Here is a 57,347-nt window from a genome sequence, read left to right as displayed (position 1 = left end):
CCTGGGAGACCAACGCCCAGACCTTCTATGCCACCAACATGATGCCGCAGAACGGCTCGTTCAACGGCGGTTCGTGGGGCAACCTCGAGAACAGCGAGCGCACGTGGGCCGGAACGGGCCGCTACGACACGCTCTACGTCGTGACGGGTGCCAGCTTCAAGAGCTCGAAGAGCATCAGCAACGCCAACGGCCCCATCGCCGTGCCGTCGCACTGCTGGAAGGTGATGGTCCAGGCCCGCAAGGAGTTCCGCGACAAGCCCATCTCGGAGTGTACGGCCGACGAGCTGCGCGCCATCGGCTTCATCTATCCCAACGACGCATCGGCCGACGGCATGACGCTGGGCGACGCCGCATACTCGGTGCGCGAGGTGGAGGAGTTCACCGGCTTCGAGTTCTTCCACAACCTCTCGGCCGACGGTGCCGCCGTCAAGGAGCGACTCGTGCTGTCGGACTGGGGCATCAGCAACTGATACAACCAATACAGGAGATACGAACCTGAATCGAATCAAACTCAATAGCTTTATGATGAAGAAAATTCTTCTTACAGGACTGTTTGCCGTGCTGCTCGTGGCCGGTTTCGCGCAGAAGCCCTATAAAGTGGTCTTCTACAACTTCGAGAACCTGTTCGATACGATTCCCGACCCCGACGTGCTCGACAAGGAGTTCACGCCCGACGGGCCGAAGCGCTGGAACACGGCCAAGTACACGCGCAAAATCGGCAACCTGGAGCGCGTGCTCTTCGACATCGCCGCTCAGGACAAGGATTACCCGATTGTCATCGGCGTGTCGGAAATCGAGAACCGTGCGGTGATGGAGGATGTGATTGCCACTCCGAAGCTCGCCCCCGGCAACTACCGGGTCGTACACTACGACTCGCCCGACGCCCGCGGTGTCGATGTGGGCTTCTTCTACCGCCCCGACGTCTTCAAGCTCGAGGGCAGCCAGGCCATCAAGTTCAACATGCCGGGCCGTCCCGACTTCCGTACGCGTGACTTCGTCACGATGTGGGGAACCATCGAGTCGGAGCCCTTCTTCTTCCTGGTGAGCCACTGGCCGTCGCGTCTGGGCGGCAAGGAGGCCTCGGCCTCGCTGCGCATGGCCGCCGCACGGCAGGTGCGCTCGATTGTCGACTCGGTCAAGATGCTCCGTCCCGAGGTGAAGGTGGTCGTCATGGGTGACCTGAACGACGACGCGACGGACGACAGCGTCATCGAGGGTCTGCACGCCAAGGGCAAAATCTCCGACGTGAAGGCGGGCGACATGTTCAACCCCTTCATCGCGCTGCTCAAGGCGGGTTACGGCACGCTGGCCTACCGCGATGCCTGGAACCTCTTCGACAACATCATCGTCTCGGACAACCTCGCCACGGGCTCGACCGGTGCGCTGAAAATCCAGCGCGTGGGCAAGTCGAAGTACTACGGCGGCATCTTCCGCCGCCCCTACATGCTCCAGAAGGAGGGCCAGTACAAGGGCTACCCGCTGCGTACGTTCGTGGGCAACGATTTCCAGGGCGGCTTCAGCGACCACTTCCCCGTCTATATCTACATAGCCAAATAACACTTAACATAACTGTATGAAACTGAAATCTCTACTCTTTCTTCTGCTCGCCGTGACGACCGCTACGGTCTCCTGGGCTCAGGACGGAGGCGTGCGCGGCAAGGTGGTTTCCCGCCTGGGACGCGAAGCGCTGAGCAACGTGAAGGTTACCCTCGAGTCCACGGGCCTGACGGTGACGACGGATGAGAACGGTAACTTCGAAATCGAGAACCTGCCGGCCGGCAACCACCGCATTACGTTCACTACGCCCGACTTCGAGGAGCTCGACATGGTGGTGCGCGTCGGCAATACGGTGAAGGACCTCCAGTCGGTGGTCGTATCGCCCCTGACGAGCCCCGAGGCCTTCGATGACCAGATTTTTGCCGAGCTCGACATGGACAGCTCTTCGTCCGACGAGCAGCCGCTTCCGTCGGCCCTCTCGGCGTCGAAGGATGTCTTTACGAACATCGCCTCGTACCGCTTCAGCGAGATGCGCTTCAACGTGCGCGGCTACGACTCGCAGTATCAGGACATCTATCTGAACGGCATCCGCTTCAACGACGCCATGACGGGCTACGGCCCCTGGTCGCTGTGGAGCGGTCTGAACGATGCGACGCGCAACCAGGAGACCATTTCGGGTCTCGGTTTCACGGACTACGGTCTGGGCGGCATCGCCGGTCAGACGAACATCAACGCCCGCGCCTCGCAGATGCGCAAGGGCCTGCGCGTGAGCGTCTCGAACGCCACGCAGCTCTACCGCTTCCGCGTGATGGTCTCCTACGCCTCGGGTCAGCTTGACAACGGCTGGTCGTACGGCTTCTCGGTCGGCACGCGTCAGGGCGGCAACGGCTATGTGGACGGTGTCTACTACAACTCCTATGCCTACTTCGGTTCGGTCGAGAAGCGCTTCGGCGACAACCACCGTCTGGGTCTGACCATCATGGCCTCGCCCACGGAGCGCGGTGCGCAGCAGGCTTCGACCGAGGAGGCCTACAACCTCTTCGGCAACCACTACTACAACCCCAACGTCGGTTATCAGGACGGCAAGCTGCGCAACTCGCGCATCCGCAACACGCACGAGCCCATCGCCATGCTGACCTACACGTGGGACATCTCGGAGCGGACGCGCCTGTCGGCCGCCACGTCGCTGCGCTTCGGCAAGAACGGCTACTCGGCCCTCTCGTGGAAGGACTCGGGCGACCCGCGCGGTGACTACTACCGTTATCTGCCTTCGTACTTCCTCAACCAGATTGTTCCGGGCGTAACCTCCGACAAGGGCATCTACGACCTGCTGCAGCGCGCCAAGCACGCCGGCGAGGTGTGGACAGGAATGCTCGACTTCGACCGCTTCTACCGCGACAATCAGTATGTCGACCCGACGCTGGCCCAGTATGCCGGTGAGAACCAGCGCCGCTCGAACATCATCATCGAGGAGCGCCACACCGACCAGCTCGACTACAACTTCGCGGCCAACGTCGCCCACCAAATCAACAACAAGATGCGCATCGTCGGCGGAGTCAACCTGCGTGCCAACCGGACGTGGTACTACGACGAAATCAAGGACCTGCTGGGCGGCGACTACTGGTACGACATCGACAAGTTCGCCGAGCGTGACCAGGGTCAGGACCCCGTCAACTACCAGAACGACCTGGACTACTACCTCCAGAACGGCCATGCCCGCATCGTGCGTGAAGGCGACAAGTTCAACTACAACTACCGCGCGCACCTGCTCGAAGGGAGCGCCTGGGCCTTCTACAACTACGCAACGGGCGGCTTCTCGATGAACATCGGCGGTGAGGTCGGCTATTCGTCGATGTACCGCGAGGGTCTGTGGCGCAAGGGCCTCTTCGCCGACAACTCGTACGGCGACTCGAAGAAGCTCGGCTACCTGACCTACAACCTCAAGGGCAACTTCGGCTACAAGTTCTCGGGCGCCCACTCGCTCGAGGCCAGCATCGTCTACATGCAGAACGCCCCGAAGTTCGTCAACTCGTTCGTATCGCCGCGTACGCGCAACACCACCACGCCGGGTCTGACGGCCGAGAACGTGCTGGGTCTCGACCTGACCTACAACCTCAACCTGCCCTACATCAAGGCTCGTCTGTCGGGTTACTACACCGAGATGACCAACCAGGCGAAGGTCATTTCGTTCTACGACGACCTGCGCCACTCCTACACCAACTTCGCCATGAGCGGCATCGACAAGCGCTACTACGGCGTCGAGCTGGGTGTGTCGGTTCCCATCTGGAACGGCCTTTCGGTAGTGGGCGCCCTGAGCTGGGGTGACTACACCTATACGTCGGACCCCAACTTCGTGCAGACCATCGACAACAGCGAGGAGGTGGTCAAGAACGACCGCGTACACTGGGAGGGGATGCATGTGGAGAGCTCGCCGCAGCTGGCCGCCAACATCGGCCTTGACTTCCGCGGCCCGCGCAACTGGTTCGCATCGGTCAACTTCAACTACTACGACAAGGTCTACCTCTCGATGAACCCGCTTTACCGTACGTCGACCGTCATCCGCAGCTACCTCGACGTGCTCTCCTCGTCCTCTTCGTCGGTCGAGGAGCAGGTAGCCGCCGTGCAGGCCATCCGTACGATGCAGAAGCAGGAGAAGTTCGACCCGGCCTTCACGCTGAGCGCCAGCATCGGCAAGAACTGGTACATCCACCGTCAGTACATGCTCGGCTTCAGCCTCGAGGTGAAGAACCTGCTCAACGACCAGGACATCCGTACGGGCGGTTACGAGCAGATGCGACTCAACCGCGTCCGCACCGACAAGGGTACGCAGTACAAGCGTTTCGACTCGAAGTACTTCTACATGCTCGGTACGACCTACTACCTGAATGTATATTTCCGTTTTTAATCCGAAAATAAGCATCAATGAAAAGCGTTAAGATATTTCTGGCTGCGGCCGTCGCTCTGCTGACCGTCGGCTGCTACAACGACTTCGACACGCCGAAGATAAAGGTGTGGCAGGAGGACGAGGTGGCGGGCATGGGTCTGACCCATATCTCGATTCTCGACCTCAAGAAGGAGTTTGTCAATCGTTTCGGTTCCCTCTCGGGTACGGGTCAAAACACGAGCTGGGACGACACCAAGGCGCTCAAGCTGGGCGAGGCCTACGCGGGCGAAGATGAGTTCGAGAGCGCGGGAACCGCATTCTGGCCCGAGGCTGCCAACTACTACATCAAGGGCAAGGTGATTTCGAGCGACGAGCAGGGCAACATCTACAAGTCGCTCTACATCTACGACGGTACGGCCGCCATCGAGCTCAAGCTCAGCGGTACGCTCTACACGACCTACAAGCTCAACCTCGATACGAAGGAGAGCACCTGGGTTTATGTCCTGCTGCGCGACCTCTACCTGGGCAACTACCGCATGATGCTCTCGCTGGGCGACGCTCCGTCGGACTCCTACAACGTCGTGCAGGAGCATAAGTTCTATGCCAACTCGAACCTCGAACTGGCTGCCGACATCGACGCTCACGTGCTGCCGGGCGAGCCCTGCAAGCTCGAGGACGGGGACATCCTCGAGGTGAACAGCAGCAACTACACGACGCTGGTGACCGACGAGGAGTCGGCGCTGAAGAATCTGGGCCGTCTGGTCCGCTTCTCGGACATCACGGTCCGCTATGCCGGCGTGAAGAACCAGAACGGCGAGGTTCCGACGGCCATGAAGAACGGCACCTACGATAACAGCTATCCGACGTGGACCTGCACCGACGTGCGTCCCGTGCTGTTCCAGCCCTGGTACCGCTGGGCCTACAGCGTCAACAACGAGAAGCTCTATGCCTCGGTGCTCATCTCCTACAATCCCCAGGCGACCTATACCTCCGACCCGGGTGTCTATACGGTGCGCACGAGCGGCTATTCGCGCTTTGCCATGAAGCCGATTCCGAAGGACGGCGCCGTGGGCAACGTGCTGGGTCTCTTTGCCATCTATTCGAAGCAGAGCACCTATTCGGGCGGGTCGCGCGACTATGCCCAGTATCAGATTACGGTAAGCCGTATCGAGGACCTCGACTTCAAGGCCGAGGACCTGCTCAGCGAGGAGTGGATTGAGGCCAATACGCCGGCCGAGTCCTACGACCCGCCCGTAGCGGACGATACGGGCGACGACCTCGAGTAGAGGCGGCGCATCCGTTCCATGGGGCGGCATCCGGCAGCGGATGCCGCTCTTTTTTTGTGCGTGTTCGGACGATGGGTCGGTTGTGCGTATTTGGGCGATGGGAGCCGGTGCCCGGCCCTGCGGGGGGCCTCTTCGGCCCTTCCGGAAGAGCAGGAGCGGGCGGAGCGGGGCAGAAACAGGCCGCGTGGTGGTGCAGGCGAGGGGAAGTTGGCAGAGGTATGGAGCGAGGGGTGGTGGAGGGCAGCAGGACGATGCGCGGAGGGGGTGGCGTCGCGGCGGAGAGGGGGCGGAAGTTGGCGGAGGGGTGTTGCGGGTGAGCATGCGGCTCGGGGGCATTGTCTGACCGGAATTGAGCCCTTGCGGGGAAGTACGACATCGTTTTCGGTTACTTCCGGCGCTCGTTCCCCGGCGGCCTTCCGCCCCCGCTGGCCTCTCTCCGCTCCTTTAATCGCTTCCGCTCCTGTTCCCGCCCCGGCGCTCGTCCCCCGGCCTTCCGCCCCCGCTGGCCTGTCTCCGCTCCTGTCCCCGCCCCGGCGCTCTTTCTCCGGCACGTTCCCGTTCCCGCTCCCGGCGCGTCCCTGTCCCCGCTCCCGGCACGAACCGTTCCCGCTCCCGGCTTCTGTCCCCGCTGCATTCAGGCCGGCCCCTGCTGCCGTATCTGCGCAAAAAAAACTCCGGGCCCCCCAAAAGAGGGGTCCGGAGTTGAGTTCCGAAGTGCTCGGGAGGCTGCCTCCCCAAGCATGCGGTGGATTACTTCTCTTCGGCAGGTGCCGGGCGCATGATGACCTTCACCAGGTTGCCGTCCTCAAGCACCTTGCGGGCCATGGCCTGCACGTCGGCGTTGGTCAGAGCCTCCACGGCGCTCTTGTATTCGCGGACGAAGTCCAGACCGCTGCCGTACTTCGACTGGAGGTAACCCACCCAGCTGCCGTTCTGCTCGAGCGTGTTCTGCCAGTTCTTGAGCAGGAACTCGCGCGTCTTCTCGATATCCTCGGTCAGCGGGCCGTTGTCGGCAATCTGCCGGAGCTCCTTCATCACAATCTCGCGCAGCTCGTCGGCCATCTCCTCGTTGGTGTCGAAGCCGATGTGCATCTCGTAGCGCTCGGCCGGGATGTAGTCGGTCGTGCCGTAGACCTGCACGCCGTAGGTGCCGCCCTTCTCCTCGCGAATCGAGACGAGGTAGCGTGCGTTGAGCGCCTGCGTGAGGAACGTCAGCGCCAGCTTGTTCTTGAAGGTGTAGGGCATATCACCCGAGAAGAGGTAGTGCACGTTGACCTTCGGCTGCTGCATCGCCACGCGGAAGTCCTCCGTCACGTCGCCCTTGACCACCGAAGCCTTGTCGTCGACGAAGTTCGTCTTCTTCGAGGCGGGAATCGAGCCGATGTACTTCTCGACCAGCGGCTTGAGTGTCTCCAGGTCGACGTTGCCCACGAAGATGAAGGTGAAGCTGTTGGCATTGGGGTAGAGCTTCTCGTAGATGGCGGGCAGCTTCGCGAAGTCGAACTTCGAGACGAGCTCCTGCGAAATCATCTGACGGCGCGGGTTGTTGCCGTAGCTTACCTCGAGGAAGCGCTTCTGGGCCAGGTAGTCGGGGTTCGACTCCACGTTGGCCAGCTGTGCGTTGAGCGTGTTGATGAGCGTGTTGTAGTCGTTCTGGTCGAAGCGCGGCGAGGTGAAGTCGAGGTAGAGCAGCTGGAGCATCGTCTCGAGGTCCTTGGGCGAGCAGCTGCCGTTGATGGTGCTGGCATACTCCGAGGTGTTGTTCTGCACCGAAGCCGACTTGCCCGAGAGCTGCTTGCGGAGCTCCGTGGCCGAGAAGCGGCCGATGCCCGACATGGCGTTGATGCTCGGCATCATCTCACCCATGTAGTACTCCTCGTCGCTCAGCAGCGAGAGACCTCCCTTGGCGGTGGCGCTCATGCGCACCTCGTCGGCCTTGAACGTCGTGGGCTTCACGACGATGCGCGTGCCGTTGGCCAGCGTCCACTCGGTGGTGCCCAGTGTCTGGTCGGTCGTCGTCTTCTTGACGGGCGAACCCTTCAGCTTGGTTCCCTCGGGAATCAGCGGCTCCTTGACCACGTTGTCCTCATAGGCCTCGACCTCCGACGAGATGACCTTGTCGCGGATGGCCAGCAGCTCTTCGGCCGTCGGGTTGGTGATGCCCTCCTTCTCGGGCGCCGTGACGAAGATGACCTGGTTGGTCGGGGTGATGAACTGCTGTGCCACGGCATTCACGGCGTCGACCGTGATGTTGCGGATGAGCATGCTGTCGAGCTGCCACTCGGTCTTGGCGTCGGGTACGGGCGAATTCCTGCGGTAGTTGGCCAGATACTCCTCGACATACTCCTCGTTGGTGCGGTCGTTGCGGTTGGCGTAGCTGCGCTCGGCGTCGCGCATCAGGGTCTCCTGGGCGCGCTCGAACTCACCCTGCGTGAAGCCGTAGCGGCGCATCTTCTCCAGCTCGGTATAGAGCGCCTCGAAGCCGCGGGCCAGTGCTCCGTCCTGCGTTGCGGCGGTGAAAATCGTGGCGTCGAGCGTCGGGATGACGCCTACCTCGCCCGAGCCCATGCCGGCGCCGAGGAACGGTGCGTCGGGCTTCATGCGGAGCTCCTCAAGACGGGCGTTCTCCATGACCGTCATGTAGGAGTTGATGACGTCCAGCATCTCGGCCTGCACGGTGTTGTTCATCACCTCGGGCAGTGCGCGGCGCTTGATGAAGAGCTGTACGCGCGAACCCTGCATCTCGGGGTCGGTGAAGATGCTGACGATGGGCTCCTCGTTGTCGGGAACGACAATCTCGGCCTTCTTCGGGGCGTCGGCCGCCGGAGCCGGGATGTCGGCCATCAGCGTCTTGATTTTCTGCTCGATGGCGTCGACGTCCACGTCACCCACGACAATCACGGCCTGGTAGTCGGGACGGTACCACGACTTGTAGAACTTCTCCAGCTCGTCGTGGTGGAAGTTCTTCAGCCCGTCGAGGTAGCCAATCAGGTTGCGGTGCTCGTAGAGCGTACCCTTGCCCAGCGCCTGGAGCATGCTCATGGTCGAACGCCACGAGGCGCCGTCGCGCGTACGCAGCTCCTCCATGATGACGCCGCGCTCCGAGTCAATCTCCTCGGGACGCAGGGCGATGAAGTGCGACCAGTCGTGCAGGACGAGCAGGGCGCTGTCGATGACGCCCTGACGCTGGGTCGGCACGTCCGAGATGTTGTAGCAGGTGTAGTCCCAGGTCGTTCCGGCGTTGAGGTTGTAGCCGAACTTCACGCCGACGGTCTCCAGATACTCAATCATCTGTTTGCCGGGCAGGTTTTTTGTGCCGTTGAAGGCCATGTGCTCGAGGAAGTGTGCCAGACCCTGCTGCGAGTCCTCCTCTTGGATGGCGCCCACGTCGTGGAGTATGTAGAAATCGGCCTGATTCTTCGGCTTTTCGTTGTGCCGGATGTAGTAGGTCATGCCGTTGTCCAGCTTGCCCGTGCGCAGCTCGGGGTCGGCCGGAATCGGAGTCATGGGCCCCTGGGCCATGACGCTCGCCGTTGCCGTCAGGGCGACGAGGAGCATTGTCAGTTTTTTCATAGTGTTGGTATTAAGTGGTTTTTCGTCTGTTTCGTTGCAGGCCGCAGCTGCGGCGTCTTACTCGTTCGGGGCCGGTTCGGGGCGGTATTCGATGATGTCGCCCGGCTGGCACTCCAGCTCGCGGCAAATCGCCTCGAGCGTCGAGAAGCGGACGGCCTTGGCCTTGCCGTTCTTGAGAATCGAAAGATTGGCCGGCGTGATGTCCACCCGTTCGGCAAGCTCTCCGAGCGAGATTTTGCGCTTGGCCATCATGACATCAATATTGATGATTATCGCCATACCCCCCCCTTGTGTTATTCGTATATATATCCGTGAAAATCATTTCCTTGCGTGCGGTTAGATGGTCAGTTTCTGCTCCTCGCTCAGCTGCGTGCCCACCACGAGCACCTCGGCCATGAAGAGCATCAGGATGCCGACGATGATGTTCCAGTAGTTGAGCGGGAAGGTGGTGTCGACCTGCAGCGCCGAACCCTGAAGCAGCGTGGCGGCCTCGCGGATGTTGATGTACTTCATGAACGACTCGCTCAGCGCGGCCACGAGCATCAGGATGCCGATGGCGCGCGTGCGGCCGATGTTGCCGTGGCGCAGCGGCTGCTCGTCGCGGATGGACTTGCGCAGCGAGTTGATGATGAGGGCGATGAGGATGAAGACCGCCAGATAGGCTACCCCCGTGAGCATCGAGAGAAGGTAGGCGAAGCCGTTGTTGGCCATCACCTTGAGGGAGTTCGAGACCGTGTACTTCTCGGGCACGGTGACGCGCAGCCGGACGTTGTCCACCGAGACGGAGGTGTTCGCACCGACCCCTTCGACGGCGGGCAGCTCCGAGCCCGAGGCGCGCAGCGGTGCGTAGACGTAGTAGGTGCGCACGTCGCCCTGCGTGAAGTCGGTATCCATCGTCTGCTGCGCCTCGCGCCAGCCCGACGAGAAGCTCGGGGCGATGGTCGAAAGGAAGCCGATGACCAGCGCCACGAAGTAGAAGACGTAGATAATCATCAGATGCTTGTAGAGTCGTCGCTTGTTCTGCATGTGCGGTACGTGTGTGGGTTTCTTTTTTGCAAATGTACAATTAGTTTTTTGAAAAACAAATAATATTTATCGTTTTTCGATAATTTTTGTCGTCCGGAGCTCCTGTCCAGGGTGTATGCGGGGAGTCGGTCGACCCTCCGGCCACGGCGGAGGGCGGCCTTCGGCGGTCGATTTTTTTTCGCCGCGGCACGCTTTTTTCGTATCTTTGTTCCGACGTGTGAACCAAAACGCATTCGGACAAATGGGTCAGAAATCCTTCTATTCATATCGGGTCGAGCCTCAGGATGTGGACTTTACCCTGCGGGCGACGCTCCCGGCGCTGGGCGTCTCCATCCTCAACGTGGCGGGTGCCGACGCCCATGGCAAGGGCTTCGGCGTCGATGCGCTCAATGCCGACAACCACTCGTGGGTCCTCTCGCGCATGGCCATCGAGGTCGACGAGCGCCCGCAGCAGTATACCGACTACACCGTCGCCACGTGGATTAACGAGTACGGACGGGTGCTCTCGACGCGTAACTTTACGCTCAGCGACGCCTCGGGGCACGAATTTGCGCGGGCCGTCACGCAGTGGGCGATGATTGACCTCACGACGCGTACGGCCGTCGACCTCTCGTGGGTGGGACGCGCCCACAACGAGGCGATTGTCGACGAGCCGTCGCCGGCCGAGAAGCCCCGCAAAATCCGCTCGGTCGAGCCCGAGCGCTTCGTCGAGCACCGCGTGGTCTACAGTGACATCGACTTCAACCGCCACGTCAATACGATGCGCTACATCGAGATGTGCCTCGACATGCTGCCCGTCGAGTGCTTCGCCCGCGACGGGGGGATGCGGCTCGACATCCACTTCCTGCACGAGTGCCGCTACGGCGAGCTGCTCCGCGTGGGGTGCCAGACGCGCGAGGGGGAGACGCTCTTCGAAATCCGCAACGAGGCGGGCGAGGCGGCCGTGCGGGCAGCCATTTCCTGGCGCGAACCGGAGCACAAGTAATAAGGGCACGGACGCGAACCGGGGCGCAGACCAGAGCGCGGGCGGGGCGCGAACAAGAACGCGAACCAGCGCGCGACGGGGAGCGAACAGGGGCGTAAGCGCAGGTCGGACAGACGGGAGCGTGCGTCGATGCTCCGCAGGCGGCGCTGCTTGCGCGGCATGCGCGTAAAAAAGCGGCGTCGGGCGGCCTCGGACAAACAATACGGAACGGGTTTTGCACCGCAACGGGTGCAAAACCTTTTTCGTATGGAGACGACAACCGAAACCCGCAACAGCAGCCAGCGGGTAAGCATCGGGCTGCTCAACGACGCCGTGGGCAAGGAGATTGCCTCGTCACTGCAGTATATCTACTTCCACGTCCACTTCGAGGATGCGCGCTACCGCTACCTCTCCGAGCTGATGCACCGCGTCGCCATCGCCGAGATGCGCCACATCGAGCTCTTCGCCGAGCGGATTCTCTTTCTGGGGGGCGACGTCGAGATGAACCCTTCGTTCCGCACCCGGCCGCTGGTCGAGCCGCTCGAGATGCTGCGTCTGGCCATGCAGCTCGAGCAGAACACCGTGGCGAGCTACAACGAGGCGGCGCGCATCGCCTGCGAGCAGAAGGATGCCGCAACGCGGGCCCTCTTCGAGCGGGCCGTGGCCGAGGAGGAGCGCCATCTGGACGCCTTCCGCGCCGAGCTGCAGCACCTGCTCGACTACGGCGAGCACTACCTGGCGCTGCAGTCGGTGGCGGCGAGCCGTCGCGAGGCCGAGCAGATGCGTCAGCCGGTGGCCGTGGAGCAGTAGCACGGTGCGGCGTCCGAGCCCGGACAGCACCCGAATCCGAGCAGGAGCCCGGCCCGAGCCCGGGCGGTGTCTGCACCTGTGCCCGAGCCGGAGTTTGTGCCCGGCCCCCGAGCCCCCGCAGCCGAGTCTGTGCCCGCGCCGGCATCTGTTTTTGCGCCTTCGTCTGCGCCCCTCCCCGGGCGTGTGAAAAAATCGGGCCTCCGGCAGCGGAGGACCCGATTTTTCGTATCTTTGCATCGGAACGGTCTCGGCCCCGGTGCCGCCGGCCGCTCCACGAGCCAACCACACACGCCGCCTATGAAGATTACCGTACTGGGCCCGGCCCATCCCTTCCGGGGAGGTCTGGCCTCCATCATGGAAATCATGGCCCGCACCTTCCAGCAGCGGGGCAATCAGGTCGATATCAGGACCTTCACGGTGCAGTACCCCTCGCTGCTCTTTCCCGGCAAGAGCCAGACGCTCACGACCCCCGCGCCGGCCGACCTGCGGATTCGCCGCTGCGTCAACACGGTGAACCCCTTCAACTGGCTCCGCGAGGGGTGGAGCCTGTGCCGCGAGGCCCCCGACTTCATCCTGCTCAAGTACTGGACCCCCTTCATGGCACCCTGCTTCGGAACCATCGCCCGCCTGGCGCGGCGCAACGGCCATACGAAGGTGCTCTGCCAAATCGACAACGTCGAGCCGCACGAGCACCACTTCGTCGACCGCCCCTTCAACCGCTACTTCCTCTCGGCCGTCGACGGCTTCGTCTACATGTCGGAGCAGGTCCACGGCGAACTGAAGGAGTATACCTCCGCCCCGGCGCTCTTCTCGCCCCACCCCCTCTTCGAGAACTTCGGCTCGCGCACCGACCGCGGCGAGGCCTGCGTGCGGCTGGGGCTCGACCCGCAGCTGAGCTACGTCCTCTTCTTCGGGCTGATTCGCGACTACAAGGGGCTCGACCTGCTGCTCGAGGCGTGGCGCCGGCTGCGCGATGCGGGGCAGACCGCGTCGCGCCGGCTGCTCGTCGCCGGCGAGTTCTATGCCCCGCGCGAACGCTACATCCGCCAGATTGCCGAGAGCGGCCTCGAAGGGGAGGTGCTGCTCCACGACCACTTCATCCCCGACGAGCTGGTGAAGTACTACTTCTCGGCGGCCGACTTCGTCGTGCAGCCCTACAAGAGCGCCACGCAGAGCGGCGTGACGCAGATTGCCTACCAGTTCTGCACGCCGATGGTCGTCACGGCCGTCGGAGGCCTTCCCGAGATTGTCCCCGACGGCAGGGTGGGGTATGTCTGCCCGCCGACGGCCGAGGGGGTTGCCGCAGCCATCGGCCGCATGTACGAGGGCGATGCCCTCGCGCGCTTCCGCGAGAACTGCCTCGAGGAGCGGCGCCGCTTCTCGTGGGAGGAGATGTGCAACCGCATCACGGAGCTCTATCGCATCGTCTCCTCCCCGAAGTGACCCCGCGATGGGGCCGCGGGCGGGTGTGGAGACTGGAGACCGCCAGCCGCTCCGCACCCCGACCGCATCAATCAATACGGAAAAAGCCCTCTTCCCGCACGGGGAGGAGGGCTCTTTCGTTTGCGTTGAAGCGGCAGCGGCTATTTGCGGATGTTCGGAAGTTCGAGTCCGTAGCCCTTGCGGCGGTCCTCAATCTTGAGGTAGAGGCTGAAGATGAAGGCCAGCACGCCGAACGACGAGAAGATAATCATCGGCATCACGTAGCCGCCCGTAGCGTCGAGTACCTTGCCGATGAGCAGCGGCACGAGGCAGAGGCCGATGTTCTGAATCCAGAAGATGACGCAGTAGGCCGAGCCGAGCACCTTTTCGTCGATAATCTTCGGCACCGAGGGCCACAGGGCGGCCGGAACGAGCGAGAACGAGACACCCAGCGTGACCACCAGCAGCAGCGCCAGCCACTTCGAGGGGAACATCGGCAGCAGGAAGGCGAAGCTCAGGTGGCAGGCAATCATGATGATGGCGCCAATCATGAGCATCGTGGCGCCCTTGCCGCGGAAGTCAAGCAGCGCACCGAGGAAGGGGGTGAGCACCATGGCCAGAATCGGGAAGCAGCTGAAGAGCCGTGCGGCCGATTCGGCGTCGATGTGCAGCGTCACCTCGAGGAAGTTGGGCGCATAGCGCTGGAAGGGGAAGATGGCCGAGTAGTAGAGCACGCAGAGCAGCGCCACGAGCCAGAACATCTTGCTCGAGAAAATCTTGCCCAGGTCGCGCACGTGGAACTCCTCGTCGGAGGACTTCTCGAGCTTCAGCTCGCCCGAGGCAATCATCTGCCGGTCGAGCTTGCGGTCCATCAGCACGAAGACGCTGAAGCAGAGCAGACCGATGACCAGCAGCGCCGTGCAGAAGGCCACGGGGGCGACAATCGACTTGTCGAACATGTTCGAAACCATCGGCGCGAGCCACATCACGGCGAAGACGCCCAGACGGGCAATGGCCATCTCAAGTCCCATGGCGAGGGCCATCTCCTTGCCCTGGAACCACTTGGCGATGGACTTCGATACGGTGGTGCCGGCCATCTCGCAGCCGCAGCCGAAAATCATGAAGCCCAGCGAGGCGACCTTGGCGCTGCCGGGAAAGGATACCCACCAGCTGTCGAGCCAGGCGCAGAGCTCGGTCGTCTGGAACCACTCCGAGATGCCGACCAGCTTGATGGCCGCACCGGCCACCATGAGCGAGGCCGAGAGCATGCCCGTGAAGCGGATGCCCATCTTGTCGAGGATGATGCCCGCAAAGATGAGGAAGAAGACGAAGACGTTGAGGAAGTACTCCGATGCGGCGTAGGTTCCGAAGGTTCCGCTGTCCCAGCCACGGGCCGATTCGACGAGCGATTTGAGCGGCGACATCACGTCCACGAACATGTAGGCGAAGAACATCATCAGTGCGATGAGCACCAGTGCCGTCCAGCGGGCGGCCGCCGAGTCGTTGAGTTTGCGTTGGATAGTTTCTACCATAAGTCGAGTTGTGTTATTGGATGTTTTCTAAGTCTTCTTTGCTGTCATTCGTCTTTCCTGTCTTTCTTGTCTTTCCTGTCGTTTTCGTGCTGTTCTCTTCCGTGCCCTCTTCCGTGCCCTCTGCCGCGGCGCCTCACTCCTCCTCGCCCTGTGCGTAGCGCTTGAGGATGCGGTAGGCCTCATCGATGCCCAGCTCGCCCGCCTTCGAGAGGTCGAGGCACCCCTTGCGCGTATCCTTCATCAGAATCTGGACGATGCCGCGGTTGTAGTACGCCTCGGCAAAGTCGGGGTTGAGCTCGATGGCCTTCGTGTAGTCCTCGAAGGCCTCGGGCAGGTTGCCCGAGAGGGCCTGCAGCGTGGCGCGGTTGTAGTAGCTGTAGGCGAAGTCGGGGAAGAGCTTGATGGCCTTGTTCAGGTCGGCGATGGCCTCGTCGTAGCTGTACGTGCGCTTGCTGTTGTTGTTGAGCCGGTTGGCCGGGTCGGCGTTGATGGAAATCCGCTGGTAGGAGTTGTCAATCGACGAGATGAAGTCAATCATCTCGGCCCGCGTGGTCGAACGGTTGAAGTAGAGGAACGGATTGGCCGGGTTGAGGTCGATGGCGCTCGTGTAGGTGTTCACCGAGTTGGTGTACTGCTTGATGAGCGACTGCGTGACGCCCCGCTCGAAGAGCAGCGTCCACGACGAGGAGGTGCTGCTGCGCAGCTCCTGCAGGTAGCGCTGGTCGAGCATGACGAGCGTATCGGCCGGGATGTTGCTCGGACGGCACGACACCTCGAGGTAGCGGTTGCCGATGCGGCGCTTGAAGTCCTCGGCGCGCTGCACGTGGTAGGGGCGTGCCACCGGCGCCGTGTCGGGCTCCATGAGCGTGAACTTGAAGAGCGGCAGCAGGCGCATGTCCTCTTCGCTGCCGTTGTAGCCGCCGATGCGGCCGCTGCCCGAGAGCTTGCTGTCGAACGAGAGCAGGCGGTCGAAGCGCTGCGTCGTGTCGGCGTAAATCGAATAGGTGCTGTCGCTCAGCCGCGAGCGGTATTCGGCGATTTTGCGGCTGGCGATGTCGCGGTCCTCGCGGGCCCCCTTGGGGTCGCGCAGCAGTTCGCGCAGCGAGCCGCGGTGGAGGTAGGCGTTCGCAAAGTCGGGGTAGAGCTCGATGGCCGAGGTGTAGTCCTGGACCGCCTTCTCGATTTCACCCAGCTCGGCGTAGACCCCCGCGCGGTTGTAGTAGACCAGCACGTTGTTGGGTGAGTAGAGCGCCACGTGGTCGTAATCCTCGAGTGCGCGGTTGTAGTCGCCAATCTGCGCGCGCAGCATCGCGCGGTTGAAGTATCCGAGCGAGTTGGTCGAGTCGAGCCGCACGACGGTGTCGAAGTCCGAGAGCGCCAGCATCGGGCGGTTGGTGTTCGAGTAGACCAGCGCCCGGTTGAAGTACGAGGGGACGTAGGCCGAGTCGCAGGAGATGGCCCGGTTGAAGTCCGCCTCGGCCTCCTTGTAGCGCTCCTGCTGCATGTAGAGCGTGCCCCGGTGGTTGTAGCCGTCGGGATTCTCGCGGTTGGTGCGGATGGCCTGGTCGAAGTTCTCGTAGGCGCGTACCGTATCCTTCAGATAGAGGTAGCCGATGCCGCGGTTGATGTAGGCGCCGGCCACCTTGTTCTCCTGGCGGATGAACTTGTCGAAATCCTCCACCGCCAGGGCATACTGCTTGTCCTGCAGCCGCGTGATGCCGCGGTAGAAGTAGGGTGCCGGGAGGTCGGGCCGCAGTTCGATGGCCTCCTGGAAATCCTTCAGCGCATCGTCGTAGTTGCCCAGCTGCGAGCGTGTGAGCGCCCGGTAGGTGTAGGCCTGCGTATAGACGGGATTCTTGCGGATGGCGGTCGAAAAGTCGGCCTCGGCGCCAATCAGGTCGTCGAGGTTGTATTTGGCGATGCCCCGCAGGAAGTACCCCTCGAAGGCATCCTCGTCGAAGCGCAGCAGGGTGTTGAGCGTACGAATCGCCTCCTGATAGTTGTTCTCCATCATGCAGCGCTGCCCCATCCAGAAGAAATACTCCTTGTTGTACTGGGCACGGGCCTGCATGCAGCAACCGAGCAGAAGCGCTCCGATGAGTCCTGTGATGAATCTACGCATGTTCTTCCTGTCTCTCCCTGTCGTTTCTAACGGGCCTGGGCCCCTTTTTCGTATTCCGTTCCGGGCGGGATTTCCGCGCCCCGTATCTTCGGGACCTTTTTCCGGCGCCCGCTCCTGTCCGGTCTCTTCTCTTGTTCCGCCCCTTCAGGGGTCTCACCGTCTGCCGTCCTGCGTCTGCCGGGGGCTTCCTGCCTCACCGTCCGGCCCGGCTTTTCCGGACGGGGCCCGCTGCGGCTCCTTGCGGCTCCTTGCCGTCCGCGGCCCGGTCGCTTCGTCTGCCGTCTGTTGCCCTCTGCCGTCTGTTGCCCTCTGCTGCCTGCCGTCCTGCGTCTGCCGTCCTGCGTCTGCCGTTCTCCGTCTGCTGACCTCCGTCCTCCGCTTGCCGGCCCCGGCCCGGGGCGCATCCGCCGCTATTCGAGCTCGTAGCCGAAGCGGCGCAGCTGACGCTCGTTGTTGCGCCAGTCGTCGCTCACCTTGACAAAGAGCTGCAGGAAGACCTTCTTGTCGAGGAACTTCTCGAGGTCTTCGCGCGCAAGCTGCCCCACGCGCTTGAGCTTCTCCCCCTTGTGGCCGATGACGATGCCCTTCTGCGACTCGCGCGAGACGTAAATCGTCGCCGCAATGCGGTCGATGGTGGGCTCCTCCTTGTAGGATTCGATTTCGATTTCGCAGCAGTAGGGAATCTCCTTGTCGTAGGTGCGGAGAATCTTCTCGCGGATAATCTCCGAGGCGAAGAAGCGCAGGGTCTTGTCCGTGAGCGTATCCTTGGGGTAGAAGGCGGGTCCTTCGGGCAGCACCTCGAGGATTTTGCCGAAGAGCCCCTCGATGTTGAAGCGTTCGCGCGCCGAGACGGGGACAATCTCCGCCTCGGGCAGAATGCCGTGCCACCGCTCGACGAGCGCCTCGAGCGCCTCGGGGGTCGTGAGGTCGATTTTGTTGATGACCACCAGCGTCGGGATGCCGCTCGTGCGGATGCGCTCGAGGATGTCGGCCGAGCGGTCGCTCTGCTCGACGGTGTCGGTGACGTAGAGAATCACGTCGGCGTCGGAGACGGCCCCCGTGACGAACTTCATCATCGACTCCTGCAGCTTGTAGGCGGGTTTGAGGATGCCCGGCGTGTCGGAGTAGACAATCTGGAAATCGTCGCCCGAGACGACGCCCAGGATGCGGTGGCGCGTGGTCTGGGCCTTGGAGGTGATAATCGAGAGGCGCTCGCCGACGAGCGCGTTCATGAGCGTCGACTTTCCGACGTTGGGATTTCCGATGATGTTGACGAAGCCCGATTTGTGCATGGGGTTGCGGTTTTTGACTTCCAAAGGTAGGAATTAATCTCGATTATTCCTATGATTGGCAAAAATTAACCTCCCGGACCGGACGTTGGCCCCGACCCGTGTGTCGTCTCCGGCTCTTGCGGGAGCTCGGACAGAAGGCGAAGGCCCCGTTCCGCAGTTGCATAAAAAAGGGGGCCCCACCGTATTCGGCGGGGACCCCGTTGTCTTCGTATCTCTCCTGCGTTACCGCCGCCGGAGCATGCCGCCGGGCATCTTCGGCATCTTCGGCATCTTCATGTTGCCGCCCGCTACGGCCTTCATCATCTTGCGCGTATCCTCGAACTGCTTCATCAGCCGGTTCACGTCGGCCATCGTCGTGCCCGAACCCTTGGCGATACGCTCCCTGCGCCGCGCGTTGATGATTTCGGGGTGCTCGCGCTCGGCCGGCGTCATCGACGAGATTATCGCCTCGGTCTGCTTGAAGACATCGTCCGGGATGTCGACGTTCTTGAGCATCTTGCCCATGCCCGGAATCATCGAGGCAAGGTCCTTCAGGTTGCCCATCTTCTTGATTTGGTGAATCTGCGCGATGAAGTCGTTGAAGTTGAACTGGTCCTTGACCAGCTTCTTCTTCAGCCGGCGCGCCTCCTCCTCGTCGAACTGCTCCTGCGCCCGCTCGACGAGCGAAACCACGTCGCCCATGCCCAGAATACGGTCGGCCATGCGCTCCGGGTGGAAGACCTGCAGCGCATCCATCTTCTCGCCGCTCGAGATGAACTTCAGCGGCTTGTCCACCACCGCGCGAATCGAGATGGCGGCACCGCCGCGCGTATCGCCGTCGAGCTTGGTGAGCACCACGCCGTCGAAGTCGAGGCGGTCGTTGAACTCCTTGGCCGTGTTGACGGCATCCTGACCCGTCATGGCGTCGACCACGAAGAGCGTCTCCGACGGCTTGACGGCCGCCTTGATGGCCGTAATCTCCTGCATCATCGCCTCGTCGACGGCCAGACGGCCCGCCGTATCGACGATGACCACGTTGTAGCCGTTCTGACGCGCATGCTGGATGGCGTGCTGGGCAATCTCCACCGGATTGCGGTTGCCCTCCTCGGTGTAGACCTCGACGCCAATCTGGCTGCCGAGCACCTTCAGCTGGTCGATGGCCGCCGGACGGTAGACGTCGCCCGCCACCAGCAGCACCTTGCGGCCCCGCTTGCTCTTGAGCATCGCGGCGAGCTTGCCCGAGAAGGTCGTCTTACCCGAACCCTGAAGACCGGCGATGAGTATCACGGCCGGCGTACCCTCGAGCCGGATGTCGGTGGCCGTGCCGCCCATGAGCTGCGCCAGCTCGTCGCGGACAATCTTGGTCATCATCTGCCCCGGCTTCACCGCCTTGAGCACATCCTGTCCCAGCGCCTTCTGCTTCACCTCGTCGGTGAAGTTTTTGGCGACCTTATAGTTGACGTCGGCGTCGATGAGCGCACGGCGAATCTCCTTGAGCGTCTCGGCGACGTTGATTTCGGTGATGCGGCCTTCGCCCTTGAGAATCTTGAACGACCGTTCGAGTTTGTCGGTTAAGTTTTCAAACATGGTGGTGTGGTGTTGCTTGTTTTGCAGGCAAAGATAGTGAAAAAGTGCGGATTCCCGAAATTTCGCCGGGCAAACCGACCGACGGGCCGGCTCAGAGCCAGCCGGCCTCGTAGTAGACCACGATTTGTTCAATCATGCGGTCCTCGCCCTCGCGGTCGTACTGCGACTTGAGGTCCTGCCCGAAGACCTTCGAGACCCCCTGCCAGAAGCCCGCCACGAAGCCGCCGCGGAATTCGCGCAGCACCTCGTAGGCCGTATATTCGGTTTCGCGGTCGATGAGCTTGAGCAGCACGCGCCCCTGCGTGCGGGTCATGTGGCGCAGCACGGGGGTATACTCCTCCTTGATTTCGTGGTAGACGCGGCGGATGTACTCCTTCTGCGCCTTCTTGGTCGGCAGGCGGCTCAGCTCCTCCTCCATGTCGGCCATCTTGGCCTTGGCCGTCTGGGCAATGGGGTAGACCTTCTTCACGGCGTCGACCAGCCGGCGGTAGCGCCGCAGGTCGACCTTGCGGTTGAAGACGTAGACCGGGAGGATGTGCACCAGCGGAATCGAGTCGCCGTGGTCGATGCTCCACTCCTGGTGCCAGAAGCCGTGGCGCTGCTGCCCGGCCCCCTCCAGGGGGAGCAGCAGGGCGGCGAGCAGGAGTGCCGTCAGCAGGTATGTCATTCGGAGCGGGCGCATGCACAAAATTACATTTTTTACAATAAACGGATGCTGCCCTCCATTTATTTTTTCGGGCCCTCTTTTCCCGCCGGGGCCGTCGTCCGTCGTCCGGAGATTGCGGCAACTCTCCGACGGAGGTTCGTTTTTTCGGGAGTAAATGCTATCTTTGTCCCCATCATACCAAACCGATTATCCGATTAAGATTATGCTGGAAAAGGGATTGTCTGCACAGAGCGTCGCCACGGTATGCGACGCCAATACGGCCGCCGCGATGGGTTCGGGCGACCTGCCCGTATTCGCCACCCCCGCCATGGTGGCCCTCATGGAGCATGCCGCGATGAAGGCCGTGGCGGCCGAGCTGGAGGAGGGCGCCACGACCGTCGGCGCCGAGATGAACGTCACCCACATCAAGCCCTCGGGCCTCGGGGCCGAAATCACGGCCACGGCCGTGCTGACGGCCGTCGAGGGGCGCAAGCTCACCTTCAACGTGGGGGCCCGCGACGCCGAGGGGATGATTGGCGAGGGGGTGCACGTCCGCTTCGTGGTCGACCGCACCCGCTTCATGGCCAAGGTCAAGTAGCCGGCCGCCTTCATGGTTTAGAAGCAGCAGCCGGCTGCCGTCCGGGGCGCGGCCCCGCCGTCCGCCCGCAACGAAAAAAGGGAAGCGCATCGCCGCAGCGATGCGCTTCCCTTTTCGTCTTGTGGAGCGCGGGAATCAGAGCCCGATGAGCAGATGCTCGAGCAGGATGACGATGATGCCGCTCACGTAGCCAATCAGCGCCAGCGAGGTGATGCGTTTGAGGTACCAAGAGAAGGTAATCTTCTCAAGTCCCATGGCCACGACGCCGGCTGCCGAGCCGATGATGAGGATGCTGCCGCCCACGCCGGCGCAGTAGGCCAGCAGGTGCCAGAAGACGCCGTCCTGGAGGAACGACTGCATGTAGGCGGGGTCGATGCTCGAGGCAACCGTTGCGGCGTCGGCAATCGGGTACATGCCCATGCAGGCCGCCACGAGCGGCACGTTGTCGATGACCGACGAGAGCAGGCCGATGATGCCCGTGATGGTGAAGACCTCGTGGATGTTCTTGTCGAGGAACTGGGCCACCTCGGTCAGGATGCCGGCGCTCTGCAGCGCGGATACCGACATCAGGATGCCGAGGAAGAAGAGGATGGTCGGCATGTCGATGTGCTTGAGCACCTTCGATACGCGGTTCTTGATGGACTCCTCGATGCCGCGCTTCTTGTCGTAGATGATTTCGGTGAGCACCCACATCACGCCCAGCGAAATCATCATCCCCATGTAGGGGGGCAGATGGGTGATGCTCTTGAAGACCGGCACGAAGAGCAGGCTGAGGATGCCGACCACGAGGACGAACTTGCTCAGACGGGGCCCCACGCCCTTGGGCAGGCTGTTTTCGGCGGCTGCGGGCTCCATCATCGAGGTTTTCTTGCGGGCGATGTAGTGCCCGGCGATGGCCGTCGGAATGGCCGTCGAGATGAGTGCCGGCAGGAAGAGCGAGCCCATGAGCGCCTGCGAGGTGACGTTGCCGCGCATCCAGAGCATGATGGTCGTCACGTCGCCGATGGGCGACCATGTGCCGCCGCTGTTGGCCGCGATGACGATGATGCTGGCGAAGAGCCAGCGCTCCTTGCGGTTGGCGATGATGCGCCGCAGCAGCATCACCATGATGATGGTGGTGGTCATGTTGTCGAGCGCCGCCGACATGAAGAAGGTGATGATGGCCAGCAGCCAGAGCAGCTTGTGCTTGTTGTGGGTGGTGATGTGGTCGGTGATGACGCCGAAACCTCCGTGGGAGTCGATGAGGTCGACGATGGTCATGGCACCGATGAGGTAAATCAGAATTTCGCACGTGTCGCCCAGATGGTCAATCAACTCGTGGGCGATGTTCGCGTCGTGGCCGAAGAGGCTGAAGACGGACCAGATGGCTCCGCACATGAGCAGTGCGATGGCCGCCTTGTCCACCTTGATTTTGTGCTCCAGCGCGATGAAGGCGTAGCCTATCACGAAGAGCAGAATCATGGTTGGAATCATTTCGTATGGTCTTTTTACTTACGTTATACTTGGCCGGCCTTCGGAGTTCGGCCGGCATCGTCGCTCCGCTCTGTTGGGGCGGAAGGGGAGGGGGCCTGTCGGACCGCAGGCCGGGGGCGGTCCGTGCGGACGACTGCCGGGGCGTTGCACCGGAGCGTCGGTCCGCTCTCTTGCGCGCGTCCGCTAAATCACGATGTGCCGCAGGGCGAAGACATAGCGGTCGGCCGGGCGCAGCAGCAGGGGCTGCGCGTGGTCGTAGCGGTCGCGTGTGGTGAGGCGGTGCAGGTCGCGCAGGGCTGCGGCCGGACGATGCGTCGGCGCCGTCTGGGTGACGGGCAGCCGCGTGTCGTGGCGGTGGTCCGAATTTTCGGCTGAGCCCGTGGCGGCAAGCACTCCGGTCGGAGGTGTGGCAAAGAGGGGCACGTGGCGCTCCTCTTCCGCATCGCGGGCGGGAGCCGCACGCAGTATGGCGCATGTGCGGCCGGCTTCCAGCGATGCCCGGATGACCCGGGCCGCGGGCGGAAGCGCCGCGCAGAGCAGCATGCCGCATATGACCAGCCATTTTCTCATCGCCGCAAAAATAACCAAAAAGGGAGAATCTTTTTTCTCCGTTCCGCTATTTTTATGTTCAAAATTGGATTTTCCCGTTTTTTACGTATCTTTGCAGTCGCTTTCGAGCTCGGATTGAGCTATGGTGTAATGGTAACACGTCAGATTTTGGTTCTGAAATTCCAGGTTCGAATCCTGGTAGCTCAACCAAACGGAAAACCCGCTGTTCAGCAGCGGGTTTTCTGCGTTTTCGGAGGTCGGCCTTCGCGCTTGGGGCGGGGAGGCTTTGTGCGGTCCGTTTTCAGAGGCTCCCGGCTTTCGCTTTCGTGGCGGGGAGGCTTTGGACGGCTCGTTTTCGGGGCAGACCGTGCTGTGCGCTCCGCTCGCGGGGCAGGCCGTGCCGTGCGTTTCGTTCGCGGTGTGGAGGTCCTTCCGTCGGCTCTGCCCGTGCCGTGCGGCGAAGCGGCGAAACGGCGGGCGGCGGGTTGGCCGGTAGTGCGGCGCGGGCGTGTCAGCGGTCGGAGCGCTCTTTGCGGCTGCGGGGTGTGAGGAGCGCGACGAGCCACAGCAGCACGACGGCTCCGGCCAGCGAAGTGAGCAGGCTTCCGAGCGTTCCCACGGCGACGAACCCCAGCAACGAGAAGAGCCAGCCGCCCAGCAGGCCGCCGATAACGCCGACGGCGAGATTGACGAGGAACCCCGCGCCGCGACCCTTGACGATGAGTCCGGCCAGCCATCCGGCGACCAGACCAATGAGCAGATACCAGAGAAAATACATGGTCAGAACGAATTTTGGTAACGAACGCCTACGTTCAAAATCCGTTCCGAAATGCCTCTCCCGGGAGAGTGAGGCCAAAGACCGCTGTCAGGGGATGAACCGTTACCAGTTGTCGTTCATGTCGATGCCGATGATTCCCGCATTGATGGCCCGGTCGAGCCGGTTTTTCATGGCAATCAGGTAGAGGCAGCTTGCGCAATAGGCCTTTGCTCCGGCCTCGTTGGGCAGCAGGTCGGGATTGTCGTTGAACGGGTAGACCAGGTCCGGTCGATAGGTGCGGTTCGAGGCGGCCGCCGTTCCCTGCAGCGAGCTGCCCCGTCCGTTCGAGACGGCGATGTCGTACTCCTGAATGGTCATGATGATGCGGGCCCGCTCCTCCTTGATGTCGATTCTGAAGAGTACCCGGGCGCTGATACCGTATTGCTTGCCAAACGGTGCATACAAGGCGATGTCGCGCAGATAACCTTTGGCGAGGATTGTGCCCGCCTCCTTGTCGTCGAACTGGATGACGGATTTGCCCGAATTGAAGCTGTTGACAAACCAGGAGTGGGCCTGGATGTATATGTTGTTTTTGCTCAGATTGGGACAGCCGATAACGGTTGTCGTGGAGATATTCCCGTTCGCATCGATGCCTGCAAAGTGGTCGCGGAAGAATTGGGCGGCTTTCGGATAATCAATCGCTCCGTCCACCTCACCGTCCAGGGCATCGAGTATTTCGTAGTATTCATTGCGAACCTCCGATAGGGATTCGTAGATATCCAGCTTCTCGATTTTCCGGATGGCTAATTTTTTGGTCCGCTCCAGTTCCAGACGCTCCTCCTCTTGCCGCTTTGCGCGGATTCGCTCGTTCTCAAAGTCGACGAGTTGCCGGAAATTCTCACGGCCGTATTTTTCGATGAATGCCTTTCTTGGAATGTACGAATTGCCATCGGTGTCGAAGAAGAGCCGCCTTCCCTGATGCGTGGTGATAAGGAGGGAGTCGCTTTGTTGCGTATACTCCGAGGCCGCATGGAAATCGTATCTCATGGGGGTGTTGTCCGGCTCTTGAGCAGGGCTCAGCAGCGGCCCGGCGAGAAAAATCAGCAGGAGCAGTCGTTTCATGGGTGCGGGGTTTTGCGGGAGTGGTTCCGATGATGGATTAAAGATGATGATGGATTAAAGATAATAAAAAATATCCAATCGGAGCGGACCGTGTCCCGATTTTGCAGCGCGCCGGAGCGACTTTTGCCGGGTTGGCTCCGGCATGCGGCTGCCCCGTCAGAGCATGCGCCGCAGCGCGCGGGCCAGCTGGTCGGGGCACGAGGTTCCCTTGCCGTGGCAGTCGATGCCCTCGAGCCGGGCGATGGCCTCCTCGGCCTTCATGCCCCGCACCAGCGAGGCGATGCCCTGCGTATTGCCGTGGCACCCGCCCGTGAAGGTCACGCTGCGGATGACGTCTCCGTCGGTTTCGATGTCGATTTGTCGCGAGCAGGTGCCCACGGTGGGGTAGGAGAGGTGTTTGAGCATGTCGTTGTGTGTGAATGTTCCGCGCGGCATGGCTTCGGGGCGAGGTCCCTTGGGGCGCGGCAATCCTGCGGCAATTCTGCGGCCTCCGGTGTGGCGCTGTCGTGCGGTTGAATCGTTGAAATCTGGAAATGGCGGACCGGGCGGGTCCGGACTGGTGAGCCGGTAAGGCAGATAAAGAATCCCCCTCCGAAGCGCGTTCGGAAGGGGATATGCTTCGACACGGGTGCCGTTAACGCTGCTGCTGCAGGTCGGAGTTGTCGGCTACGACCATGTTCTTGTCGATGCGCAGCGTGACGTTGCTGTCGACCTCGATGAGCAGCGACGTCTCCTTCACCTCCTTCACGGTGCCATAGATACCGCCGGCGGTGATAATCTTGTCGCCCTTCTTCAGGCCGTTGCGGAACTCCTGCATCTGCTTGCGGCGCTTGGCTTCGGGACGCCACATGAAGAGCCAGAGCACGAGCACCATCAGTGCAATCATGATGAGGAAACTGTACTGCTGCATGAAACCCGGTTCGGGCTGTGCAGGGGCTGCATTCAGGAAATTAATCATTGTCTTTCGGTTTTAGCTTGTTATTAATAGCGCAAATATACGCATAATTGTCGAATCTGCAAGAATTACTCCACATCGGCTTCGATGAAGAGCCGCAGCGGCCGTCCGCCCGCCAGACTTACGTCGATAAGCTTGAGCTGCCAGCCGTATTCGCCCCGCGAATCGAAGGTGAGCGAGCAGGCGAGCTCCTGCCCGGGGGCGATGGGGCGCGCCTCGGCCTCGAGCGTCGTGCATCCGCAGCTGCGCTCGGTCGAGACGACGGCCGTCGGGCGCGACGATGCGTTGTGCAGGTGGAAGCGCAGCACGGCAATCTCGCCCGAGTGCAGCCGTCCGAAACGAATCGTGTCGGTGGCTCCATGCAGGAGCGTGCTGTCCGATATTTCGATGATTTTCCCCCGCGGGGCGGCACCTGCGGCCTTTTTGCGCGACGACGGACCGCACCCCGCGGCGAGCGTCAGCAGCGCCGTCAGCGCCGCCGCAGTCGCAAATCGGGGCAGGATGCGGAGTCTCTTCAAGGTGGTGGAGTGGGGGGGTGATACGGCACCGCCGGAGCGGCGCCCGGTTGTCAGATAAGTCCGCGGCCCGCCTTCTTGATGCGGCCCTCGGCCGTCAGCGACTCGACAATCTTGTCCAGCACGCCGTTGATGAAGACGCTGCTGCCCGGCGTCGAGTAGTACTTCGAGATTTCGATGTACTCGTCGAGCGTCACCTTGACGGGAATCGAGGGGAAGTTGAGCAGCTCGGCCATCGCCGTGCCGATGATGAGGTTGTCCATGAAGACGATGCGCTCGATGTCCCAGTTGGCGGTGAACTTCTCGATGTAGCGCTGGTACTCGCCGAAGTTGACCAGCGTCTTCTCGAAGAGCGTCTTGACGAACTGCGGGTCCTCCTCGCTCTTGAACTTCGGGGCCACCTTCAGCTCGGTGTGGGTGGGGCGGAGGTTGGAGAGCGTGCGCAGAATCATCATGAGGATGTAGCCCAGGTCGTCGTCCCAGAGAATCGACATCTCCTCGAGCACCGTGTCGAGCGCCTCGCACTCCTGCAGGCTCTTGAAGAAATCCTCGACCAGCTGGCGGTCGTCGGCAAACGAGCGCTCGCTGCGCTGCATGTAGCTCTTGTAGTAGTCGCTTTCGGTGAGCTGTGTGTAGAGCGTGCGGATGAGCTCGGGGTAGAGGCTCCAGTTGAGCTTGCGGGCGGCCGTGTAGTCGTTCACCGCGTCGGTGTTGGCGATGATGCGGATGACCGAGTTGTCGACGAACTTGGTGTTGGGGTTGAGGTCCTCGTAGGTCGGCAGCTTCTTCTGCCGGGCCAGCTCCTGACGGTGCTCGGCATAGCGGGCAATCTCGACCGGCAGGGTCAGCATCAGGTTGTAGAGGTCGTAGGCCTTGTCCACCGACGCCATCAGGTTCTTTTCCGAGGCCATCATGTTGTCGGCGCCCGATTTCAGATGGGCGAACAGCGCCTTGATGACCTTGATGCGAAGTAATCTTCTGCTCAACATAATTGTAACTCTTGCGACTTTAGACGGGCGCAAAAGTACAACTAAAAATCAAGATTTGAAAATAAAACGCCTCTTTCGATGGGGCAACCGAGCGGTGCGGCGCCCTTTTTTGCAGCGTGCGGGCGCCTTCGGCGTCCGGAGGGGTGAAAAAATCGGCCGCCGCTTGCCGCCTCTGCCGAAATGTTCGTATCTTTGCCGCACGTATGGAACAACTCAGGGATGAATACGCCGAGAACTCCTGCGACGTAATCGTCGTGGGGGCGGGGGCCGCCGGCATGATGGCGGCCGCGACGGCCGCACGCAACGGCAAGCGCGTGCTGCTGCTCGAGAAGATGGAGAAGTCGGGACGCAAGGTCCGCATCACGGGCAAGGGGCGCTGCAACGTCACCAACGCCCGTCCGCCCGAGGAGTTCGCCTCGCAGGTGCGCACCAACGCCGACTTCTTCGCACCGGCCTTTGCCGAATTCAACAACCGGGCGACCATCCGCTTCTTCGAGCGGCGGGGCGTCAAGCTCGACATCGAGCGGGGCGAGCGCGTCTTCCCCCACAGCGGCAAGGCGTGGGACATCGCCAACGCGCTGCTGGACTACTGCGTCGAGAACGGCGTGAAAATCCTCTACAATACGCAGGTGACTGGAGTCCTGACCCTTGCGGGCCATGTCTTCGGGGTGCGCTACCGCAACAAGCGGGGCTTCGAGCGCAAGGTCGAGGCACCGCAGGTGATTGTCGCCACGGGCGGCCTCTCCTATCCGGCCACCGGCTCGACGGGTGACGGCTACCGCTTTGCCGCCGACCTGGGGCATACAATCGAGGCGGTGCGTCCGTCGCTCACGCCGCTCGTCTCGTCGCACAACCAGATGAAGTACCTCCGCTGCCTGCTGCTGCGCAACGTGCGGGCGACGCTCTGGGTCGACAACGAACCCGTGCGCGAGGAGTTCGGCGAGGTGGGCTTCTCGGAGCGGGGCATCGAGGGGGCCGTGGCGCTGCGCGTGAGCCGCGATGCGGTCGATGCGCTCATCGACGGGCGCCGCGTCAAGCTGGTGCTCGACCTCAAGCCGGCGCTGACCGAGGAGATGCTCCTCAACCGCATCGACCGCGAGCTGGCCGAGATGGCCCCCACGGAGTTCTTCGCCGAGCTGCTGCGCAAGCTGGTGCCGCGGCCGCTGGTCATGCCGCTTGCCGAGGAGCTCGACATCCACTCGAAGAACTATGTGAGCAAGCTCACCGACGCCGAGAAGCGGCGCCTGGTCAAGACGCTCAAGGGGCTTACCTTCCCCATCGTCGACTACGCCCCGTTCGAATATGCCGTCGTGACGGCCGGCGGGGTGCGCTGCGACGAGGTGAACCCCCATACGATGGAGTCGCTCAAGCTCCCCGGGCTCTACTTTGCGGGCGAGGTGCTCGACCTCGACGCCAATACGGGCGGCTACAACCTCCAAATCGCCTTCTCGACCGGACATCTGGCCGGCATGCTGAAGCGGTAGGAGCCGCCGCAAACCTGAAAAATGCGCTGCGGAATGCATCTGGGAGGACGAAGAATCGGCCGCAGAATCGGCCGGAGCATCTACGGACGGGTCGCCGGATTGAAGAACCGCCTGGTCCGGGCGCGCTATTTCCGCGGCCACGGGGTCCATTCGCCCTTCGTCTACGCGATTGTCCGCCAGGTCTTCATGCGGCACGACCTGCTGCCGGGCGACCGGGAGCTCTACGGGGCGCTCTGCGCCGCGGGCGTCGGGCACCGGCGCGCCGTACAGCTGCAGAACCTCTTCATCCACTGCGGCTACCACACCTTTGCCATGAACCGCACGGGGGTCGACCTCTGCGTCGTCGGCCGGAGCCTGCCCGAAGAGGAGGTGCTCGCGCTTGTCGACCAGGCACGGCGCTGCGGCACGACTCTTGTGCTGCTGGAGCCCTATGCCGACGAGGAGCGCTGCCGGCTCTGCCGCCGCATTGTCGCCGCACACGGCTGCACGTCGGTCGACAACCGGGCCTATCTGCTCATCTTTAACAATTATCTGCCTAAACAACACTTCCGGATATGAAAGTCTATACCAAAACGGGAGACCAGGGAACCACGTCGCTCATCGGCGGCGAACGGGTCTTCAAGAGTGACGAACGGGTCGAGGCCTACGGCTCGGTCGATGAACTGATGGCCTTCACGGCGCTGCTGGGCGACCACATGCGCGACGAGGAGGGGCTGTCCGCCTACGTCGACGACATTGCGCAAATCACCTCGCGGCTGATGACCGTCTCGGCGCTGCTGGCCGTGGGCCAGGGGGGCGAGGGCAAGGTGGCTCCGCTCGCTGCGTCGTCGGTCGAGTGGCTCGAGCACCGCATCGACGCCATGCAGGCCCTCGTGCCGCCCATCACGAAGTTCACCATCCCGGGCGGCAATGCCGTCGTGTCGATGTGCCACGTCTGCCGGACGGTCTGCCGCCGGGCGGAGCGTGCGTCGCTGCGTGCCGCTCAGAAGTACGGTGCCGACTCCACGGCGCTGGTCTACCTCAACCGCCTGTCGGACTACTTCTACCTGCTGGGACGCGTGCTGACGGAGCACTTCGGGGTCGAGGAGCAGCTGTGGATTCCTTAATCGTTGATTTCCAGAATAAAGTTCGTATTTACGCGATGTTTTATACGAATTTGTTTGTATTTCTCGTTTTTTTTATACTTTTGCACGACTACAACCGTGTCCGGATTTTCGCACGGAAACCGGAACGAGCTTTTAATTAGGGACTTAAAAGTTAATGACCTATGTATTGGACGCTTGAATTGGCCTCGAAGCTCGAAGATGCTCCGTGGCCCGCAACGAAAGACGAGTTGATTGATTATGCGGTCCGTTCGGGGGCTCCGCTGGAGGTTCTCGAGAATCTGCAGGAGATAGAGGACGAGGGCGACATCTACGAATCGATAGAGGACATCTGGCCCGACTACCCCTCGAAGGATGACTTCTTCTTCAACGAGGAGGAATATTGATAGCCTTCAGATAGGTTAAACGATTGAATACCAGCGCGATGAACAAAGATAATTTGTTTGTCGCGCTGGTGTTTTATGGCCTCAAATGGCGCGGTTTGTTTGTCTAAATTACGGTTTTTCTGCTCAAAATCGGAGTTTGTTTGTCTAAAATACATTACCTTTGTTTCTCCTCGGGAATATTAAAAAAAGGAGGAAAAAAGCGTATGGGAAGACCAAAAAGACTATATCCACTTGGCAGATACCGGCTCCGTGTCCCCAAAGATGCGGAGGCGGACAAAGCCTACCCTGTCGTATTGGAATATACCTGGAACCGACAGATTATCCGTAAAACGACAAACGTCTTTGCAAAGATTGCCGACTGGAACCAGAACGGGAATCAAGGACGTGGTGAGCTGCGTGTCAGTTACGGAAGCGAGTATAAACGTCTTAACCAGCTTCTGCTGGCCCGTGTTGAACGGATTGACAGTCTGCTTGCGGAGTATAATGAGAGGAATCCGAATCAGATTACAGCCGAAGTTGTGGCGGGCTTCCTTGCAGACAAGCCGCTTGCACGGCGAGACCAAGGGAAGGATTTTGTGGAATTTACTTTGGAGCGCCTTTCGTCCGATTACTCCCGAAACAGAATTGGCAGGAGCCGTTATGAAAATGGCAAGAGTTGCATGAATATCTTCCAGACCTTTCTACGGGCAACCAAACAAGGGTCCTATCGACCCGATGCAATCTATGTAGGCGATATGACTCCGGAACTGCTGGACAGCTACATAGCTTGGCGTAGAGACGTAAAGTTGAACAGTGATGCGACAATTAACCATGCCTTGACGCCGATATTGAAAGCTTGCGCCTATGCGAGCGAGCTGGGTATGATGGAACCTGCAGTCAATGCCAGAATTCAGGATATGCGTATCGTGTCAAAAGTTTCGCTTTCGGAAGAGGAAGTTGAGTTTGATGGCAAAAGTCTGTCCAAGGAGCAAATGTTATCTCTTCTTGAATATTACAAGACATGTCTTGAACCTCGCCGTAAGGAGTTTCTGGAAATGTTCTTATTTGCTTTCCATGCCTGCGGACTCCGTGTAGTGGATGTGATGACCTTACAATGGAAACATATCGATTTTTCCCGGAAAGAGTTGCGGAAAATAATGATTAAGACGAACAAACGTCACGTGATTCCACTAACGGAACCTGCCTTGCATATACTGCAGCGGTGGCAGGAGAAGCGTGCCGGATGCCGGTATGTCTTCAACTTAGTAAAGGATGATCTGGATCTTGATGATGCAGAGGCTCTGTACAAAGCCCGTAACAATGCAACGAAATGTATCAATCAGTCGTTGGCGGTTGTCGGAGAACAGATAGGGCTTCCGTTTACCCTCTCAATGCATTGCGGCCGGCATTCGTTTGCGGTCTTTGCACTGAATAAGGGACTTTCCATGTCGGTTGTCAGTCGTTTGCTCGGCCATGGAAGTACGGATGTCACCGAAAAGGTCTATGCCAAATTCCTGCCCGAAACGCTGTCTGCAGAAGTGGCACGTCTGAAAGAGGATTTTGCATCTCTGGAAATTGTCTGATAATTGTAGATGGCTATTATAAACAATCATTAATTTTATATCTAAAATTGATTTGATATGACTATTACGAAGATATTCCTATTGCTGGTGTGCGCATTTGTTCTGGTATTGCTGCTTTCTACTATCTTTAATAAGCACCATAGGATAATCATGTGGTCTGCTGCAATAGTATTTTTTATAGGAACTCTGCTCCTTATAGGACTTGGGATAATTGATCCGGTAAAGGACAATCATCCTGATCCTGTCGTTATAACAGGCATTGTCACCGCCCTTATCTTATCGGGGCTATTTGCATACGGAGCAGAAAAACTGCACATCAAACTTAGGGAAAAGAATCAGCAAACCGTTCAAGCCATAGATAATCAGTCAGAATGTCCGGATTCCCCAAAAGGGGTTGTATTGTCGGGAAGACTTGATACTTCACTTGCCCGTACAATCTTTGCGAAAGCAATAGAAGCCGGATATATTGAAGAGGTAGGGTCCCATTATAGCTGGAAAGGGACAAAGGCTCTTCTTGCCTATATGTGTGGTCGAATATATTGCGGCGATTATCCTGAATATTCCAAATACGAACAGAAGACTTTTTGGGAGTTCGGCAACGGACTCTTCCCCGATGTCGAACTTAACGCACTATTTGAACAAACCGGTATCGGACAGTCCCGGCAGAACAGGAGGGATATGCCCGTCCCTAACAATGCCGGAGAAATTGACAAGTTTTTTCAGAAGTGATAAAAAACGAAGGGTATTATCTTCGTTCTTGGCAAGTCTTAGCTTCTGGCTTGTTATGCATTTTGTTTCGCTTCATCTGGCAATCTTCGATTTTTTCAATTTTATTTTCCTCTTTTTTATTACTGGTAATCAACTGGTTACATACAAAGTTGTGACAGAATCATAACTTTCCATAACACCTGTCCTAACATTGGATAATTTATTGTAACTTATTAGTCCTCAGCTATTTCATACATTCGTGCCGTGATTCTGGTGCGATGTGCACAATCGTACCATATCGTATAACCAGGCTGAAGGTCTGAGTGTGCATCAGGGCAATCGGCCATAATTGTTTTAAGTATGGCTAAAGAAACGAATGTAGAGAAGCTATGCGACCGGGAATTGCTTGAAAAGATTCTCAGCATAGTGGAGAGACAAGAGAAACTGCCGCCTCCAGTTCATGAAGGCGGACACCGTCTATATGACAACAAGTCTTTGATGGAGAAATTGAACATCAAAGAAAAGTATCTGAAAAAGTTGCGAGACAACGGCTATCTCGGCTACTCGCGTGAAGGTGATAAATACTGGTACACGCAGGAAGACGTAGACCGCTTTCTGCGTCGTTTCCATTATGAAGCTTTCGCTATTGGTGATGAACTTCCAAAGCAGGAAGGAGGTGGCTATGTTTGACACCGTTCATTTGACCAACATGCTTCGTTCTGAAGTGGAAGGCATTCCGGAAACAGGTCTTCCGTTAGATGCCTTCCCGGACAAGATACAGGAGATTATCCTCAATCTTGCCAGATACGAAAATTTCAATGTGGAATATACTGCGTCTATTGTTCTTTCTGCTGTTGCTACTGCAATAGGCAACTCTTGTCATATCCGTATAAAGGGCGAGTGGAAAACTTGCCCATCCCTTTATATGATGCTGGTCGGACGTCCCGGGCTCGGAAAGACTCCTCCCCTCGGTTTTATCTATAAGCCGATTAATGAGTATGATGACCGGCTGCATGAGAAATATAACGAGGAATATGACGAATATGAAAGAGCCATGTCAGCAGGCAAGCACGGAAGTGACGGGGAAGAACAACTGCTCAAGAAACCGAATTTTGTAACGACGGTCATTTATGATTCCACCCCGGAGGCGATGATGAATATTCATCAGCATAATCAGCGTGGGATAACATTGGTCGTCGATGAAATCCTGGCTTTGTTCAATTCCGTCAAAAGGTACAACAGCAAGAACAACCTCATTGAAGATCTGCTGACAGCTTATAGCGGACAGCCGTTAAAGATTATCCGCAAATCAGAATCACGTCCTGTTCTAATCAAGAATCCATGTATAAATGTCATCGGTTCAGTACAGACGAATATGCTGCAGGAAGTCTTCCGTGCAGAGTTCCTTGCCAACGGATTGCTTGACCGTTTTCTGTTTGTCTATCCTAAAAACAGGAAGATATCCGGATGGAGACGGGAAGAACGGAATACAGCCCGTCCTGATATCATGAATCAATGGAGGACAATAATCAACAGAATCCTAAGTATCCCCTGTATCCTTGATGACAAGGGTACAACGGTCAATCCCCGTATCCTTACAATGTCTGACGATGCGGAAGAATATTTTTATGAATGGTACAATGGAATTATAGATGCTGTAAATGCCATTGAGGATGATGCGGATGTTGAAAGCCGGAAGATGAAACTCAACGGCCATGTAGCACGTCTTGCCCTGTTGTTTCAGGTAATGAAATGGGCTACTGATAGTGGAGATATGCAATATATTGAGCGGGATTCCGTAGAATCGGCGATCCGTATGATTGATTATTATGAGGAAACATACAGGAGGATTCAGGAAACCATTGTCATAAACAGTATCGGCGAAACGAAAGAAGCCTGGCTTTCTCTGTTGGAAGATCGGTTCACTTCCGGGGAGGCTGTTATTGCCGGTAGAAAAGTTGATATGTCCCGACGTACCGTCTATTATGCGCTAGACCAATTATGCCGGCTTAAGCACCCTCTTATAGAAAAGCTTCAGCATGGAGTCTATCGCAAACTTATGACAGAAAATACTGATGCACCTTGCACTATTGCACTTTCATCTTGCCAGGATACCGTGCAATCTTCTCAAAGTGCAAAAGTGCAGAGTGCAACCATACTAAAATCAGAGGACCATGAGTGAATACAGATTCCATTTGCAGAAATACCGCCCTGGAAGCAAGGCTACTTGTCCGAACTGTGGTAAAAACCGGTGTTTTGTCAGGTATATTGATGAACAAGGCAGCATTAGCTTTCCCGCTAATGTTGGTAAGTGTGATCACGAAAACAGTTGTGGCTACCACTATACACCTAAGGAATACTTTAAGGATAATCCTGATGTATTGGAAATGGATGAGGGAAGCGACAAGTCACTTCTTTCTGTCCCTCATAAGACGGCAGATAAAACTCCGTCTTGTATTGTTCCTTCGTATATTCCTTCATCTTATGTGTTAAGGAGTCTGTCACATTATTCAATCAACCCCTTATATCAGTATTTCTGTCAGGTGTTTGGTGAAGATGAGACAACCAGATTGTTTGAAATGTATCGCATAGGGACATCTTCAAAATGGGGAGGTGCAGCGTTTTTCTGGCAGACAGATATAAATGGACAGGTAAGAACCGGTAAGGTAATGTGCTATAATGCTGAGACAGGGCATCGGGTTAAAGAGCCTCAGGCTTTTGTCAGCTGGGCACATTCCGAGTTGAAGTTGCAGGATTTCCATTTGAAGCAATGTCTGTTTGGAGAACATCTTCTGAAAAATTCATCGTCTCCGGTAATGCTGGTGGAAAGTGAAAAGACCGCTGTTGTAATGAGCCATTTTATCCCCGATTATATATGGCTGGCAACAGGTGGAAAGAATGGTTGTTTCAACAGTGAAGCTATGCAGGTTCTCAGAGGCAGGGAAGTTACTCTCATCCCTGATTTAGGAGCAACCGAACAATGGAAAGAAAAGTCTGCTTTGTTGTCTGGAATATGCAAACGGGTTGTTGTGTCCAATGTTTTGGAATGTACATCCGATGAAGAACAACGCAGCCAAGGATTGGACATTGCAGACTTCTTTCTGTATTCACCATCAAAGAGACAGATACTCCATCAGATGATACAACGTAATCCAGCATTGCAGTTGCTCATTGATGAACTGGATCTGGAACTTATTGAATAGTAAAGGAACTTGTTCCGAGGATTTATAGAAAGTCCTTAACACAATAAGGACTTTTTGCCTGACGGCAATAAAATCCGGTCATTGTCCCGCAGAGCGGACTGGCACAAGAGCAAGCTCAAATATTAATCATTTGTCAAAAGAATACCCTATATGAACACAGATATTAAACAGGCCATGCATGTTGAAGCCGGGAAGTCATTCGGCACATCAGAGGCGAATGAAAACGAAAGGCATTGGAATGACGACAAGATTGACAGAAAGAATCAGGATCCGACCAATCACTATGACAAGACCCGAATGAAACTGAATTTCGAGATTGGGCCCGATGGGAAAATTCATCCGTTAGGCTATCAAGAGAAATCGCTTGAAGTACGTTTGCAGGAACGGTTGACTGAACTGGGCTGGAAACCCTTCAAGCCGGACAGCAAAATTCAACCAAACTGTTGTGCGAAATTTATCTTTGGAGGCAATCATGACCGTACACTTGAGATGGCATTTGGAACCCAAACCGTAAATCTGGAAAAGGGTGCAGATAACAGTCATCTCCAGCGATGTCCGGAAATCGAACAATGGGCAAAAGATGTCTATGACTGGTGCGCCAAACGGTACGGACAGGAAAACATCATCGGCTTCCAGGTTCATCTTGATGAGAGCAGCCCGCATATCCATGCCTTGATCGTTCCTGTAGGCCAACGAGCCAAAAGCGGACGCGAATGCGTCATGTGGTCGGCTAAGTTTGGTAAGAGCCGTTATGAGTATGGCCATATTCTTCGGGAAATGCACACCTCTCTTTATGAAGAGGTAGGGAGCAAGTACGGGCTGGAACGTGGTGACAGTATCGAAGGTCGGAACGTCAGCCATCTTGGTAAACGCGATTATATCCGGAAACTGTCCAAAGATGCGAAACAGGCGGAGAAAGCAGTCAAGGGGCTGCAAACTATGATACGGAGGTTGGAAGCACAGATATTCAGGTCTCAATCTCAACTTAAAGAAATAGAGAAGTCTCTGGCTTCCGGCAAAATCGCTCTTCAGGAATATGAAATTCAAAAGACCAGGGTACAAAAACAGATTTCCGAATACCAGTCAAAACTTGAAGACAAGGCATGTAAGCTTCAAGAAAAGGAGCAGGAACTGGAGCAGATGACAAAGAATATAGACCGTGTCGGTAGAGTGGCGCAACCTTTCCGCAATCACAAGATAGATTTTGAGCTGCCACGAATCATTGGTAAACCTCCGATATTCGGTGTTGACAAATGGATTGAGGAGCAGAACAGGTCTATCGCCAGCCGATTCGTGAAGATTGTACGTCAGATTGAAGAACGGTATCGAAAGGATGCCGAACAGCAAATACAAGCGGTGCGGAATAATGCGTTGCTGGACTATCGGGAGTTTAAATGGCTGCAACAGGAGTATGCACGACTGACGGCTCTCAACGACAATCAAGCTGAACAGATGCAGACATTTCTTGACCAGCTGGCTGAGCCTTCTGTACGGGAACGAATCTTCACCATCGCTGATGCTTTGATTGGCGGACAGCCTGTCGCTGTTTCATCCGGCGGAGGCGGTGGCAACGCAGACTCCGACCTCCGCTGGGACGGAAGAAGTCCGGATGAGGAGGAAGAAGCGTATAGGAGGAGGTGTCTGCTACATGCCGCAGAAGTCGTTTATAAGTCTCAAAGAAAAATTATACGCAGATAATCATAACGAATCAGGAGGCGCAGTGTTTGGAATTTTTGAACAACTACGCCTCCAATTCATCTTCTTTATAAGATTCCTGTCTTTACCTGGACAAGCCTTGGCGTATAAGTTACTCGCCTAACATATTGGGGCTTGTCTATCTATGGCTGCAAATAAACTTGTGTTTTGCTATTCTTACTTGGCTGCTTAACACTCTTTACCCATTTCGTCCAACAAGTCACTATATGAAGTTACTTTATGATACTTTACCTTGGCTGTAGAAATAGAGTTAAACAACTTTTCTGCGCATTCTATTTTAGCCAATTCTATCTTAGTCAGATCCATTGACGACATAGAACCCTTGGTCTCAGCAATAAAGAAAATATGCTTTATTCCATCTACTTCCATGGCAATAGCCCAGTCGGGTGCATAATTCCCAACCGGAGTCGGTATCTGGAAGGTCCGCGGTAACTTGGCATATACTACAACCTCCTTGGCTTCATCAAGATCATGAGCAAATTGCCGCTCTCCCTTGCTGTCGCTGAATACATAGTCAGTTATATGTTTCTTAGCTTCATAGGCCTTGTCAAAGTCCATTTTACTCTTTACCGTGAAGATATTGCTGTCGTATTTCCCCTCGGTCATGTTGTAGTGGATTGTTTCTACAATCATCGTGGACTTTTGTTCCTTGATGATGCTGATAACTTTCCGGATAAATTCCTCAGGATTATTTTTGAACAAATACAACTTGCTTTCTTTGATACCTTGCAGTATTTTCACGACCGTGCGACGCGTGAGGTTTGCCCCCTTGGCAATATCACCCACCAGATCGTAACGAACTGTCGAGGTACATACATCGGTCAACTGATGCGATTGTGATCTGGTATCGCCAAATTCTGTTACCTGTTTTTCATCCTGCGTTCCTTCAATCATGATATAACGGAGCTGTTTTACATCCAGTTCCGCATTGATGTGCAGAATGGCTTTCTTAATCAACTCATCGCTGTCGTAGCTTACCGTGTAAACATATTGATGGTTGATTTCTTTCCATAATGCCTGGAATTCTTCTTTGCCAAAATTCTCATTCAACTTATTCTCCGGGATAGTGGTTTTCTCTTCCACCACCATATCATCGAGAGCCTTCGGGTCAAAGATAGAATTGATCAGTCGAGTAACTCCCTCGGCTATCGGTTGCAACTTCGGAGGCAACGGAGCCACGCTGCCGTTGGTTATAGCCTCACGATATTCAGGTGTGATATGCTTATCTCCGTCAATATAGCCATTGTCTTCCAAATAGATGATAATGCGGCTTGCTTCCGATTCGTCTATGGTATGAATCTCTTCTCCGATCTTTATCTGCTTGCCTGTAAAATAGACCACGGTTGCTTTGGCGGCACGCTCGCGCAACACCTCGCGGGTCTCCTTCTGCAATGCACTGGTAAAATCGGCATAACTTTCATTAGCTATGACCGTCAGTTTGTTTACCTCATGCACATCCTCACCCAACAGCTCTTTATCCATACGGATTCCGTTTTTATCCACACAAAGGCGAAGGCCACGTCCTACTTCCTGTCGTTTGGCTGTGGTCGAGTTGGAGTGTCGAAGCGTACAGATCTGAAATACATTCGGGTTATCCCATCCCTCACGCAATGCTGAGTGTGAGAAGATAAAGCGGGTAGGTTCGTCAAAGCTCAACAGTCGTTCCTTGTTCTTCAATATCAGGTCATAGGCCGATATATCATCCGACAGACCGGTCTTCTTCTCTACCTTTCCATCGATGACACGGTTCGTTTTCTTGTCTATCGAGAAATAGCCTCTATGCACCTCTTGAGGTGTAAACCGACGCAGGTATTCATTATAATCCTCGTCCCATATCTGGAACTCATCGCTTACCAGGCGTGCATACTCATCTTCGAATATCTTTTGGAACACGCCCTTCACTTCATTTCCCTCTTCGTCGTAGCTCTTATATTTAGCAACTTCGTCGATGAAGAAGAGCGACAGGCACTTGATACCCCGCTTGAACAACTGGCGTTCCTTCTCAAAGTGCGACTTGATGGTTTCCCTTATCTGGACGCGCTGCATCGTCAACTCGCTTGTGTCTCCGATTACCTCACCTCGCCGCAGCGTGACGCCATTCAGGAATGTAACATAACCTTTGGCGTTGATTTCAGACAGGGTAAACCCTTCATATTCGGCCAATCCCGATTCTTCACGCAGACTGTCCCCAGTACCGAAAGTTTTTGTTTTTCGCACTATGGAGCCCGATGCCGTTTTTGTTTCGATTTCAATGCGAGCCATAGGCGGCCGTTTGGGTGAGAGTTCAATACTGTCAAGATACATATAACCGCTTGTACCACGCAGGTTCTTCAACTCAAAGCCCTTTACATGAATGCGTTTTACCAGCTGCTGACGGTAGGCATCCAATGCATCGAGCGCATAGACCGTGTCGTGTTTGGTTTTGTGTGTAGCCGAATAGTTCAGCACAAACAGCGGATTGAATCGTTTGATACCTGCCTGAGTGGCATCACCCTCCATCTTTTGCGGCTCGTCCATAATGACAATAGGATTGTTGGCCGCAATCACATCAATCGGTCGGCGGCTTCCAAACTCGTCGCGCTTGGAGTATATGATGCGGCTCTCCTTACTGCGGCCTCCCTCTTTCATGGATGCGGCAAAAGCCTGCGTATTGATAATCATCACGCTCAATCCCGAGTCTGACGAAAAGCTGTCCAACTGCTGCAGGTTGCTGCTGTTGTAAACAAACCAGCGGGCTTTCTTGCCATAGAGTTCCATGAAGTGCTCTTCCAGCATGCTAAAGCTCTTGGCTACGCCCTCTCGAATGGCTATACTGGGCACCACGACAATAAATTTGCTCCACCCGTACTGCTTGTTCAGCTCAAACATCGTCTTGATATAGACATAGGTCTTGCCCGTACCGGTCTCCATCTCTATATCCAGATTTACCGGAGCCACTCCTCTTGCCAGCGTTTCCGAAGGGGTTATATCGTATAAATTCTGCACGAAGCGGATGTTCCGGAGCATCGTCTGTTTGTCCAGTTCCAAACGGTGGTTGCCGTAGCCGGTCTCTTCCTCCTTATATGTAATCCGTTGATCCCGGTAGGTTCCCAAGTCCCTGCGATAGGTCGACAGAGTATGTGATGGCTGCCCTTGAAATACCGCCACCGTATTTTCTACGGCATCGGTCTGGTATTGCTGTATCTTAAACTTGAATTTCATACCCCTCCCGTTTAGATAATTCGGCAATTTGTATCCGGCGAATAGTGGCGGAATATCTGCTCAAAGTTGTCAATCACATTGTCGTTGGCGGCCGAGGCGTCGCGCATGACGAAATATACCGGGTGCAGCTGGGCTATTTCCTTTATGGCGGCTTCGGTCACATCGCGGTCGAAGCAAGCCACCATATAGTTGTCATCTACCAGGTGGACGGTTTTGCCCGCTATCTGTCGAGTCTCGATCTTGGCCGAGAGTTCTATGCCGAGGTCGAGCATCACCTGGAACAGTAGGTCTTCACCCGTGCGGTCGGCCTTTACGTTCTCGCTGAACAGCGATTGCATCGTAAACTCCTGCGGGGTGTAATAGACCTCTTCCATATTGGAGGAGTCAAGTTTCAACACGCGGAATCCGGTGTCGAGTTTTTCTATTCCCTCCTTGTCTTTGTTTTCCTCTTTGATTTTCTGGCCGGCACGGCGTATGCGCTCCTTGCCTATCTCGCAAATATTTTTGTATCCTGCTTTGTAGGCTTCGCTCGTTTCGTCGGTCTTTTCGGGTAGCTGGACCATAATAAACTTGCGGTTGCCCCCATCCTCGGCATTGAGCTGCATCACGGCATGGGCTGTTGTAGCAGACCCGGAAAAGAAATCAAGAATTAATGAATCACTATCCACATAGGAGGTAACTAATGAAATAAAAGTCTTTATCACCTCCTCGTCTTTAGGATAATCAAATATATGAGCATCCATTAATCTATCTAATCTTTTAGATGCTCCACGTCCATCTTTATAAAAAACGCTTGCAAAAACTTCATTTTCTGTTTCCTTTAGAAAGCGTTTTAGACAAGGGACTGTAGTTTCATCTGGCCCAAAAGCAATTCTATTTTCTCTTAACAGCTCAGGCAATTTAGATTCTGCAAATCTCCAGCCTCCAGAAGGACATTTGCATGGCAAACCTGTTACAGGATGGATTATCGGGAATCTCCCTCCTTTACCCGTGCCTTGGGATATATCACCCTGATAATATATCCCAAGGCACGGGTCGTATTTCTTATAATGAGATTGTGACTTGGCTGGGTCTGAATCTGATAATCCTTTATAAAAGGCCGTAAGGCCTTTTTCGATTTTTTCAATATCAGAACCATACGATTTAACCAAACGATCTACTTCTGTATAGATTTTTTCTAATCCTTCTTTACGAGTCTTCCAATTTTCATTGGCAAAATGATTATCATACTCTATGTTATAACGCCTATTCTTACAATATATTAGGCAATACTCGTGATTTACAGCAACCTGTGCTGCCATTGATTTACGCCCCTGCTCCCATATTAAATTTGCCACTAAATTTTCTTTTCCAAAAATCTCGTCACAAATTTTACGCAGGTTCTCGACCTCGTTGTCGTCGATGGAGATAAAGATTACTCCGTCGTCTGATAACAGATCGCGGGCCACTTTCAAACGGGGATAGATCATATTGAGCCAGTCGGTATGGAAACGGCCGTTGCTCTCGGTATTGCGCTGCATCGGGTCGATGGTTTGGTTGCCCTCTTCATCGAACAGACCGCTTGTTTCTTCAAACTCGTCACGGCTTTGTGCGAAATCGTCGTTATAGACAAAATCATTGCCGGTGTTGTAGGGCGGGTCGATATAGATCATCTTTACCTTACCTAGATAGGTTTCGCGCAACGCTTTCAGTACATCGAGGTTGTCACCCTCGATATAGAGGTTCTGCGTGTGGTCAAAGTTCACACTCTCCTCGCGGCAAGGGCGCAGGGTCATCGTCGTGGGTGTATTGGCCAGTCGATTGGCAGCACGCTTGTCGGGCCAGGTAAACTGATAGCGCTCCTCGCCCTCGCCAATAATCTCGTTTGACAATTCGGCTTGCAACTTTTCAAAATCAATAGCCAACTCGGGCTTGCCGTCCTTACCCAATCGTTCCGTCACACAATTCGGGAACAACTGCTGTATCTTCTCTATATTGGAGCCTATCACATCAAGGCTATGCATTTTCAGTTTGTCCATGATACTATAATCGATTTATTGTTTTAGCAAAGCAAATATGGATATAATAACAGCTAATAAAGATATTGCCGTATTTATCCAGAACTTTTTATCGTCAAAAATAGACGGATTGCAAAGTTTGGGATTAACATGTAAATATGTAATACCCTTGGGACTAAGATTAACAATAACCGCATATCCAAGCTCACACCAGACTACATTAATCAGACCTTTTTGCTCAAGAAGCAATAAATCCTCCGTGTCACTTTTGGGAATATCATGATATTGTTTGTCTCTAATGGCTCGCAAAATCTTTTTGCAGGCTTTGGATAAGTATATTTTCTCCATTATATCTGTTCTTTTAGTTTTTTAATCTGTTCAAAATATTCCCGTTTGCGTCGAGGCTGTTTCTCGTTGGCCATTTTACGCTCGAGTGTTGCTATTTGAGCAAGTAACTTGGCCCGTTGGTCATTATCGGCTATCTGCTCGGTCAAGGTCTGGCCATCGGTCACCTCGATATGGCCAATTGCTTTCACGATATTCTCCCAAACGGCATCGAGGTTCAGCCCTGACAGCGGCAAGGTAGCTTGCTCGGCGGTTTGCCATGCGGTTGTAAACAGCCTGGTGTGGAAGATGGCAAACTGTACCTGATCCTCATATCGCAGCGCAAAAACCATATTCTGAGCAATCAGCCGGGTCAGCAGCAAGATGTTCTTTGCATCGTATTTCCTGCGCTTCATATGCACATCAAGGACATAAAACTCCTTCACCTCGACGCCTTCGCTCAATGCCGGTATCGTTGCCGAGGATACCACCGCCACAATATCGATGCGGGCGACATCGGCATCGAAACCCTCACGCTGGGCTGTTGTCAGGTCAAATTTAGCATAAATTGCCTTCTTGGGCAACTGCCGTTTTCGTTCTGTTGATATGGGAAGGCCGTACATAAGCTATTTTGATGGGATACTTAACCGTTGGTGGAAAGAGGTTGTTTGCTCATTAACACTTACTGGTTTAGTCAAAATCGTATCTTTAATTTCAACCGTCAAAGGCTCCTCTATATGGTTATCCTTTATTGCCTTTTCAATCGTGGTAATTTGGTCAGGATCGATTTCTTGCGAAGAACACATTTGACATATGTCAAAAATTACAGATGAAAATAATGCAATAACAGCAATCCATACTGCTATTTGGCTCCATTTAACAGATTTTAAGGTCGCTGCTATTTCTGTGTTATTATACCGTTCTTCTAATGTTTTGAAATCGTTATTGACATAATCTACCGCTAACGGCAATGGGTAAATTATCCCTAATCCATATTTTTGCAGATCATATGCGAAATCAAGGTTTATGTTTTGAGTCTGGCCTATTTGGAATAAGCCATAAACGCCATTGCCCATGTTCTCCATTGGGAATTCATTACCAGAAGAGTCTCCGGAAATAAAGGAACTCAAATCGGTACATTCAGTAGGCCTAAATTTATCGTTTTTTTCATCATAAATATATTTATCTCTATCATACAAAACATTATATCCAACATCTTCCTTTTCTGAATAAAATTTTTGTATAGCAATAAAGCCAAGAGACTCTAATTCTTTGATAAAATAGATGAAATCACAGATATCATAATATTGTTTTTCTGCCTTATCCTTATCTTTTGTTCTATTGTATAAGGAAATCTGCGGCTTTTCCCCGTATGTCCATTTAAGAGCAAAGAAAGAAAACTTAGTACGCAATATTTTGGCTACTTGTAACTCTTGTACGTGGCTTAACCCTTTCTCTTTGAGTTCTACAAATTCCTTTATCCATTTATTTTCTTTGTCGGTAAATTTCCTCATATCTATTTAATGACTAAGAATGTTATCAACTCAAAATCGTCCAAACCGCGTATCTCACCGGCAAACAGGTTGCCCTGCACCCCGTTCAGAAAATCGTCTATGTCGCTCTCTTCCTTGACGGTGATAATGCTCTCTATGGCCGATTGCAACAGGTCGCTGTAGTGGCGCATATTCTTGCCGTCGCGAGTCTCCTTGTTGAACTGCTTGCAGAGGGTCATGTCGGGCTCTGTCTTGTCTTTGCAGGCGTAACGCATCTTGTCGAGCAGTTTCTTGGGAGACAGATGATCGCAGATGACGGTGCCGGTATGCGAAATGTAAACCATGTAGAAAGGGTGCAACAGGTTGGAACGGTCGATATTCACACCGTTGTTCTTGTTCTTCAGTACATAAATGACACCCGGTTCTACCAAGTCGGAGGCGGCGACTATGGCACTCATGCCAAATGGGGTGAGATCCATGTTGGGATGCTCCTTCAAGTTGGCCAGCAAGTCGAGACGGAACTCATTCAGACCCAAATCCATGATGTTGACGCCGGTATCCATATCCTCGATATCAACCACTTCGTTCTGAAGTTTCTTCAACTGGTTACGGCGGTACTCCAAATCGCCTTTTTCATCGACCGACAAGAGGTTGTCATCACCGGTACTGGTGATAACTGTCGCTTTCATGCGGCTCTCGACACGACCTTTCAACTTGATGTAATCGTCGAGTTCCATATCGGGCCAATAGTTAACCAGCTGAATGACTTCGTTGCGGCTCCCGATACGATCGATGCGTCCAAAGCGCTGAATGATGCGCACTGGATTCCAGTGAATGTCGTAGTTGATAAGATAGTCGCAGTCCTGCAGGTTTTGTCCTTCGCTGATGCAGTCGGTAGCAATTAGCACGTCTATTTCTCTTGTATCGTTGGGGTGAATGGCATCACGATCTTTGGATATAGGTGAGAAATAGGTGAGTATGTCGTTAAAGCTGCACTTGATGCGCGGCAAGGTGCTCTTACCTTCGGTACTACCGGTTATCAAAGCCGTGTGCAGTCCGCAATCATTCAGGATTCGACCGGAAAGTTGCTCGTACAGGTAGTTAGCCGTATCGGCAAAGGCTGTAAATATCAATACCTTTTTGTTGTTGCCATTAATCGGGTGTTCAAACTTGTTCTTCAAATCTGCTACCAGCTGCTGTAATTTGGCATCGTGCTCTGGCGTAATATCTTTCAGCATGAAGATAAGCAGCTCCAATACATCGACATCCGCCTGCAAGTCGCGCCGCCACCTTACATAATCCATATCACGCAGATTGATTTTGGATTTACGCCCTACGAACGGATCATTTTCGGTATCTTCGCTGTCGAAGTCTTCTGTGAAGTCGGTGATATCAATGGCTCCTGCTCCGCTTTCTTCAAACTTGTCAATGGCGGCAATAGAATCTTTGATAAAATCGTGTATCCTTATCAGGGTCAGGCGGAAAGAATTGACGCTACTTTCCAGGCGTTTCAACAGGTTAATAGCCATCAATTTCCGGATTCCCTTCTCTCGACCGTCTATGGTCAGGCCCTCACCTTGATAGTCGATTCCATAATTATCTTTTGCACTTTCGAAGATAAATAGGGACGGCGTATAGATGGAAAGATTCAGGTTATTCAACTGCTCGGCAATGTCGCGGAATGTAATCGTATCACTTAAATCTGTCAGTTTCGGTCTGCGAGACAGCGGAGACAGGCGTGTAGGGAATTTGCCTACATCGTTCGTGTTGTAGTATTTGATAATGTGACTACGGCTACGGGCAATAGTGACGGCATCGAGTAACTGAAAAAAATCGTAACTTAACGAATCTACCAGTTTCTCCGTCGTTCTTTGTTCCGGCAGTAGTTTAGTCCATTTGGAATAAGCCGTCTGGGCATCCCGGAAAATCCGGTCTATACTTTTATCCGTATCCAGCAAATTGTTGATGTTTTCAGCCTTTCCTTCATACGCCAGTTGCAACTGATTTTTCAAATCGTTGAAACGATTGTTTACCGGAGTAGCCGAGAGCATGAGCACTTTGGTCTTTACACCACTGCGTATGACTTTGTTCATCAGTCGGGCATAGCGGTTTTCCTTGAAATCATCGTCTTCATTGTCAAACTGACCGCCATTGCGGAAATTATGGCTTTCGTCTATGACGATTAAATCATAGTTTCCCCAATTCACTCGTTCCAGGTCAAGACCATTACTCAATCCACCATCCCTTGACAAGTCGGAATGGAACAAAATGTCGTAACGCAGACGATCTGCCAATACCGGATTGTTCTTATAGTTGGAACGAAAAGTCTGCCAGTTGTCATTTAATTTTTTCGGACAAAGTACCAGTACATTTCTGTTTCGGTTCTCGTAATACTTGATAACCGAAAGAGCCGTGAATGTTTTACCCAGACCAACACTGTCAGCAAGGATACAGCCGTTATATTTTTCCAGTTTGTTTATGATTGCCAAGGCCGCATCACGCTGAAAACTGTACAGCTTATTCCATATTACACTGCTTTTGAATCCTGTGGCTTCGTTGGGTAGAACATCCTCACTAATGTCTTCTAAAAATTCATTGAAGATATTGTATAGGGTGATAAAATAAATAAAGGCAGGAGCATTCTCCTTGTAAACGGTCTCGATGTTTTCTATAACACTCTCTGTCACATCCTGAAATTTCTCCTTATCCTTCCAGAGTTCAGCAAAGTTCTTTAGGAACATATCTGTTGAACTATGGCTGGGCATACCTACAACCATCGGGCAGATATTGTTCCCTCGATCCAATCCCAGTTCCGTAGTGGTGAATTCATTGAAAGGCATATAGGTGTAGGTCTCTTCTCCTTCCCTTATATTGAGGAAGGTATTCATGGAGCCGTGAGTGATGTTCGTCTTAAATCGGGCCTTTCTACGAATCCAGTCTGCGCACTCTCTGGCAATGGCTCGTTGTGTAAGTTGGTTACGGAGCCTTATTTCAAAATCAGAACCGAAAAGATTTCTCTCTCGATTCAACTTAGGGATATAGAACTCTCGCTTCTGCTTCTCAGTTTTATCGGTAGTAAATGTGGGAGATGTGAAGATGAAATTTACACATTCTACCTTCTCCAACTCTTCTTTCAGAGCCTCATAGGCATAAATAGAAAAGCTGGCTGCCGCGATAGAGACCTGGCTATTGCCCGACGACAATACCTGTCTCAAATCATCGATGACACGCTCTGTTATATTATTGAATTGCTTCGGAACTCTCATATATGTTTGCGTTCTTATTTATCAAATCCCGGACTTCAACACCTAACAAAAAGGCAATCTTGGTCAAAGTCTGCAAATCGGGCTGTGAAGTGTTTGTACACCATTTTGAGACAGTTGCAGGATCTTTTCCCAACTGTTCGGCCAACCATTTGTTGGTCCGTTTTTTTTCTACCAGAACGACTTTAAGTCTATTTATATCAGCCATCACTCTCTCACTTTTTTTGCGTTACACGCAAATATAGTAATTGTATTTCGATATATATTAGTTATGTGTATTTTTGTGACTCAAAATAGTAAACAGTATAAATTCAGATTATGGAAAATATAACACTTGATGATCTATTGTTGATTATTAACAATAGAGGTTTAAATATGACATGGTGTGACCATGATAATTGGCCAGTAGATAGAGCTTTAGATTATATCAAAGGACTTTATGCTCTATATCCAGAAGATATAAGGATAATAAAAGATTATGGGAACATTATAGAAATATACTACAAAGACAAACTTATCCAAAGATACATAGCCAGATAATCTGATGAACTCTATTTTGTTTGTCCTCCCTTTTCCTCCCATCGCCTCAGACCGTCTCAGATGGTGCGGTTTGTTTGCGTAAATTTCATTGATTGTCACATAATATATTGATAATCAATGTATATAAATTTCTTCAACGAGGAGGAATACTAATTGAATTTGTAAATATCTGTTTGACAGATATTTGAAAACTTTCTAATGCGACCTTCGGGTCGCATTTTTTTTGTCCGTCGCAGCCGGGAAGGGAAGTCTGTCGCAGCCGGGAAGGGAAGTCTGTCGCGGCCGGGAGGGAAAGTTCGTCGCGGCTCGGATGGAGGGGCTTGTGCGGAGCGGTGGGGCGGCATATAGCAAGGGCGCATGGGTGGAAGCCGACGGCAGGCGGAGGGTGGAAGCTGACGGCAGGCGGCTGACGGCAGGCGGGAGGCGGAAGGTGGAAGCAGAAGGCAGGAAGGAAGGCAGGCGAAGGGTGGAGGCTGACGGCAGGGGGCTGCGAACGAATAGTTGTCCATAAAGGACGTTTTTGTTGGTATTTCTTGCATCTTTATCGGATAAAAAGTATATTTGTGTGTCCTTTCAGGACAATATGCTGAGCAGAATGGTATACCGGAAGCGTAAGTTTGTTCTCGGTTGTGTGGTTCGAAAACGGAGAATGGACGGTCGCGTCCCTCTTTTTCGCGTACTTGTGTGTTGAGGCGCAGGCGCACCGTACGGTGCGGCCTGTACCGATGTCCGGAATGAACCTTCAGCACCACGCCTCCCTCATGCAATAACCCGTTCCGGGGTGCGGGAACACAAGTCAAATTCTACAAAATTATGAAAAGAACTATTCTTTTGCTGGCGGCTGCGGTCGCTCTGAGTGCATGCTCGAACAGTGTCTACAAGTCGCACACGGCACGCGTGGCGCGGATTCCCGCCGCCATGGAGTCGATGGTCAACGTCTCGGACCTGGAGGTTTCGGAGACCAAGGTAACGGGCATCTGCACGGGTAAGGACGGCAAGTACCTGTCGAAGAAGGTCAAGGAGCAGAACGCCATTGCCGAGGCGCTGAAGAAGACGGGTGCCGACATCCTCGTCGAGCCGCAGTTTACCTATACCTACGACAAGAAGGGTCGTCTGACGACGGTCGAGGTGTCGGGATATCCCGCACGCTACCGCAACTTCCGCTCCCTGACCAAGGAGGACGCCGAGGCCATCAACGCACTGCGCAACCCCTCGACGCAGCAGCAGGTGCTCATGCTCCCGGTAGTCCAGAAATAACGTACGCTGTCGGATATGAGTCTGGGACACAATATCGTACGGCTGCCTCTGTTGGCGGCGGTCGTACTCCTTGCGTCGTCCTGCTCGGTAGCCCGTCGCGTTCAGACGGCACGGTCGGTGGAGCTCCGTGCCGAAATCACACAAATGCCGACGGTTGCCGAACTTGACGTCGCGCCCGTTCGGGTCGAGGTCGATACGACCTGGACGAATCACCTCTTCAAGGGCTCGACGCCCGTGGAGGCTCAGCGCGAGGCGTTGGTTGCCCGTGCGCTTGCCGGAGGGTCGGCCGACCTGCTGGTCGAACCCAAGGTGCGCCACGAGGCCAACCGGCACTGGTTCCGCACCGAGCACCGGCTCACGGTGAGCGGCTATCCCGCCCGCTACGAGCGGTTCCGTTCGGCTACGCTCGAGGACATCCGGACCATCAATGCCGTGCGTTGTCCCGATACGGTGCGGACGACGCTCGTGCTGGCCGAGACACTCCGGCCCACGCCCCGCAAGGGAGCCTCGCTCGGGAAGGCCGTTTCGGTCACCACGCCGAAACCCGTCCGGGCGAAGGGCGGCAAGTTCCGCGAACGCCGCTCGGGATACCGCGGTCTGGTTGAGGGCAGCTACATCAACCTTACCACTTCGTCCGACTTCAGGGGCGACGGCTTTGCCTTCTCGACCATCCACGGCCGGCAGTGCGGCAAGCACTTCTTCGCAGGTCTGGGCGTCGGAGTCTTCAAGGCGAATGCTGAGCGTCTGAACTCCGGTTACGACGACTACGGCTATACGGATAGCAAGGTGATGGTTCCCTTCTTCCTCAACGCGAAGGCCTATCTGCTCAAGAGCCGCTTCTCGCCCTATGTCGAGGTGCGCGGCGGATACGAGGTGTCGGAGACCGAGTCCTACTACCTGAGCGGTGGCATCGGATTGAGCTACAGTCGCTTCGAGCTTGGCGCCAACTACTTCCAGTTCGACGGACTGAGCGGTATCCAGGCGCGTCTGGCCATTCTCTTCTGAGGCACTCAGCCTCTTGTCATGCGGCGCTGCCGTCTTCCCGAGGGGGGGGCGGCGCTTTTTTATGCGCCGCGAGTTGCTTCCCGGGCACAAAAGATGTACCTTTGCAGACGCTCCAACTGTACTATGGAATTTTTCAGCGACCTCTTCCAATACGGCTATCTCTCGAACGCCTTCATCGCCTGCATCCTCTCGGGCATTACCTGCGGCATCGTCGGCACCTATGTCGTCTGCCGGAGGATGGTCTTTCTGGCGGGCGGCATCACCCACTCGTCGTTCGGCGGGCTGGGCATCGCCTTCTACCTGGGTGCCAATCCGATTCTGGGCGCGATGCTCTTCGCCGTCCTCTCGGCGCTGGGCATCGAGTGGGCCTCGACGCGGGGGCGCATCCGCGAGGATTCGGCCATCGGCATCATCTGGTCGGTGGGCATGGCCGTCGGGGCGCTCTTCATGTCGCTCCGCCCGGGATACACCTCGGGCGACTTGTCGGCCTATCTCTTCGGCAGCATCGTGACGGTGACCGACGGCGACGTTGCGGCGCTCGCCGTGCTGACGGCCCTCCTGATTGCCGGGGCGCTGCTCTGGCTGCGTCCGGTCATGTACGTCGCCTTCGACCGCGAGTTCGCCCGCAGCCGCGGCATCCATACGCGCGTGATTTCCTACCTGCTGGCGGCGCTCATCGCCGTGACCATCGTCCTCTCGATTCGCATCATGGGCATCGTGCTGCTCATCTCGCTGCTCACCATTCCGGTGGTGATTGTCAACAGCTTCTCGAAGTCGTTCCGCGTGATTACCCTCGCCGCGCCGCTCGTGGCCGTGGCGGGCAACGTCGGGGGGCTGGTGCTCAGCTACGGCTTCGAGGTGCCCCCCGGTGCGGCCATCATCTTCATCCTGACGCTGCTGCTGGTCGTCGCGCGCCTCTGCGCACGGCTGCGTCCGCGTCTTGCTCCGGTGTCGGAGCCCGTGGCCGGCGCCGACCGCTGACGCGGCCTCATGGCCCCTCCCGTGCGGCGTTTTTTGGGGGTGGTTCTTCCCGGCCGCAATTTCTTAGAGTACAGCCTATTCTGCTGCACGGAGGCTGACGCAGCCCGCCGCCGCGCGAAACTTCCCGACGGAAGGCTGCGGATAGTCCGCCGCGAAGGCCGTTTATTCGTTTTTTTATTGTATCTTTGTGCCTGCCGTTCACCGGCCCCCTGCAAATGACTGTGGAAGCGTAGCATGAAAACCATCTACAAACTCATACTGAAGTCCTACCTCGGACCGATGATTATGACCTTCTTCATCGTGATGTTCGTCCTGATGATGAACTTCGTATGGCGTTACATCGACGAGCTGGTGGGCAAGGGCCTCAGCGCAGGCATCATCATCGAACTGATGGCCTACGCCATGGCCAACATGATTCCGCTGGGTCTGCCGCTGGCCACGCTGCTGGCCGCCATTATGACGATGGGCAACCTGGGCGAGAACTACGAGCTGCTGGCCATGAAGTCGGCCGGCATGTCGCTGCCGCGCATCATGCGGCCGCTGCTGGTGGTGGTGGGCATCATCGCCGTGGGCAGTTTCTTCGTGAGCAACAACCTGGTCCCCTACGCCAACAAGAAGATGTACAGCATCCTCTACGACATCCGCCAGCAGAAGCAGACCATCGAGTTCCAGGACGGCCTCTTCTTCAACGGCATCGACAACATGTCGATTCGCGTCGGGCGTCAGGACCCCGAGACGCACCTGCTGCGCGACGTGCTGATTTACGACAACCGCGAGGTGAACGGCAACATGAACACGATTGTGGCCGATTCGGGCTACATCCGCCTCTCGGACGACAAGAAGTTCCTGCTGGTGACGCTCTTCCACGGCGAGACCTACGAGCAGACGCGCAACAGCCAGTGGTATACCAAGAGCTCGCTGCGCCACCATACGTTCGACATGCAGGACCAGCGGATTTCGATGGACGGCTTCGCGATGGAGCGGAGCAACTCGGACCAGTTCTCCAACAGCCAGACCAAGAACATCAACGAACTGCAGCACGACATCGACTCGCTCGAGGTGGAGGTCAATTCGGTGACCGGCCGCTCGTACGAGCCGCTGCTCAAGGAGCAGATTTTCGTCAAGGACAGCTCGGTGCTGGCCATGGTCGACAGCCTGCGCGTCGACAAGCGCGGCTACGGCCGCATGTATGCCATCGACTCGCTCAAGCAGCTTCCCGTGCGCGAGAAGGAGCGGGTGTGGGACCAGGCGCGGACGCTGGCCAAGAATTCGCGCAACATGTTCTCGTTCGACGAGTCGATGTCGAAGGATGCGCTTAACCAGCTCTACCGCAGCAAGGTGGAGTGGCACCGCAAGACCTCGCTGCCCGTCTCGATTATCATCTTCTTCCTCATCGGCGCGCCGCTGGGGGCCATCATCCGCAAGGGAGGACTGGGCATGCCGATTGTCATCTCGGTCATCTTCTTCGTCATCTACTACATCATCAGCATCACGGGCGAGAAGCTGGCCAAGGAGGGGAGCTGGGATGCCGTCTACGGCATGTGGCTCTCTACCTTCATCCTCGCGCCCATCGCCGTCTATCTGACCTACAAGGCGACGAACGACTCGTCGCTGCTCGATACCGACTGGTACGCCGGTCGCATCAAGGTGCTCCGCGAGAAGCTCCATCTGAACGGAGTGTTCAAGGGGGTGAAGTGGAGCAAACTCAAATTCAAACGCAAGAACGAACAATCTAAATCCCAACCAAATGGCAACGGAGAGCATATTGAATAGCGTCGAGGAGGTCATCGATGACTTCCGACAGGGTAAGGTGGTAATCGTCGTCGACGACGAGGACCGTGAGAACGAGGGCGATTTCATCGTCGCGGCGGAGAAAATCACGCCTGAAATCGTCAACTTCATGCTCAAGGAGGGGCGCGGCGTGCTCTGCGCACCGCTGTCTGAGGAGCGCTGTGCCGAGCTTGAGCTCAACATGATGGAGCCCAACAACACCTCGCTGCTGGGCACCCCCTTCACCGTGACGGTCGACCTTCTGGGCGAGGGGTGCACCACCGGAGTCTCGATTCACGACCGTGCGGCGACCATTCGCGCGCTGGCCGACCCGAAGACGCGCCCCGCCGACCTGGGCCGTCCGGGCCACATCAATCCGCTGCGTGCGCGCCAGAAGGGCGTGCTGCGCCGCCCGGGCCACACCGAGGCAGCCGTCGACCTGGCCCGTCTGGCCGGTCTGCAGCCCGCCGGCGCGCTGATTGAAATCATGAACGAGGACGGCACGATGGCCCGCCTGCCGCAGCTGCGCGAGGTGGCCCGCAAGTTCGGACTCAAGATTATCTCGATTGCCTCGCTCATCGCCTACCGCCTGCGCGAGGAGTCGATTGTCGAGAAGGGCGAAACGGTCCCCCTGCCCACGGCATGGGGCGACTTCATGATTACCCCCTTCAAGCAGAAGAGCAACGGTCTGGAGCATGTGGCGCTGACCAAGGGCACGTGGTCGGCCGACGAGCCGGTGCTCGTGCGCGTCCACAGCTCGTGCGCCACGGGCGACATCTTCGGCTCGTGCCGCTGCGACTGCGGCGAGCAGCTGCACGAGGCGATGCGCATGATTGACGAGCAGGGCAAGGGCGCCATCATCTACCTCCAGCAGGAGGGGCGCGGCATCGGCCTGTGCAACAAAATCAAGGCCTACAAGCTCCAGGACGAGGGGTTCGATACGGTCGATGCCAACGTCAAGCTGGGCTTCCGGGCAGACGAGCGCGACTACGGCGTCGGTGCCAGCATCATCCGCGAGCTGGGCATCCAGCACATGCGGCTGATGACCAACAACCCGCAGAAGCGGGCCGGTCTGGAGGGCTACGGCATCACCATCGACGAGATTGTCCCCATCGTCATCGCCCCCAATGCCTACAACCTGCGCTACCTGAAGACCAAGGAGGAGCGCATGCACCACAAGCTGGGGCTCAAGTAGGGCGTACCACGCAACGAAGCCCCGCGGTGCGCACCGCGGGGCTTTCCTTTTCACCTTCACCGGTGCGGCCGCAGCCTCGGCGCTCCCCGCGAGCGGAGGGTGCACGGGCCCACCGGACAAATTCGCAGACAATGGACGCAAAGAATCTTCGCATCGTATTCATGGGTACGCCCGAATTTGCCGTACCCTCGCTCCGGGCGCTTGTCGCCGGGGGCTACCGGGTGGTGGTCGTCGTCACGACGCCCGACAAGCCGGCCGGCCGCGGCCAGAAGGTCCACCAGAGCGACGTCAAGGTGGCGGCGCTCGAACTGGGGCTGCCCGTGCTGCAGCCCGAGAAGCTGCGCGCCCCCGAATTCGTCGAGGCGATGCGGGCGCTGCAGCCCGACCTGGGCATCGTCATCGCCTTCCGCATGCTCCCCGAGGTCATCTGGTCGATGCCGCGTCTGGGCACCTTCAACCTCCACGCCTCGCTGCTGCCGCAGTACCGCGGCGCGGCGCCCATCAACTGGGCCATCATCAACGGCGAGCGGGAGACCGGTGTGACCACCTTCCTGCTCAACCACGAAATCGACAAGGGGGCCATTCTGGCTCAGGCGCGCATGCCGATTCTGCCCGAAGACAACGTCGGTACGATGTACGACAAGCTGATGCACCGCGGCACGGAGTTGGTGCTCGATACGGTCGAGCGCCTCGCTGCGGGCGATGTCACTCCCGTGGCGCAGCCCGAGTACGACGACGGGCAGCTCAAGCCTGCGCCGAAGCTCTTCAAGGAGGATTGCCGCATCGACTGGAGCCTTCCGGGGCGGCGCATCGTCGACTTCGTGCGGGGGCTCTCGCCCTATCCCGCCGCCTGGAGCGGTGTGGTGCGCGACGGTGAGTCGGAGCCCGCGACGAGCGTCAAGATTTTCACGGCCCGCTTCGAGGCGGCGCGGCACGGCGAGCAGCCGGGCTCGCTCTTCAGCGACGGCCGCACGCTGCGCGTGGCCTGCGCCGACGGCTGGATATGGCTCGACGAGCTGCAGATGGCCGGCAAGAAGCGGCTTCCGGTTCGCGAACTGCTGCTCGGCTGGCGCGACGTCAACAACTGCTCGTTCCGGTAGCGGGCCGGTAGCATTTCGGTAGCGTTCCGGGTGGTTCGGACCGGTTGTGGCCGGTTCGGGGGCAGTTCCGGGTGGTTTGAGATGGCTTTAAGGCAGTTCCGGTCAATGTTCCCACCAGATGGCTTCTGCCCGCATCAGCAGGCATAGGGCCTCGACGATAAAGGCTTCAAGCGGAGAAATTTGCAGGTTTCTCCGCTTTTTTCTATATTTGAAGTTGATGAAATGCGGCCCGGCGGGGCAGCTTCGATGCCTCCGGCGTGACCTCCGGTGCCTCCGGCTTAATCTCCGGTGTGTTCGGCGCGACCTCCGGTGCGTCCGGCCCGGCATCCCGCCTCGCGGTCCGCTTTATTCCGCTTTTACGAACCTAACCGCTACGAGCCATGATGAAACGACTTCTGCTTCCGCTCCTGCTGTTGGTGCCCTTCGTGCTGTGCGCCCAGCAGAACGACTCCTCCGATGTCCCCTTCAACGGACTGGTCAAGGACCTCTCGGGCAAGGGGGTCAAGGTGCGCGTCTTTGTCAAGAACAGCGACAAGCGTACGGTGGCCGACCGCGAGGGGCGCTTCGGTCTGACGAACCTCAAGCCCACCGACACGCTCCTGCTGCAGTACCGGCGCGAGAAGGTCGAGATTCCGCTCGACGGACGGCGCAGCCTCAAGGTGCTGTGGGGCGGCGAGCAGCCCTCCTACGATGAGGACGAGGAACTGGTGGACCTCGGTTTCGGCTATGTCAAGCGGCGTGAATATGCCGGCTCGTCGTCGGGCATCACCGGCGAGATGATGCTCCAGAAGGGCTTTACGGACCTCCAGACGGCGCTGCTGGCCTTGGTTCCCGGGCTGCAGCTCATCAACGGCGAGCTGGTCATCCGCGGTCAGAGTTCGGTCAACTCCTCCTCGGCGGCGCTGATTGTCTGCGACGGGATGCCCGTTTCGAGCCTCAACAGCATCAGCATCTACGAGGTCAAGTCGGTCGAGGTGCAGCGCGGCAACAACATGTACGGCGTGCGCGGCGGCAACGGCGTGATTCTGATTCGTACGCGCGACAAGTAGGGTGCGGCCCGCGGCGGATGGCGCCCGGCTGTGAACGGCCCCGGCAGGTTGTTGCGGGGCCGGGCGGGTGTATGCAGTCGCGCTGCGGTCCATGCACGGGGGCTTGTGCCCCGTCTCCTATGCCCCGTCTCCTGCGCCCCGTGCCCGCGTTTCCCGTGTTCTGCTGCCCGCGGCCAGTAGCCCGTGTTCTGCGTCCTGCACCCCGTGCCCGCGTCTTCCGTCTTCTGCACTTCGTGCCCCCCGTTTCCCGTGTTCTGCTGCCCGCGGCCAGTAGCCCGTGTTCTGCGTCCTGCGCCCCGTGCCCCCGTGCCCGTGCCCGTGCCCGCGTCCGCGTCCACGTGTTCCGCGTTTTGCGTCCTGCGCCCCACGCCCGCGTCTTCCGTGTTCCGCGCCCCGCACCCCGCGCCTGCGCCCGTGCCCGTGCCCCCGTCT

49 protein-coding genes and 1 tRNA gene (1 of these 50 running past the window's edge) are annotated in these 57,347 nt (G+C 56.4%); 27 read left to right on the top strand and 23 right to left on the bottom strand.

Annotation, left to right across the window (positions count from 1 at the left end; genetic code table 11):
• The 4 genes in view from B5F90_RS07430 to B5F90_RS07415 are tightly spaced (at most 55 nt apart) and all read left to right on the top strand, a layout consistent with a single transcriptional unit that may run on beyond the window.
• On the top strand, positions 1-470 hold the 3' portion of the coding sequence (locus B5F90_RS07430; protein ID WP_239307764.1) for a DNA/RNA non-specific endonuclease. It extends 805 nt beyond the left edge of the window; only the last 470 of its 1,275 coding nucleotides appear in the window; its start codon lies off the left edge, out of view; it ends in the stop codon at positions 468-470.
• Between the two features lie 55 nt (positions 471-525).
• The gene (locus tag B5F90_RS07425) at positions 526-1,557 is read left to right on the top strand and encodes a nuclease (RefSeq protein ID WP_087362167.1); all 1,032 of its coding nucleotides are present in this window, start codon (positions 526-528) and stop codon (positions 1,555-1,557) included.
• A gap of 16 nt (positions 1,558-1,573) precedes the next feature.
• Positions 1,574-4,402, top strand: coding sequence for a carboxypeptidase-like regulatory domain-containing protein (locus tag B5F90_RS07420; RefSeq protein WP_199792074.1), 2,829 nt, complete (start codon positions 1,574-1,576; stop codon positions 4,400-4,402).
• Positions 4,403-4,419: 17 nt separating this feature from the next.
• Positions 4,420-5,667 (top strand): DUF5689 domain-containing protein, encoded by a 1,248-nt coding sequence (locus tag B5F90_RS07415; protein ID WP_087362166.1) that lies wholly within the window; start codon positions 4,420-4,422, stop codon positions 5,665-5,667.
• A 750-nt stretch (positions 5,668-6,417) separates the two neighbouring features.
• Here B5F90_RS07415 and B5F90_RS07410 read toward each other — a convergent pair.
• The 3 genes from B5F90_RS07410 to B5F90_RS07400 form a co-directional block, all read right to left on the bottom strand.
• Entirely contained in the window at positions 6,418-9,225 is a 2,808-nt protein-coding gene (locus B5F90_RS07410; RefSeq protein ID WP_087362165.1) for a M16 family metallopeptidase, read from the bottom strand.
• A gap of 72 nt (positions 9,226-9,297) precedes the next feature.
• The gene (locus B5F90_RS07405) at positions 9,298-9,519 is read right to left on the bottom strand and encodes a helix-turn-helix transcriptional regulator (protein WP_087362164.1); all 222 of its coding nucleotides are present in this window, start codon (positions 9,517-9,519) and stop codon (positions 9,298-9,300) included.
• A gap of 57 nt (positions 9,520-9,576) precedes the next feature.
• Positions 9,577-10,266 carry a DUF2975 domain-containing protein gene (locus B5F90_RS07400; protein WP_087362163.1) on the bottom strand — a complete coding sequence of 230 codons (690 nt, stop codon included), beginning with the start codon at positions 10,264-10,266 and terminating at the stop codon, positions 9,577-9,579.
• Positions 10,267-10,507: 241 nt separating this feature from the next.
• Here B5F90_RS07400 and B5F90_RS07395 point away from each other — a divergent pair, with 241 nt between their 5' ends.
• The 3 genes from B5F90_RS07395 (at position 10,508) to B5F90_RS07385 (ending at position 13,483) form a co-directional block, all read left to right on the top strand.
• A complete protein-coding gene (locus tag B5F90_RS07395; protein ID WP_087362162.1) occupies positions 10,508-11,251 on the top strand; it encodes an acyl-ACP thioesterase domain-containing protein in 744 nt (247 codons plus the stop codon).
• 246 nt (positions 11,252-11,497) lie between these two features.
• A complete protein-coding gene (locus tag B5F90_RS07390) occupies positions 11,498-12,040 on the top strand; it encodes a ferritin-like domain-containing protein (RefSeq protein WP_087362161.1) in 543 nt (180 codons plus the stop codon).
• A gap of 297 nt (positions 12,041-12,337) precedes the next feature.
• Positions 12,338-13,483 carry a glycosyltransferase gene (locus B5F90_RS07385; RefSeq protein WP_087362160.1) on the top strand — a complete coding sequence of 382 codons (1,146 nt, stop codon included), beginning with the start codon at positions 12,338-12,340 and terminating at the stop codon, positions 13,481-13,483.
• Positions 13,484-13,623: 140 nt separating this feature from the next.
• On the opposite strand, the gene B5F90_RS07380 is transcribed toward B5F90_RS07385, so the two are convergent.
• The 5 genes from B5F90_RS07380 to B5F90_RS07360 form a co-directional block, all read right to left on the bottom strand.
• Complete coding sequence (locus B5F90_RS07380) at positions 13,624-14,994, bottom strand: MFS transporter (RefSeq protein WP_204229535.1); 1,371 nt, start codon at positions 14,992-14,994, stop codon at positions 13,624-13,626.
• A 133-nt stretch (positions 14,995-15,127) separates the two neighbouring features.
• The gene (locus B5F90_RS07375) at positions 15,128-17,116 is read right to left on the bottom strand and encodes a tetratricopeptide repeat protein (RefSeq protein ID WP_087362159.1); all 1,989 of its coding nucleotides are present in this window, start codon (positions 17,114-17,116) and stop codon (positions 15,128-15,130) included.
• A 410-nt stretch (positions 17,117-17,526) separates the two neighbouring features.
• The gene (gene era, locus B5F90_RS07370; protein ID WP_087362158.1) at positions 17,527-18,408 is read right to left on the bottom strand and encodes a GTPase Era; all 882 of its coding nucleotides are present in this window, start codon (positions 18,406-18,408) and stop codon (positions 17,527-17,529) included.
• Positions 18,409-18,630: 222 nt separating this feature from the next.
• Positions 18,631-19,974 carry a signal recognition particle protein gene (gene ffh, locus B5F90_RS07365; protein WP_087362157.1) on the bottom strand — a complete coding sequence of 448 codons (1,344 nt, stop codon included), beginning with the start codon at positions 19,972-19,974 and terminating at the stop codon, positions 18,631-18,633.
• A gap of 91 nt (positions 19,975-20,065) precedes the next feature.
• Positions 20,066-20,656, bottom strand: coding sequence for a DUF4294 domain-containing protein (locus tag B5F90_RS07360; protein WP_234025687.1), 591 nt, complete (start codon positions 20,654-20,656; stop codon positions 20,066-20,068).
• 187 nt (positions 20,657-20,843) lie between these two features.
• On the opposite strand from B5F90_RS07360, the gene B5F90_RS07355 reads away from it, so the two are divergent.
• Entirely contained in the window at positions 20,844-21,218 is a 375-nt protein-coding gene (locus tag B5F90_RS07355; RefSeq protein ID WP_087362155.1) for a thioesterase family protein, read from the top strand.
• Between the two features lie 135 nt (positions 21,219-21,353).
• On the opposite strand, the gene nhaD is transcribed toward B5F90_RS07355, so the two are convergent.
• A complete protein-coding gene (nhaD, locus tag B5F90_RS07350; protein WP_199792072.1) occupies positions 21,354-22,691 on the bottom strand; it encodes a sodium:proton antiporter NhaD in 1,338 nt (445 codons plus the stop codon).
• Between the two features lie 183 nt (positions 22,692-22,874).
• Positions 22,875-23,261 (bottom strand): hypothetical protein, encoded by a 387-nt coding sequence (locus tag B5F90_RS07345; RefSeq protein ID WP_106633758.1) that lies wholly within the window; start codon positions 23,259-23,261, stop codon positions 22,875-22,877.
• A gap of 115 nt (positions 23,262-23,376) precedes the next feature.
• Here B5F90_RS07345 and B5F90_RS07340 point away from each other — a divergent pair.
• Positions 23,377-23,450: transfer RNA gene (locus tag B5F90_RS07340), tRNA-Gln, on the top strand.
• A 301-nt stretch (positions 23,451-23,751) separates the two neighbouring features.
• Here B5F90_RS07340 and B5F90_RS07335 read toward each other — a convergent pair.
• From B5F90_RS07335 to B5F90_RS07310, 6 genes are all read right to left on the bottom strand, one after another.
• Positions 23,752-24,018 carry a GlsB/YeaQ/YmgE family stress response membrane protein gene (locus B5F90_RS07335; protein ID WP_087362152.1) on the bottom strand — a complete coding sequence of 89 codons (267 nt, stop codon included), beginning with the start codon at positions 24,016-24,018 and terminating at the stop codon, positions 23,752-23,754.
• A 102-nt stretch (positions 24,019-24,120) separates the two neighbouring features.
• Complete coding sequence (locus B5F90_RS07330) at positions 24,121-25,119, bottom strand: DUF4468 domain-containing protein (protein ID WP_087362151.1); 999 nt, start codon at positions 25,117-25,119, stop codon at positions 24,121-24,123.
• Between the two features lie 156 nt (positions 25,120-25,275).
• Entirely contained in the window at positions 25,276-25,524 is a 249-nt protein-coding gene (locus B5F90_RS07325) for a TIGR03905 family TSCPD domain-containing protein (RefSeq protein WP_087362233.1), read from the bottom strand.
• Between the two features lie 229 nt (positions 25,525-25,753).
• Positions 25,754-26,077: a preprotein translocase subunit YajC gene (gene yajC, locus B5F90_RS07320; RefSeq protein WP_199792071.1), complete on the bottom strand. Its 324-nt coding sequence runs from the start codon at positions 26,075-26,077 to the stop codon at positions 25,754-25,756.
• A gap of 65 nt (positions 26,078-26,142) precedes the next feature.
• Positions 26,143-26,592 (bottom strand): DUF1573 domain-containing protein, encoded by a 450-nt coding sequence (locus B5F90_RS07315; protein WP_239307763.1) that lies wholly within the window; start codon positions 26,590-26,592, stop codon positions 26,143-26,145.
• 50 nt (positions 26,593-26,642) lie between these two features.
• Positions 26,643-27,578, bottom strand: coding sequence for a transcription antitermination protein NusB (locus tag B5F90_RS07310; RefSeq protein WP_087362150.1), 936 nt, complete (start codon positions 27,576-27,578; stop codon positions 26,643-26,645).
• A gap of 203 nt (positions 27,579-27,781) precedes the next feature.
• Between B5F90_RS07310 and B5F90_RS07305 the strand changes: the two genes are divergently transcribed.
• The 10 genes from B5F90_RS07305 to mobV all read left to right on the top strand — a co-directional run bounded on the left by B5F90_RS07305 (position 27,782) and on the right by mobV (position 37,722).
• On the top strand, positions 27,782-29,062 hold the full coding sequence (locus B5F90_RS07305; RefSeq protein WP_087362149.1) for an NAD(P)/FAD-dependent oxidoreductase: 1,281 nt from the start codon (positions 27,782-27,784) through the stop codon (positions 29,060-29,062).
• Positions 29,063-29,095: 33 nt separating this feature from the next.
• On the top strand, positions 29,096-29,620 hold the full coding sequence (locus B5F90_RS07300) for a hypothetical protein (RefSeq protein ID WP_087362230.1): 525 nt from the start codon (positions 29,096-29,098) through the stop codon (positions 29,618-29,620).
• Positions 29,617-30,168: a cob(I)yrinic acid a,c-diamide adenosyltransferase gene (locus B5F90_RS07295; RefSeq protein ID WP_087362148.1), complete on the top strand. Its 552-nt coding sequence runs from the start codon at positions 29,617-29,619 to the stop codon at positions 30,166-30,168. Before B5F90_RS07300 ends, B5F90_RS07295 begins: the two co-directional genes overlap by 4 nt.
• Positions 30,169-30,329: 161 nt before the next feature.
• Positions 30,330-30,551, top strand: a complete 222-nt coding sequence (locus tag B5F90_RS07290) for a DUF2795 domain-containing protein (protein WP_087362147.1) — start codon at positions 30,330-30,332, stop codon at positions 30,549-30,551.
• 203 nt (positions 30,552-30,754) lie between these two features.
• Positions 30,755-32,113, top strand: coding sequence for a site-specific integrase (locus B5F90_RS07285; RefSeq protein WP_087362146.1), 1,359 nt, complete (start codon positions 30,755-30,757; stop codon positions 32,111-32,113).
• Positions 32,114-32,170: 57 nt separating this feature from the next.
• Complete coding sequence (locus B5F90_RS07280; protein WP_087362145.1) at positions 32,171-32,842, top strand: DUF2975 domain-containing protein; 672 nt, start codon at positions 32,171-32,173, stop codon at positions 32,840-32,842.
• 339 nt (positions 32,843-33,181) lie between these two features.
• Positions 33,182-33,511, top strand: a complete 330-nt coding sequence (locus tag B5F90_RS07275; RefSeq protein ID WP_087362144.1) for a helix-turn-helix domain-containing protein — start codon at positions 33,182-33,184, stop codon at positions 33,509-33,511.
• Entirely contained in the window at positions 33,504-35,003 is a 1,500-nt protein-coding gene (locus tag B5F90_RS07270) for a YfjI family protein (RefSeq protein WP_087362143.1), read from the top strand. The genes B5F90_RS07275 and B5F90_RS07270 overlap by 8 nt, the downstream gene beginning before the upstream one ends.
• The gene (locus B5F90_RS07265; RefSeq protein WP_087362142.1) at positions 34,996-36,024 is read left to right on the top strand and encodes a DUF6371 domain-containing protein; all 1,029 of its coding nucleotides are present in this window, start codon (positions 34,996-34,998) and stop codon (positions 36,022-36,024) included. Before B5F90_RS07270 ends, B5F90_RS07265 begins: the two co-directional genes overlap by 8 nt.
• A 150-nt stretch (positions 36,025-36,174) precedes the next feature.
• Complete coding sequence (gene mobV / locus B5F90_RS07260; protein ID WP_087362141.1) at positions 36,175-37,722, top strand: MobV family relaxase; 1,548 nt, start codon at positions 36,175-36,177, stop codon at positions 37,720-37,722.
• Positions 37,723-37,908: 186 nt separating this feature from the next.
• Here mobV and B5F90_RS07255 read toward each other — a convergent pair whose 3' ends face one another.
• Genes B5F90_RS07255 through B5F90_RS07230 form a run of 7 tightly spaced genes read right to left on the bottom strand, consistent with a single transcriptional unit; the run spans position 37,909 to position 48,226 of the window.
• Positions 37,909-40,941, bottom strand: coding sequence for a DEAD/DEAH box helicase family protein (locus B5F90_RS07255; protein ID WP_087362140.1), 3,033 nt, complete (start codon positions 40,939-40,941; stop codon positions 37,909-37,911).
• Between the two features lie 11 nt (positions 40,942-40,952).
• Positions 40,953-42,959 carry a site-specific DNA-methyltransferase gene (locus tag B5F90_RS07250; RefSeq protein ID WP_087362139.1) on the bottom strand — a complete coding sequence of 669 codons (2,007 nt, stop codon included), beginning with the start codon at positions 42,957-42,959 and terminating at the stop codon, positions 40,953-40,955.
• Positions 42,960-42,974: 15 nt separating this feature from the next.
• Positions 42,975-43,286: a hypothetical protein gene (locus B5F90_RS10835; protein ID WP_143256129.1), complete on the bottom strand. Its 312-nt coding sequence runs from the start codon at positions 43,284-43,286 to the stop codon at positions 42,975-42,977.
• The gene (locus tag B5F90_RS07245) at positions 43,286-43,885 is read right to left on the bottom strand and encodes a DUF4391 domain-containing protein (protein ID WP_087362138.1); all 600 of its coding nucleotides are present in this window, start codon (positions 43,883-43,885) and stop codon (positions 43,286-43,288) included. The genes B5F90_RS10835 and B5F90_RS07245 overlap by 1 nt, the downstream gene beginning before the upstream one ends.
• 3 nt (positions 43,886-43,888) lie before the next feature.
• Positions 43,889-44,776, bottom strand: a complete 888-nt coding sequence (locus B5F90_RS07240; RefSeq protein WP_087362137.1) for a hypothetical protein — start codon at positions 44,774-44,776, stop codon at positions 43,889-43,891.
• A 2-nt stretch (positions 44,777-44,778) separates the two neighbouring features.
• Entirely contained in the window at positions 44,779-48,021 is a 3,243-nt protein-coding gene (locus tag B5F90_RS07235) for a helicase-related protein (protein ID WP_087362136.1), read from the bottom strand.
• Complete coding sequence (locus B5F90_RS07230; protein ID WP_087362135.1) at positions 47,996-48,226, bottom strand: helix-turn-helix transcriptional regulator; 231 nt, start codon at positions 48,224-48,226, stop codon at positions 47,996-47,998. Before B5F90_RS07230 ends, B5F90_RS07235 begins: the two co-directional genes overlap by 26 nt.
• A 110-nt stretch (positions 48,227-48,336) precedes the next feature.
• Here B5F90_RS07230 and B5F90_RS10830 point away from each other — a divergent pair, with 110 nt between their 5' ends.
• The 8 genes from B5F90_RS10830 (at position 48,337) to B5F90_RS07195 (ending at position 56,915) form a co-directional block, all read left to right on the top strand.
• A complete protein-coding gene (locus B5F90_RS10830; protein WP_143256128.1) occupies positions 48,337-48,558 on the top strand; it encodes a hypothetical protein in 222 nt (73 codons plus the stop codon).
• A gap of 813 nt (positions 48,559-49,371) precedes the next feature.
• Entirely contained in the window at positions 49,372-49,815 is a 444-nt protein-coding gene (locus tag B5F90_RS07225; protein ID WP_143256127.1) for a hypothetical protein, read from the top strand.
• A gap of 15 nt (positions 49,816-49,830) precedes the next feature.
• On the top strand, positions 49,831-50,820 hold the full coding sequence (locus B5F90_RS07220; protein ID WP_143256126.1) for a hypothetical protein: 990 nt from the start codon (positions 49,831-49,833) through the stop codon (positions 50,818-50,820).
• A gap of 123 nt (positions 50,821-50,943) precedes the next feature.
• Positions 50,944-51,801: a metal ABC transporter permease gene (locus B5F90_RS07215; RefSeq protein WP_087362132.1), complete on the top strand. Its 858-nt coding sequence runs from the start codon at positions 50,944-50,946 to the stop codon at positions 51,799-51,801.
• A gap of 234 nt (positions 51,802-52,035) precedes the next feature.
• The gene (locus B5F90_RS07210; protein ID WP_087362131.1) at positions 52,036-53,574 is read left to right on the top strand and encodes an LptF/LptG family permease; all 1,539 of its coding nucleotides are present in this window, start codon (positions 52,036-52,038) and stop codon (positions 53,572-53,574) included.
• The gene (locus B5F90_RS07205) at positions 53,549-54,766 is read left to right on the top strand and encodes a bifunctional 3,4-dihydroxy-2-butanone-4-phosphate synthase/GTP cyclohydrolase II (protein WP_087362130.1); all 1,218 of its coding nucleotides are present in this window, start codon (positions 53,549-53,551) and stop codon (positions 54,764-54,766) included. Before B5F90_RS07210 ends, B5F90_RS07205 begins: the two co-directional genes overlap by 26 nt.
• A gap of 131 nt (positions 54,767-54,897) precedes the next feature.
• Complete coding sequence (gene fmt, locus B5F90_RS07200) at positions 54,898-55,866, top strand: methionyl-tRNA formyltransferase (RefSeq protein ID WP_087362129.1); 969 nt, start codon at positions 54,898-54,900, stop codon at positions 55,864-55,866.
• A 380-nt stretch (positions 55,867-56,246) separates the two neighbouring features.
• The gene (locus B5F90_RS07195) at positions 56,247-56,915 is read left to right on the top strand and encodes a TonB-dependent receptor plug domain-containing protein (RefSeq protein WP_087362128.1); all 669 of its coding nucleotides are present in this window, start codon (positions 56,247-56,249) and stop codon (positions 56,913-56,915) included.
• The last annotated feature ends 432 nt before the right edge of the window (positions 56,916-57,347 follow it).

The organism is Alistipes sp. An31A (assembly GCF_002159425.1).
GTDB lineage: Bacteria > Bacteroidota > Bacteroidia > Bacteroidales > Rikenellaceae > Alistipes > Alistipes excrementigallinarum.
The sequence above is the reverse complement of the archived record's forward strand: the minus strand, read 5'-3'. Positions and strand labels throughout refer to the sequence as shown.

What these genes read in the sequence shown, in the direction of transcription:
- B5F90_RS07270 (WP_087362143.1), top strand. Translation starts at nt 33,504, where the DNA reads ATGTTTGACACCGTTCATTTGACCAACATGCTTCGTTCTGAAGTGGAA.
- B5F90_RS07335 (WP_087362152.1), bottom strand. Translation starts at nt 24,018, where the DNA reads ATGTATTTTCTCTGGTATCTGCTCATTGGTCTGGTCGCCGGATGGCTG.
- B5F90_RS07240 (WP_087362137.1), bottom strand. Translation starts at nt 44,776, where the DNA reads ATGAGGAAATTTACCGACAAAGAAAATAAATGGATAAAGGAATTTGTA.
- B5F90_RS07420 (WP_199792074.1), top strand. Translation starts at nt 1,574, where the DNA reads ATGAAACTGAAATCTCTACTCTTTCTTCTGCTCGCCGTGACGACCGCT.
- B5F90_RS07310 (WP_087362150.1), bottom strand. Translation starts at nt 27,578, where the DNA reads ATGTTGAGCAGAAGATTACTTCGCATCAAGGTCATCAAGGCGCTGTTC.
- B5F90_RS07280 (WP_087362145.1), top strand. Translation starts at nt 32,171, where the DNA reads ATGACTATTACGAAGATATTCCTATTGCTGGTGTGCGCATTTGTTCTG.
- B5F90_RS07210 (WP_087362131.1), top strand. Translation starts at nt 52,036, where the DNA reads ATGAAAACCATCTACAAACTCATACTGAAGTCCTACCTCGGACCGATG.
- B5F90_RS07230 (WP_087362135.1), bottom strand. Translation starts at nt 48,226, where the DNA reads ATGGCTGATATAAATAGACTTAAAGTCGTTCTGGTAGAAAAAAAACGG.
- B5F90_RS10830 (WP_143256128.1), top strand. Translation starts at nt 48,337, where the DNA reads ATGGAAAATATAACACTTGATGATCTATTGTTGATTATTAACAATAGA.
- B5F90_RS07225 (WP_143256127.1), top strand. Translation starts at nt 49,372, where the DNA reads ATGAAAAGAACTATTCTTTTGCTGGCGGCTGCGGTCGCTCTGAGTGCA.
- B5F90_RS07215 (WP_087362132.1), top strand. Translation starts at nt 50,944, where the DNA reads ATGGAATTTTTCAGCGACCTCTTCCAATACGGCTATCTCTCGAACGCC.
- B5F90_RS07415 (WP_087362166.1), top strand. Translation starts at nt 4,420, where the DNA reads ATGAAAAGCGTTAAGATATTTCTGGCTGCGGCCGTCGCTCTGCTGACC.
- B5F90_RS07380 (WP_204229535.1), bottom strand. Translation starts at nt 14,994, where the DNA reads ATGGTAGAAACTATCCAACGCAAACTCAACGACTCGGCGGCCGCCCGC.
- B5F90_RS07385 (WP_087362160.1), top strand. Translation starts at nt 12,338, where the DNA reads ATGAAGATTACCGTACTGGGCCCGGCCCATCCCTTCCGGGGAGGTCTG.
- B5F90_RS07295 (WP_087362148.1), top strand. Translation starts at nt 29,617, where the DNA reads ATGAAAGTCTATACCAAAACGGGAGACCAGGGAACCACGTCGCTCATC.
- B5F90_RS07195 (WP_087362128.1), top strand. Translation starts at nt 56,247, where the DNA reads ATGATGAAACGACTTCTGCTTCCGCTCCTGCTGTTGGTGCCCTTCGTG.
- B5F90_RS07360 (WP_234025687.1), bottom strand. Translation starts at nt 20,656, where the DNA reads ATGCGCCCGCTCCGAATGACATACCTGCTGACGGCACTCCTGCTCGCC.
- B5F90_RS07255 (WP_087362140.1), bottom strand. Translation starts at nt 40,941, where the DNA reads ATGAAATTCAAGTTTAAGATACAGCAATACCAGACCGATGCCGTAGAA.
- B5F90_RS07290 (WP_087362147.1), top strand. Translation starts at nt 30,330, where the DNA reads ATGTATTGGACGCTTGAATTGGCCTCGAAGCTCGAAGATGCTCCGTGG.
- B5F90_RS07205 (WP_087362130.1), top strand. Translation starts at nt 53,549, where the DNA reads ATGGCAACGGAGAGCATATTGAATAGCGTCGAGGAGGTCATCGATGAC.
- B5F90_RS07300 (WP_087362230.1), top strand. Translation starts at nt 29,096, where the DNA reads ATGCATCTGGGAGGACGAAGAATCGGCCGCAGAATCGGCCGGAGCATC.
- B5F90_RS07285 (WP_087362146.1), top strand. Translation starts at nt 30,755, where the DNA reads ATGGGAAGACCAAAAAGACTATATCCACTTGGCAGATACCGGCTCCGT.
- B5F90_RS07235 (WP_087362136.1), bottom strand. Translation starts at nt 48,021, where the DNA reads ATGAGAGTTCCGAAGCAATTCAATAATATAACAGAGCGTGTCATCGAT.
- mobV (WP_087362141.1), top strand. Translation starts at nt 36,175, where the DNA reads ATGAACACAGATATTAAACAGGCCATGCATGTTGAAGCCGGGAAGTCA.
- B5F90_RS07265 (WP_087362142.1), top strand. Translation starts at nt 34,996, where the DNA reads ATGAGTGAATACAGATTCCATTTGCAGAAATACCGCCCTGGAAGCAAG.
- B5F90_RS07325 (WP_087362233.1), bottom strand. Translation starts at nt 25,524, where the DNA reads ATGCTCAAACACCTCTCCTACCCCACCGTGGGCACCTGCTCGCGACAA.
- B5F90_RS10835 (WP_143256129.1), bottom strand. Translation starts at nt 43,286, where the DNA reads ATGGAGAAAATATACTTATCCAAAGCCTGCAAAAAGATTTTGCGAGCC.
- B5F90_RS07330 (WP_087362151.1), bottom strand. Translation starts at nt 25,119, where the DNA reads ATGAAACGACTGCTCCTGCTGATTTTTCTCGCCGGGCCGCTGCTGAGC.
- era (WP_087362158.1), bottom strand. Translation starts at nt 18,408, where the DNA reads ATGCACAAATCGGGCTTCGTCAACATCATCGGAAATCCCAACGTCGGA.
- B5F90_RS07355 (WP_087362155.1), top strand. Translation starts at nt 20,844, where the DNA reads ATGCTGGAAAAGGGATTGTCTGCACAGAGCGTCGCCACGGTATGCGAC.
- B5F90_RS07250 (WP_087362139.1), bottom strand. Translation starts at nt 42,959, where the DNA reads ATGGACAAACTGAAAATGCATAGCCTTGATGTGATAGGCTCCAATATA.
- B5F90_RS07405 (WP_087362164.1), bottom strand. Translation starts at nt 9,519, where the DNA reads ATGGCGATAATCATCAATATTGATGTCATGATGGCCAAGCGCAAAATC.
- B5F90_RS07305 (WP_087362149.1), top strand. Translation starts at nt 27,782, where the DNA reads ATGGAACAACTCAGGGATGAATACGCCGAGAACTCCTGCGACGTAATC.
- B5F90_RS07425 (WP_087362167.1), top strand. Translation starts at nt 526, where the DNA reads ATGAAGAAAATTCTTCTTACAGGACTGTTTGCCGTGCTGCTCGTGGCC.
- B5F90_RS07390 (WP_087362161.1), top strand. Translation starts at nt 11,498, where the DNA reads ATGGAGACGACAACCGAAACCCGCAACAGCAGCCAGCGGGTAAGCATC.
- yajC (WP_199792071.1), bottom strand. Translation starts at nt 26,077, where the DNA reads ATGATTAATTTCCTGAATGCAGCCCCTGCACAGCCCGAACCGGGTTTC.
- B5F90_RS07220 (WP_143256126.1), top strand. Translation starts at nt 49,831, where the DNA reads ATGAGTCTGGGACACAATATCGTACGGCTGCCTCTGTTGGCGGCGGTC.
- B5F90_RS07375 (WP_087362159.1), bottom strand. Translation starts at nt 17,116, where the DNA reads ATGCGTAGATTCATCACAGGACTCATCGGAGCGCTTCTGCTCGGTTGC.
- B5F90_RS07400 (WP_087362163.1), bottom strand. Translation starts at nt 10,266, where the DNA reads ATGCAGAACAAGCGACGACTCTACAAGCATCTGATGATTATCTACGTC.
- B5F90_RS07410 (WP_087362165.1), bottom strand. Translation starts at nt 9,225, where the DNA reads ATGCTCCTCGTCGCCCTGACGGCAACGGCGAGCGTCATGGCCCAGGGG.
- B5F90_RS07275 (WP_087362144.1), top strand. Translation starts at nt 33,182, where the DNA reads ATGGCTAAAGAAACGAATGTAGAGAAGCTATGCGACCGGGAATTGCTT.
- nhaD (WP_199792072.1), bottom strand. Translation starts at nt 22,691, where the DNA reads ATGATTCCAACCATGATTCTGCTCTTCGTGATAGGCTACGCCTTCATC.
- ffh (WP_087362157.1), bottom strand. Translation starts at nt 19,974, where the DNA reads ATGTTTGAAAACTTAACCGACAAACTCGAACGGTCGTTCAAGATTCTC.
- B5F90_RS07245 (WP_087362138.1), bottom strand. Translation starts at nt 43,885, where the DNA reads ATGTACGGCCTTCCCATATCAACAGAACGAAAACGGCAGTTGCCCAAG.
- fmt (WP_087362129.1), top strand. Translation starts at nt 54,898, where the DNA reads ATGGACGCAAAGAATCTTCGCATCGTATTCATGGGTACGCCCGAATTT.
- B5F90_RS07345 (WP_106633758.1), bottom strand. Translation starts at nt 23,261, where the DNA reads ATGAGAAAATGGCTGGTCATATGCGGCATGCTGCTCTGCGCGGCGCTT.
- B5F90_RS07395 (WP_087362162.1), top strand. Translation starts at nt 10,508, where the DNA reads ATGGGTCAGAAATCCTTCTATTCATATCGGGTCGAGCCTCAGGATGTG.